General features: G+C 55.8%; 53 protein-coding genes (1 of these 53 cut by a window edge). 27 read left to right on the plus strand and 26 right to left on the minus strand.

Annotation, left to right across the window (positions count from 1 at the left end; translation table 11 throughout):
* Positions 1-280: 280 nt before the first annotated feature.
* Positions 281-1,183: a LysR family transcriptional regulator gene (locus GQR90_RS07025; protein WP_158773472.1), complete on the plus strand. Its 903-nt coding sequence runs from the start codon at positions 281-283 to the stop codon at positions 1,181-1,183.
* Between the two features lie 152 nt (positions 1,184-1,335).
* Here the strand turns inward: GQR90_RS07025 and GQR90_RS07030 are convergent, their stop codons facing one another.
* The 6 genes from GQR90_RS07030 to GQR90_RS07055 form a co-directional block, all read right to left on the minus strand.
* The gene (locus GQR90_RS07030) at positions 1,336-1,917 is read right to left on the minus strand and encodes an HvfX family Cu-binding RiPP maturation protein (protein ID WP_158773473.1); all 582 of its coding nucleotides are present in this window, start codon (positions 1,915-1,917) and stop codon (positions 1,336-1,338) included.
* Positions 1,914-2,567, minus strand: a complete 654-nt coding sequence (locus tag GQR90_RS07035) for a putative DNA-binding domain-containing protein (RefSeq protein WP_158773474.1) — start codon at positions 2,565-2,567, stop codon at positions 1,914-1,916. Before GQR90_RS07035 ends, GQR90_RS07030 begins: the two co-directional genes overlap by 4 nt.
* The gene (locus GQR90_RS07040) at positions 2,554-3,474 is read right to left on the minus strand and encodes a DUF692 domain-containing protein (protein ID WP_158773475.1); all 921 of its coding nucleotides are present in this window, start codon (positions 3,472-3,474) and stop codon (positions 2,554-2,556) included. Before GQR90_RS07040 ends, GQR90_RS07035 begins: the two co-directional genes overlap by 14 nt.
* Positions 3,462-3,776 (minus strand): hypothetical protein, encoded by a 315-nt coding sequence (locus tag GQR90_RS07045; RefSeq protein WP_158773476.1) that lies wholly within the window; start codon positions 3,774-3,776, stop codon positions 3,462-3,464. Before GQR90_RS07045 ends, GQR90_RS07040 begins: the two co-directional genes overlap by 13 nt.
* A gap of 1 nt (position 3,777) precedes the next feature.
* On the minus strand, positions 3,778-4,734 hold the full coding sequence (locus tag GQR90_RS07050) for an MBL fold metallo-hydrolase (protein ID WP_158773477.1): 957 nt from the start codon (positions 4,732-4,734) through the stop codon (positions 3,778-3,780).
* Positions 4,735-5,248: 514 nt separating this feature from the next.
* A complete protein-coding gene (locus GQR90_RS07055; protein WP_158773478.1) occupies positions 5,249-6,466 on the minus strand; it encodes an NADH:flavin oxidoreductase/NADH oxidase family protein in 1,218 nt (405 codons plus the stop codon).
* 112 nt (positions 6,467-6,578) lie between these two features.
* Here GQR90_RS07055 and GQR90_RS07060 point away from each other — a divergent pair, with 112 nt between their 5' ends.
* Positions 6,579-7,463, plus strand: coding sequence for a LysR family transcriptional regulator (locus GQR90_RS07060; RefSeq protein WP_233266469.1), 885 nt, complete (start codon positions 6,579-6,581; stop codon positions 7,461-7,463).
* A gap of 151 nt (positions 7,464-7,614) precedes the next feature.
* On the opposite strand, the gene GQR90_RS07065 is transcribed toward GQR90_RS07060, so the two are convergent.
* Positions 7,615-8,697 (minus strand): CNNM domain-containing protein, encoded by a 1,083-nt coding sequence (locus GQR90_RS07065; protein WP_024952261.1) that lies wholly within the window; start codon positions 8,695-8,697, stop codon positions 7,615-7,617.
* A 269-nt stretch (positions 8,698-8,966) separates the two neighbouring features.
* Here GQR90_RS07065 and GQR90_RS07070 point away from each other — a divergent pair, with 269 nt between their 5' ends.
* Complete coding sequence (locus GQR90_RS07070) at positions 8,967-10,601, plus strand: NAD(P)/FAD-dependent oxidoreductase (RefSeq protein WP_233266470.1); 1,635 nt, start codon at positions 8,967-8,969, stop codon at positions 10,599-10,601.
* 87 nt (positions 10,602-10,688) lie between these two features.
* Here GQR90_RS07070 and GQR90_RS07075 read toward each other — a convergent pair whose 3' ends face one another.
* Positions 10,689-11,387 (minus strand): hypothetical protein, encoded by a 699-nt coding sequence (locus GQR90_RS07075; RefSeq protein WP_158773479.1) that lies wholly within the window; start codon positions 11,385-11,387, stop codon positions 10,689-10,691.
* Positions 11,388-11,914: 527 nt separating this feature from the next.
* Here GQR90_RS07075 and GQR90_RS07080 point away from each other — a divergent pair.
* Positions 11,915-13,009: a helix-turn-helix transcriptional regulator gene (locus GQR90_RS07080; protein WP_158773480.1), complete on the plus strand. Its 1,095-nt coding sequence runs from the start codon at positions 11,915-11,917 to the stop codon at positions 13,007-13,009.
* Between the two features lie 87 nt (positions 13,010-13,096).
* Here GQR90_RS07080 and GQR90_RS07085 read toward each other — a convergent pair whose 3' ends face one another.
* Positions 13,097-13,333 carry a hypothetical protein gene (locus tag GQR90_RS07085; RefSeq protein WP_158773481.1) on the minus strand — a complete coding sequence of 79 codons (237 nt, stop codon included), beginning with the start codon at positions 13,331-13,333 and terminating at the stop codon, positions 13,097-13,099.
* Between the two features lie 84 nt (positions 13,334-13,417).
* On the opposite strand from GQR90_RS07085, the gene GQR90_RS17750 reads away from it, so the two are divergent.
* The 4 genes from GQR90_RS17750 to GQR90_RS07105 all read left to right on the plus strand — a co-directional run bounded on the left by GQR90_RS17750 (position 13,418) and on the right by GQR90_RS07105 (position 16,229).
* Positions 13,418-13,543 (plus strand): hypothetical protein, encoded by a 126-nt coding sequence (locus tag GQR90_RS17750; protein WP_267902048.1) that lies wholly within the window; start codon positions 13,418-13,420, stop codon positions 13,541-13,543.
* A gap of 235 nt (positions 13,544-13,778) precedes the next feature.
* Positions 13,779-15,605 (plus strand): dipeptidase, encoded by a 1,827-nt coding sequence (locus tag GQR90_RS07095; protein WP_233266471.1) that lies wholly within the window; start codon positions 13,779-13,781, stop codon positions 15,603-15,605.
* 105 nt (positions 15,606-15,710) lie between these two features.
* Positions 15,711-15,920 carry a hypothetical protein gene (locus tag GQR90_RS07100; RefSeq protein WP_158773482.1) on the plus strand — a complete coding sequence of 70 codons (210 nt, stop codon included), beginning with the start codon at positions 15,711-15,713 and terminating at the stop codon, positions 15,918-15,920.
* A 120-nt stretch (positions 15,921-16,040) separates the two neighbouring features.
* Positions 16,041-16,229, plus strand: coding sequence for a DUF3008 family protein (locus GQR90_RS07105; RefSeq protein ID WP_158773483.1), 189 nt, complete (start codon positions 16,041-16,043; stop codon positions 16,227-16,229).
* A gap of 90 nt (positions 16,230-16,319) precedes the next feature.
* On the opposite strand, the gene GQR90_RS07110 is transcribed toward GQR90_RS07105, so the two are convergent.
* Positions 16,320-17,132 (minus strand): OBAP family protein, encoded by an 813-nt coding sequence (locus GQR90_RS07110; RefSeq protein ID WP_158773484.1) that lies wholly within the window; start codon positions 17,130-17,132, stop codon positions 16,320-16,322.
* A gap of 350 nt (positions 17,133-17,482) precedes the next feature.
* Here GQR90_RS07110 and GQR90_RS07115 point away from each other — a divergent pair, with 350 nt between their 5' ends.
* Positions 17,483-18,226: an HAD family hydrolase gene (locus tag GQR90_RS07115; protein WP_158773485.1), complete on the plus strand. Its 744-nt coding sequence runs from the start codon at positions 17,483-17,485 to the stop codon at positions 18,224-18,226.
* 196 nt (positions 18,227-18,422) lie between these two features.
* Here the strand turns inward: GQR90_RS07115 and GQR90_RS07120 are convergent, their stop codons facing one another.
* Positions 18,423-18,797 (minus strand): hypothetical protein, encoded by a 375-nt coding sequence (locus GQR90_RS07120; protein ID WP_233266472.1) that lies wholly within the window; start codon positions 18,795-18,797, stop codon positions 18,423-18,425.
* Positions 18,798-19,062: 265 nt separating this feature from the next.
* Here GQR90_RS07120 and GQR90_RS07125 point away from each other — a divergent pair, with 265 nt between their 5' ends.
* A complete protein-coding gene (locus GQR90_RS07125) occupies positions 19,063-20,694 on the plus strand; it encodes a BCCT family transporter (RefSeq protein WP_158773486.1) in 1,632 nt (543 codons plus the stop codon).
* Between the two features lie 109 nt (positions 20,695-20,803).
* Here GQR90_RS07125 and GQR90_RS07130 read toward each other — a convergent pair whose 3' ends face one another.
* On the minus strand, positions 20,804-21,814 hold the full coding sequence (locus tag GQR90_RS07130; protein WP_158773487.1) for an LLM class flavin-dependent oxidoreductase: 1,011 nt from the start codon (positions 21,812-21,814) through the stop codon (positions 20,804-20,806).
* Between the two features lie 265 nt (positions 21,815-22,079).
* Between GQR90_RS07130 and GQR90_RS07135 the strand changes: the two genes are divergently transcribed.
* The 9 genes from GQR90_RS07135 (at position 22,080) to GQR90_RS07175 (ending at position 31,902) form a co-directional block, all read left to right on the plus strand.
* On the plus strand, positions 22,080-22,835 hold the full coding sequence (locus GQR90_RS07135) for an extensin-like domain-containing protein (RefSeq protein WP_158773488.1): 756 nt from the start codon (positions 22,080-22,082) through the stop codon (positions 22,833-22,835).
* Between the two features lie 504 nt (positions 22,836-23,339).
* Positions 23,340-23,720, plus strand: coding sequence for a hypothetical protein (locus GQR90_RS07140; RefSeq protein ID WP_158773489.1), 381 nt, complete (start codon positions 23,340-23,342; stop codon positions 23,718-23,720).
* A gap of 80 nt (positions 23,721-23,800) precedes the next feature.
* Positions 23,801-24,547, plus strand: coding sequence for an SAF domain-containing protein (locus GQR90_RS07145; protein ID WP_158773490.1), 747 nt, complete (start codon positions 23,801-23,803; stop codon positions 24,545-24,547).
* A 280-nt stretch (positions 24,548-24,827) separates the two neighbouring features.
* Positions 24,828-26,717, plus strand: coding sequence for a pilus assembly protein N-terminal domain-containing protein (locus GQR90_RS07150; protein WP_158773491.1), 1,890 nt, complete (start codon positions 24,828-24,830; stop codon positions 26,715-26,717).
* A gap of 10 nt (positions 26,718-26,727) precedes the next feature.
* Complete coding sequence (locus GQR90_RS07155; protein WP_158773492.1) at positions 26,728-27,504, plus strand: tetratricopeptide repeat protein; 777 nt, start codon at positions 26,728-26,730, stop codon at positions 27,502-27,504.
* Positions 27,501-28,907: a CpaF family protein gene (locus tag GQR90_RS07160; RefSeq protein WP_158773493.1), complete on the plus strand. Its 1,407-nt coding sequence runs from the start codon at positions 27,501-27,503 to the stop codon at positions 28,905-28,907. The genes GQR90_RS07155 and GQR90_RS07160 overlap by 4 nt, the downstream gene beginning before the upstream one ends.
* A gap of 1 nt (position 28,908) precedes the next feature.
* A complete protein-coding gene (locus GQR90_RS07165) occupies positions 28,909-29,772 on the plus strand; it encodes a type II secretion system F family protein (protein WP_158773494.1) in 864 nt (287 codons plus the stop codon).
* Between the two features lie 22 nt (positions 29,773-29,794).
* Positions 29,795-30,679, plus strand: coding sequence for a type II secretion system F family protein (locus tag GQR90_RS07170; protein WP_158773495.1), 885 nt, complete (start codon positions 29,795-29,797; stop codon positions 30,677-30,679).
* A gap of 59 nt (positions 30,680-30,738) precedes the next feature.
* Positions 30,739-31,902, plus strand: coding sequence for a hypothetical protein (locus GQR90_RS07175; protein WP_158773496.1), 1,164 nt, complete (start codon positions 30,739-30,741; stop codon positions 31,900-31,902).
* A gap of 98 nt (positions 31,903-32,000) precedes the next feature.
* Here GQR90_RS07175 and GQR90_RS07180 read toward each other — a convergent pair whose 3' ends face one another.
* Positions 32,001-32,483 carry a hypothetical protein gene (locus GQR90_RS07180; RefSeq protein ID WP_158773497.1) on the minus strand — a complete coding sequence of 161 codons (483 nt, stop codon included), beginning with the start codon at positions 32,481-32,483 and terminating at the stop codon, positions 32,001-32,003.
* 414 nt (positions 32,484-32,897) lie between these two features.
* Between GQR90_RS07180 and GQR90_RS07185 the strand changes: the two genes are divergently transcribed.
* From GQR90_RS07185 to GQR90_RS07200, 4 genes are all read left to right on the plus strand, one after another.
* Positions 32,898-33,539: an SCO family protein gene (locus GQR90_RS07185; protein WP_158773498.1), complete on the plus strand. Its 642-nt coding sequence runs from the start codon at positions 32,898-32,900 to the stop codon at positions 33,537-33,539.
* Entirely contained in the window at positions 33,536-34,018 is a 483-nt protein-coding gene (locus tag GQR90_RS07190) for a hypothetical protein (protein WP_158773499.1), read from the plus strand. Before GQR90_RS07185 ends, GQR90_RS07190 begins: the two co-directional genes overlap by 4 nt.
* Before the next feature lie 109 nt (positions 34,019-34,127).
* Positions 34,128-35,660, plus strand: a complete 1,533-nt coding sequence (locus tag GQR90_RS07195; protein ID WP_158773500.1) for a PepSY-associated TM helix domain-containing protein — start codon at positions 34,128-34,130, stop codon at positions 35,658-35,660.
* On the plus strand, positions 35,657-37,783 hold the full coding sequence (locus GQR90_RS07200) for a TonB-dependent receptor domain-containing protein (RefSeq protein WP_158773501.1): 2,127 nt from the start codon (positions 35,657-35,659) through the stop codon (positions 37,781-37,783). Before GQR90_RS07195 ends, GQR90_RS07200 begins: the two co-directional genes overlap by 4 nt.
* 175 nt (positions 37,784-37,958) lie before the next feature.
* Here the strand turns inward: GQR90_RS07200 and GQR90_RS07205 are convergent, their stop codons facing one another.
* Positions 37,959-38,813 carry a M24 family metallopeptidase gene (locus GQR90_RS07205; RefSeq protein WP_158773502.1) on the minus strand — a complete coding sequence of 285 codons (855 nt, stop codon included), beginning with the start codon at positions 38,811-38,813 and terminating at the stop codon, positions 37,959-37,961.
* On the opposite strand from GQR90_RS07205, the gene GQR90_RS07210 reads away from it, so the two are divergent.
* Complete coding sequence (locus GQR90_RS07210) at positions 38,788-39,639, plus strand: LysR family transcriptional regulator (RefSeq protein ID WP_158773503.1); 852 nt, start codon at positions 38,788-38,790, stop codon at positions 39,637-39,639. The genes GQR90_RS07205 and GQR90_RS07210 overlap by 26 nt on opposite strands.
* A gap of 114 nt (positions 39,640-39,753) precedes the next feature.
* The gene (locus tag GQR90_RS07215) at positions 39,754-40,260 is read left to right on the plus strand and encodes a GNAT family N-acetyltransferase (RefSeq protein ID WP_158773504.1); all 507 of its coding nucleotides are present in this window, start codon (positions 39,754-39,756) and stop codon (positions 40,258-40,260) included.
* Between the two features lie 205 nt (positions 40,261-40,465).
* On the opposite strand, the gene GQR90_RS07220 is transcribed toward GQR90_RS07215, so the two are convergent.
* From GQR90_RS07220 to GQR90_RS07255, 8 genes are all read right to left on the minus strand, one after another.
* Positions 40,466-41,050 (minus strand): NAD(P)H-dependent oxidoreductase, encoded by a 585-nt coding sequence (locus GQR90_RS07220; RefSeq protein ID WP_158773505.1) that lies wholly within the window; start codon positions 41,048-41,050, stop codon positions 40,466-40,468.
* Positions 41,051-41,329: 279 nt separating this feature from the next.
* Positions 41,330-44,479 carry an efflux RND transporter permease subunit gene (locus tag GQR90_RS07225; RefSeq protein WP_158773506.1) on the minus strand — a complete coding sequence of 1,050 codons (3,150 nt, stop codon included), beginning with the start codon at positions 44,477-44,479 and terminating at the stop codon, positions 41,330-41,332.
* Complete coding sequence (locus GQR90_RS07230) at positions 44,476-46,098, minus strand: efflux RND transporter periplasmic adaptor subunit (RefSeq protein WP_199269484.1); 1,623 nt, start codon at positions 46,096-46,098, stop codon at positions 44,476-44,478. Before GQR90_RS07230 ends, GQR90_RS07225 begins: the two co-directional genes overlap by 4 nt.
* Positions 46,095-47,375 carry a TolC family protein gene (locus GQR90_RS07235; protein ID WP_199269485.1) on the minus strand — a complete coding sequence of 427 codons (1,281 nt, stop codon included), beginning with the start codon at positions 47,373-47,375 and terminating at the stop codon, positions 46,095-46,097. Before GQR90_RS07235 ends, GQR90_RS07230 begins: the two co-directional genes overlap by 4 nt.
* A 116-nt stretch (positions 47,376-47,491) precedes the next feature.
* Complete coding sequence (locus GQR90_RS07240) at positions 47,492-47,938, minus strand: hypothetical protein (RefSeq protein ID WP_158773507.1); 447 nt, start codon at positions 47,936-47,938, stop codon at positions 47,492-47,494.
* Positions 47,939-48,080: 142 nt separating this feature from the next.
* The gene (locus tag GQR90_RS07245) at positions 48,081-48,392 is read right to left on the minus strand and encodes a putative quinol monooxygenase (protein WP_158773508.1); all 312 of its coding nucleotides are present in this window, start codon (positions 48,390-48,392) and stop codon (positions 48,081-48,083) included.
* Between the two features lie 216 nt (positions 48,393-48,608).
* Complete coding sequence (locus tag GQR90_RS07250) at positions 48,609-50,099, minus strand: CoA-acylating methylmalonate-semialdehyde dehydrogenase (RefSeq protein WP_158773509.1); 1,491 nt, start codon at positions 50,097-50,099, stop codon at positions 48,609-48,611.
* A 71-nt stretch (positions 50,100-50,170) separates the two neighbouring features.
* Positions 50,171-51,520, minus strand: coding sequence for an aspartate aminotransferase family protein (locus GQR90_RS07255; RefSeq protein WP_158773510.1), 1,350 nt, complete (start codon positions 51,518-51,520; stop codon positions 50,171-50,173).
* A 199-nt stretch (positions 51,521-51,719) separates the two neighbouring features.
* Between GQR90_RS07255 and GQR90_RS07260 the strand changes: the two genes are divergently transcribed.
* A complete protein-coding gene (locus GQR90_RS07260; protein WP_158773511.1) occupies positions 51,720-52,679 on the plus strand; it encodes a LysR family transcriptional regulator in 960 nt (319 codons plus the stop codon).
* A gap of 42 nt (positions 52,680-52,721) precedes the next feature.
* Here the strand turns inward: GQR90_RS07260 and GQR90_RS07265 are convergent, their stop codons facing one another.
* From GQR90_RS07265 to GQR90_RS07280, 4 genes are all read right to left on the minus strand, one after another.
* Positions 52,722-53,753, minus strand: coding sequence for a hypothetical protein (locus tag GQR90_RS07265; RefSeq protein ID WP_158773512.1), 1,032 nt, complete (start codon positions 53,751-53,753; stop codon positions 52,722-52,724).
* A gap of 312 nt (positions 53,754-54,065) precedes the next feature.
* Positions 54,066-54,494 carry a GNAT family N-acetyltransferase gene (locus GQR90_RS07270; protein WP_158773513.1) on the minus strand — a complete coding sequence of 143 codons (429 nt, stop codon included), beginning with the start codon at positions 54,492-54,494 and terminating at the stop codon, positions 54,066-54,068.
* 150 nt (positions 54,495-54,644) lie between these two features.
* Positions 54,645-55,343, minus strand: coding sequence for a helix-turn-helix domain-containing protein (locus GQR90_RS07275; protein ID WP_158773514.1), 699 nt, complete (start codon positions 55,341-55,343; stop codon positions 54,645-54,647).
* A 168-nt stretch (positions 55,344-55,511) separates the two neighbouring features.
* The gene (locus GQR90_RS07280) at positions 55,512-56,657 is read right to left on the minus strand and encodes an aminomethyltransferase family protein (protein WP_158773515.1); all 1,146 of its coding nucleotides are present in this window, start codon (positions 56,655-56,657) and stop codon (positions 55,512-55,514) included.
* A gap of 729 nt (positions 56,658-57,386) precedes the next feature.
* On the opposite strand from GQR90_RS07280, the gene glnT reads away from it, so the two are divergent.
* Positions 57,387-57,671 carry the beginning of a type III glutamate--ammonia ligase gene (glnT, locus tag GQR90_RS07285; protein WP_158773516.1) on the plus strand. 1,050 nt of this gene lie beyond the right edge of the window, so 285 of the gene's 1,335 nt are visible here — the first part of the coding sequence; its start codon is at positions 57,387-57,389; its stop codon lies off the right edge, out of view.

Below are 57,671 nucleotides of genomic sequence, written 5' to 3' on the forward strand. Positions count from 1 at the left end.
TAGAGTAATGACAGTGACATCCGATTGAATAGTCAACAACAAGACCATTCATCATCTGATGGAGTCAGCAGTTGTGTGCCCTGTCTCCATAAATGATCGGGACTGGTTCCTCCTTGCACCATCAAAATCTTGTCAGTTTGTCATTGAGATGATGCCCACCCTGTACACCATAAGGAGGTATTGACAATATCCGTCATCGAGTGAATATTAGTATACCATTATGGAAAGCGGGATTCAGGCACTATCTCTTTTGTGAATAAGATATATAAGGATAAGAGGTATGTCAGTAACGTTTCGTCAACTACGTGTATTTGTGACTGTCGCTAGACAACGAACATTGACTGCTGCCGCTGAGCAACTCTTCCTGACGACACCAGCTGTCAGCATGGCATTGGGAGAGTTGGAGCGACAGTACGGTCAAACATTATTTGATCGTCACCGCAATCGTCTTTATTTGAATGACTATGGACGACAATTACTCCCACTTGCTGATGAGTTGCTCACGCGAAGTCATGATATCGATCATTTTTTTGACACTTCACAGATAAGTGGCACATTACATATTGGTGCTAGCTATACTATTGGTCACCAGGTATTACCCAGACTCCTGAGTGAGTTTCGTAGGGCCTTCGGGCATGAGCAACAGAAAATCACCATTGCGAATAGTACGACTATCTGTCGCTCACTCGAATCATTTGATCTTGATGTCGGATTGATCGAAGGACGAATCGTCGATGAGCGCTTTACCATTGTGCCTTGGTGTCATGATCGGATGTTGATTGCTGTTGCAGCTAACCACCCTTTAGCCGATAGATCGAATGTCGAGATAGAAGAGTTATCGAGTTATTCTTGGTTACTGAGAGAGCAAGGTTCTGGAACCCGAGAACAATTTATGCGTTTTGTCGCCCCTCATCTACCACAATGGAAGTTGGGGCTTGAGATAAATTCTGCAGAAGCGATCATCAATGCAGCTGCAGTAGGGCTTGGAATCACCTGTGTCTCAGAGCTTGAGGCCTATCGTGCTCTCAAGGATGGTCGTCTGAGAGAAATTTCGATAGGGATTGAAATGCATCGTGAGTTCAGTATGGTGCTACATAATAATAAATACTGTAGCCCGCTGATGCAGGCTTTCTTTGACTTCTGTCTTGGCTTTGAAAAACAGCAATTATGGGAGGGTATGTAGTATTGAATGTACATTGAGGTTTAGTGGTGGAGTGTGTTTAGTGATATATTAAAGAGTAGTCGGAAGTATAGTAATGACGAGCAATATGGCATTGTCGATATCTGGAGTCACGCCCACCCTGTATTGTGCAGGCGTGACTGGCATCAATAAACTCAACCAAATTTCCTTTTTAGCCAGTAATCAATGCTAATATAACGTCCGCCACCATAGAAGAACAATACCAACAGCATGATAAAGTAAGTGGTGCTGAATTCGATGCCATTGTTGAGTATGACAGGGTCTCCCAACTCTGTAATATAATTATAGCGCCCAGGGAAGTTGACAGATAACCAATGAATAAAAGAGTTCATTCGCTGTGCTGATTCCATGCTGTTACTCGCAATCGCTAGCCAGCCATGAGACCAGTGAACCATCATGCTGGCAACGCTCATGACGATAATCATCGGAATGGCAATCAAGCGAGTAAACAAACCAAATGCAATTAATATCAGACCCACTACCTCGGTAGATGTTGCTAAAAACGCAAACACTGCCGGGAAAGGTAGATCAAGCCCTCCCTGTGCATGAGATGCTGCGAACCAGGCAACGGTATTCGAGAAGCCCAGTACCTTGGATTGTGCACCTTCGTAGAGTACAGGCAGGAGATATAGGCGAATGGCGAGCAAGGCAATGAAGTCAACCTTCATACACTTTTCAACGATATCAAAATACCATTTTTGGGTTGCTGCTATCATGCTGCCTCCTGGACACTGATGGTAATGAATTGCATTTCATGAGTCTTCCGTAGCCATTTCATGAGTTCTGGCTCAGAAAATTGTGGGGTGTAGTGTAGGTCGATCTCTTTCCATGTCATGCCTTCTGATTGTGAGAGCGTCGGGATGATGGCGCTGTCTACTTTATCCAGTTCTTTGTAAATGATGTCATGTTCGTGATCTCTGCATATCATGTAATAGTATATCGATGGATGAGTTTCATACGGCGTCTCTTTCTTGTGACTCTCAATAGGTAGAGAGAAGGGGAGTTGTATACAAGAAAGCGTCGGATTTGGTATGACGTTGTGATTCTTGAAAATGCAATGATGTCTTATATCAGTGTTCTTGAAAACCTCTGCGGGATTGATTTCAATCGTCAGCAATAACCATTCATATTCCATGACTTTTATCATGCTTGGGGAAAACCAGAGTTTCTCGATAACAAAGATGAGAATCTCGGTTGCAATGTGGTGAAACTCAGGTGCTTTAGCTGAGTGATAGTCAATGAAACTATCGACCAGCCTGGTTTTATGTTGTGAACTTAACTGCTCACAGGTTGACGCATAAGTCGTTTCAAGGACATCTCGAATATGACTACGGATACATTTTCGATAATGACTAATGCCCGGCACTACAGATGTGTCCGTCGGAGATCTTATCGCTCGTGTCATGGTCACGATTTCTGATTGTAATGTTGTCGGAGGATTCATTGCTGACTCCATATGAGAGATGTTTTGATAGCACTTTGAGTTCTGTGCAAAATGTTTGCAATGGAGGGATGTTGTTATCCCTCTCAAGAAGAACCGGTTTTTTCCCATGACTGTTGATTATCTTTTGACCTAATGCCATGACAGGAGCGGAGACCGGATGACCATGAGTATCAATGAGTGTGTCGTTTTTTTCTACTCCATGGCCTGCAATATGATAATAATCAATGGCATGTTTTGGGATGTCCATCATGAAGGCAACGGGATCATAATGATGGTTTTTGCTATTGATGTAGAGGTTGTTGATATCCAGTAAAAGGCGACAGTCAGACGCTTCTATCAAGGCGGCAATAAACTCCTGCTCCGGCATTTCTTGTGAGTATCGGTGATAGTAGGTGATGTTTTCAAGAATAAGCGGGCGCTCTAAAATATCCTGAACAGTCTTGATTCTGTCAGCCAGGTAGGGAATGTTTTCTGGTCGGCGTGGAATGGGCAGTAGATCATATAAATAGCCTTGGTCATCACGAGAGAAACTAAGATGCTCGCTATAGACATCAATGGCATAGTCATCAAGGAATGTTTTTATATTATTGATGTAGTCGAGGTTAAGAGGAGCAGTATCTCCTATTGAAAGACTCAAACCATGTGCCACAAGAGGATAGTGATCTGCTAGCGTCTCAAGCTGCTCTCGCTTTTTCCCCCCAATATTCATCCAGTTATCAGGTGCAAGTTCGAGGAATGCAATATCTTTACGATGGTTGGGTTTGCACAGGTCAGCGATATGGTCTGTACGTAGCCCAATCCCTAATGAATCAGATTTTATTGGCCGCATACGCCACCTACACATTTAGAATTATCGGTAGCTTTTGCCGTTTCATTGATACCGTTGCCATCAGTGCCGCATTTTCCATCACGCGCTCTTACCAGTTTTCCCTGTGGATTATGGTTAACATTTGCTTTGCTATAGATCTTCTCTGTTCCACACTTTCCACTGGCACATTTACCACTATGTGTTTCTTCCTTTTTTACGACTTTTTGCGGCTCTTGTGTAGTTGACTGTGCCGTGTTTGCCGAGACAGAGGCGCTACTCACAGCCGAAATCAGAGCGATGGAAAGTAAGACTCTAGAATTCATTTCATTCTCCTTTTTTTACAGTGATGGGAAAGCATGAGAGGTCCCGACTCGCGTAAACGACACCGGAATAATATTTCTTGAAGTCCTTGATGACCTGGTCTTGTTCCCGAAGGCTCTTGCCCATGAAGTGATTCAATATCACTACTTTTGGCTGGATGGCAGCTGCTAGTTTCCCCATCTCTGTGGGGGATCCATGAATGAATTTAGAGTGGCTATCCGCACCCTCGGTAATTGCAGCGGGGAGTACTAGCGTATCTGCGCCTTTTGCAAAATCGATGAAGTATGGGTTGGTGCCATTCTGATCGGCAGAAATAACAATGGTGCCTGCTGATGTCTCAATACGATAGGCGAGGTTAGGGACATCACCATGAGGTATTCCCATCGCTGTGATTTTAAGTCCGTCCTTTTCATAGACAATCGTTGGCTGAGTGCTTTTATAATCGACATCCTCCATGTCTACCTTGAGATTGATGCCATCATTACCACTAAATATTCCTGCCAGATAACGATAGGCGCCCTCATCGGCGCCGAAGATGCGCTGCATGAATTGTGTCAGGCTAGGAAAATAGTGATTGCCTTGAGGGCCGCTGATGGTGATTTCCTTCATATTCTTGAAGAAGACACCGTTTTTCAGAATGGCAGCAAGGTCGGCGCTATGATCGGTATGAAAATGAGAGATGCCAATAAAATCGACATCTTCAAGATGAGCGCCTGATTGACCAAATCTCAGGAAGGTACCCCCCCCTGCATCGATCAGTACTCTTGGTTTTCCTTTCCACCAGACAAGCTCTCCAGAAGAAGCGCGCATGTCATCTGAAATAGGGCCGCCACTGCCTAGCATCTGTAATGAGAAATCTTTACTGGAACATTGAGTGGAGGATGCCCATGTCGGTGCACTAATACCGGCGAAAATCGAGATTACGAGTGAGAGAGAAATCTTTTGGAACACCTTGTTCATAGAGTTCTTATCCTGATCATGTGAGTGCTATCAATCACTGATGTTTGATCTGTAAGAAAAATATGGACGTGTGTGTTGATTAATAAAATGTAAAAGTATTTAACGAGAGGTTAATGGAAATTTTACGTATTGGCCGAATCGATACAGAAGGCTGTTCCAGGGCACCGAAGCGATAGAATGGTGAGTCGTCAGAAGGATAGGACTGAGCCAAGAAAATAGATGAAAGATGGTGGCAAGAGGATGTGTCTCGTGGCAGAAGGCTTACCAGTCCATAGGGACTATCGTCGGTAACATTGACCGAGGGTCGGCAAGATTGTATCGGGGCACACGGTCAAGAGGTTTCTCGAGAGAAAGGAGGACATTCTGAGCAGCCTACGAGGCGTCGCGAGTGGGGAGCGTGACGCCTCAGGGACAAGTCTTTGGGTTAGCAAGAGTTAGGCATGTGTGACTGGCGGTTCGAACATTCCGTGAGGGAATACCATCAGTAAGGTATCGACTCCGTGGTATTCACGTATCAGCCAATAGCCTCATCCCCGCGAACGAAGTGTGCTTGCCATGTCTCGGCACGGGCTGCATCACGCGCTGCATACTCGGAAAGTACTTCGTCCAGTTTGCCCAGGGATTCATGTTCTCTATCTTCGCCCAACTGAGTCAAACGCAGGGTATACCAGGCTGTCACGCCGCCTTCTGGTGGCGCGGTGAAACGCGGAAACTCAGGCTCAGGGCATTCACCTGCCTGCCAGAGATTTGCGAGTTCAGGTTGCAGGGCCAGAGGGCGCGCCAACCCGACTAAATCAATCTCACCATCATTCACGGCCGCCGCTGCCTGAGCAAGCGTCTTGAAGCCGCCGGTCGCCATCAGTGGCAGCGAGGTGACAGCGCGGGCACGCTTGGCAAACTCGACAAAGTAGGGGCCGGAAGCACGGGCATCCGACGCGGATTTAGCCCCGGGGAAGTAGGTGCCGCCGCTGATATCGATCAGGTCGATGGGAGCATGCTCAAGTGCCGCGATGACTTGCAACGCTTCGGCTTCTTCAAATCCTCCCTCCAGTTGATCGCTCGAATTGAGTTTGACCGCCACCGGGAAGTCCGCGCCGACTGCCTCACGCACGGCATGGATCACCTCCAGCAGCAGACGCATTCGATTCTCCAGATTTCCGCCGTAGTCGTCTTCTCGCTGGTTGAACAGCGGTGAGAGGAACTGACTGAGCAGAAAACCATGCGCAGCATGTACCTGTACGCCACCGAAACCGGCTTGCCTGGCGAGACGAGCGGTCGTGGCCATGGCGCTGGGCAATGCCTTTATCGCTTCCAGGCTCATCGCTTCGCAATGTAGCCCTGGAAGATTCAGCGCGCTGGGGCCATGCGGCATACTTGTGGGTGGATATGCCATGGCGCCGGCATGTCCCAATTGCAGCCATAGTCCTGCATCGTGTTTTCCGCCGCGTGCCGCGAGTGCCTTGAACATCTCCAGGTTGGAGAGCTCATTGAGTACCAGATTACCGGGCTTCTCGGCATGGCGATGATCCGGCTGCACTTCACCGATAAGCGATGCAGCCACACCACCTTGCGCCCAGCGCTCATAGAGACGCATCTGGGTCTCTGTCGGATGTCCGGTACCATCACCTAGCGAGTCGGACATCGAGGCCTTGATGATGCGATTCTTCAGTACGCGGCCACAGGGGAGTGTCAGGGGCGTGAACAGGCGTGAATGCGTCGGTTGAGATGTCATCTCGTGAGATAGCTCCAGAAATAGTATTGATGGCGTATTGGGAACAGATATCATGATGACACACCCAGAATATACTGATAATCCATCATCTTGGCACAGAGTATGTGAGCAAATGGAACATATGAAAGCGTATACGGAACTCGATGTCTTTCATGCAGTGCTCGATGCTGGCACCTTCACTGGGGCTGCCAGGCAGCTGGGTATCACCCACTCTGCCATCAGCAAGCGTATCGCTCTGCTCGAGCAGCGTCTTGGCGCTCAGCTATGGGTTCGTTCTACGCGCAAGATGCGTTTGACGGAAGCGGGGGAGGTCTACGCCCTGGAAACCCGGGATTTGATGGAGCGCCTGCGGACGGTGGAACAGGAAATTACGGCGGGTAGTAGCGCACTCAAGGGGCGTATCCGTATTTCCTGCTCCAACGCGCTGGGCAAGCTACACATCATGCCGCTGTTATTGGGCTTCATGGAGCGCTATCCCGAAGTGGTCCTCGACTTGACGCTGACAGATGCGGTGGTCGATATGGTTCATGAAGGGATGGATCTTGCGATTCGCAGTACTACGTTGCCGGACTCCGGATTGATCGCGCGCCGCCTGGCGACCAATCTCCGAGTCATCTGTGCGTCCCCTGACTATCTGGCACATCATGGCACTCCCCATTCAGTGTCAAGCCTGTCCGAGCATGTCAGCCTGATTCTCAACCTTCCTGGAGGCTTCAATGCATGGGGGTTGAGCTCACTACCCGAGATGCGCTGCGGCTTTCTCTCCAATTCGCTCGAAGCGCTTCACGCTGCATGTCTCAATGGGTGCGGCATTGCCTGTCTGCCTCACTATCTCATTGCTGATGACGTGAACATGGGGCGCTTGACCCCATTGTTGGCGCCTGTGCGAGGCGAAAGCACGGATACCAGTCTCTTCATCGTACGACCCGATACCACAATCCTGCCGCGGCGGGTGAGAGTGCTGATTGATTTCCTGGTGGAGAGTTTTGAAGCCTGAAAAATAGTAGGGTCAGTGTATCGATCGAGATGCCGCATTTACCTGCTTGAGTCGCCTGATGGAAAAAGCCCCATGATCAGCGCCTTAAAGAGGCAATGATCACGGGGCTTTTTCGTTGCGAGCGCTAGTCACTCATTCCTTTCACATCCTATCAGGGTGTTTGAGCATCATCCTTGGTGGCATCGGTCGCATCAGAGTGGGTCGTTGCGTTCTGTGCTTCTCCCTTCGCGCCGATCCGCTTGATCCAGCGCTGGCGAGCAAAGCGGCGAAGGTTGGCCACATTGTCCGTCTCGTCAATGATGTCTTCGCCCAGAATCGTTTCCATCACGTCTTCCAGCGTAATGACCCCCAGCCAGTTGCCGAGATTGTCGTAGACGACACACAGATGCTGACGTTCACGCTGCATGCGGCCGAAGGCGTGTTCAACGTTATCCTCCGCGTGAATTTCGCTGATAGGGCGCATCAATTCCTTGAGTTGGGTGCCGGGGTCAGCCTGATGCACGTCTGCACGGTGAATCATGCCTAACGCGCGCTCATCCTCTGTCATCACCGGGTAGCGACTGAATGGCCATTTGGCCAGCTGGTTATCGAAGTCGGCCACTGTCATTTCGGGGCTGACGGTCTGGCATACCGGCCGCGGCGTTATCACATCGCGCACCTTGATCTCATGCAAGTTAAGGATGTTGGTAATGACGCGTTGCTCGTCACTTTCCAGTGCCTTCTTCTCCAGCCCCAATTGCGCCAGTGCTTTTATCTCGCCGCGCAGATCAATGTCATGCGCGTGCTTGCCGATGCGTGAGGTGATCATTTCTGATAACCAGATCAATGGCTTCAACCCCAATACCATCACATTGAGCACGCGAGGCAGCATGGGGGAGAGCTGACGCCAGTAGGTGGCACCGATGGTCTTGGGAATGATTTCGGAGGCAACCAGAATCAGTAGTGTCATCACCGCTGATGCCACACCGACCCAGGCTTCACCAAAGATGACGGATACCTGGGCACCTACGCCTGTAGCACCCACCGTGTGTGCAATGGTGTTGAGCGTCAGGATGGCGGCCAGCGGTTTGTCGATATTGTCTTTCAGCTTGGCGAGTGCGGCATACCGCTTGGGATGCTCATCCTTCAGACTTGCGATATAGCTTGGGGAGAGCGACAGCAATGCCGCTTCCAGCACGGAGCAGATAAACGAGATTCCGATGGCAATGACGGCAAACAGGATCAACAGAAACATGCAGCGCGCTCCTTGGGTAGATTAGCCTCCATTAGTGACAGATGGCACATGGCTGTCAAATAGCTTGCGTTGATCCTGCGAGGTCTGAAGTGGCTGTCAGTATAGGATGCGCTTGGCCAGTAGAGCCCGCCTTCCGCTCGGCAGGGTAAAGCCTGCATGAGGGATTCTCGCTCCGGCGCATGTGAAGCCCGGCAGCATCAATCAAGCAAGTTTCTGGCAGCTTTAGATTTCTCTCTTGAAATGCCCTATTATTCACCTCCCGGCTCATCATGGCCCCACTCTTTCAAGACTCCCATTTTTTTATGATTAGACTTACGAATATCCAGCTGCCTCTGGATCATAACGACATCGCATTAGAACGTACTATTTTGTCTACGTTAGGTATAAAAGCTGATCAACTTGTTAGTTTTTCTATCTTTCGTCGTGGTTATGATGCCAGAAAGAAAGCGCGTATTCTCTTGACGTATACATTGGATGTAGAAACAACGAATGATCAAGTATTATTGGATAAATTTTCCAATAATCAACAGATTAAAGAAACTCCAGATACGGAATATCATCCAGTTGCACAAGCCCCTATCACATTAACGGAACGCCCCATTGTCATTGGTTTCGGTCCTTGTGGCTTGTTGGCTGGTTTGGTACTTGCTCAAATGGGCTACAAGCCTATTATCTTAGAACGTGGAAAAGAAGTGCGTGAGCGGACCAAGGATACCTTCGGCTTCTGGCGCAAGAAGATATTGAATACTGAATCCAATGTGCAATTTGGGGAAGGTGGCGCGGGTACATTCTCGGATGGAAAGCTTTATAGCCAAGTCAAGGATCCGAAGCAATATAGCCGAAAAGTACTCAATGAGTTTGTTGCTGCGGGAGCTCCTGACGAAATTCTCTTCGTCAGCAAGCCCCATATTGGGACATTCAAACTGGTCGCGATGGTCGAGAAGATGCGCGCCCAGATTATAGCGCTGGGTGGCGAAATTCGTTTTAGCGCCCGCGTTGATGATATCCACATCGAAGATAATCAAATTACTGGCGTAACGCTTGCTGATGGCGAGCATCTTGCCTCCAGACATGTCGCCTTGGCGATCGGCCACAGTGCGCGCGATACCTTTGAGATGCTGCATGACAAAGGGGTTTATATCGAAGCCAAGCCTTTCTCCATTGGCTTCCGGATCGAGCACGAACAAAGTGCCATCGATAAAGCCCGTTTTGGCCCCAATGCAGGCAATGACATTCTGGGTGCCGCTGATTACAAGCTGGTTCACCACTGCAAAAATGGCCGTTCAGTTTATAGTTTCTGCATGTGCCCTGGGGGTACTGTAGTGGCAGCCACCTCAGAAGAGAATCGTGTCGTGACCAATGGCATGAGCCAGTATTCTCGTAATGAGCGCAATGCAAACAGTGCGGTAGTCGTGGGTATCAACCCGTCTGATTATCCGGGTGGCCCCTTGGCTGGTATCGAGTTACAACGTCAACTAGAAAGCCATGCTTTTGTCATGGGCGGCAGTAACTACGATGCACCAGCGCAAACGGTCGGCGCTTTCTTGAGGAATGAAACGCCTGAAACGCTAGGCTCTGTGGTGCCGTCGTTCAAGCCGGGTATCAAGCTGACCAACCTTGCAGATGCGTTGCCCGATTTCTGTATCGAGGCGATCCGTGAGGCTATCCCGGCCTTCAACAAGAAGATCAATGGTTTCGCTTTTGAAGATGCGTTGTTGACGGGGGTTGAAACACGGACTTCCGCGCCGATAAGCATCAAGCGTGATCAAGGCTTCCAGAGTATCAACACGAAAGGCTTATATCCGGCCGGTGAAGGCGCGGGCTACGCCGGAGGCATCATGTCAGCAGCAATAGACGGCATCAAAATCGCCGAAGCAATGGCGTTGAGTATCAATCAAGCATAAGAGAAATAAGCGATTATCATGGATGCCAGAGGCGCGATGTCTCTGGCATTTTAGTATCCATCAATCGATGATGAAGATGACGCGATATTATGTGATATCAAAGCTGATCAGGACTTCTTTGTCATTTATCAGCATATTATGTCCGACAGAGTCGATTGCTGGTACAAGTCCATTCAATGTTCCCGTAATGAAAAAATAGGTGTCTCCACCATAACCGCGTCGAATGCATTCGAGTACGCCTTGCTTGAGAACCTCTCTCTTCTTTACCGTCGCTTGTTCGATCATGAAAGTAAAAGTGTAGCATTGATTGCCCCCGGTGAATGTCAGTTCTCCGGCAGCAGGAGCTTGAGATATCAATACACCATGATTGAAATAAAAATCACAGACAGAATGATTGGATGTGTTGATGACAGGCCGAATCAATTCCACGGCAGCATGAGGATTCAGATTGGTAATATGTAAAACGATTCCATCACTGGAAGTGGGAACTTCCAGAGTGAAACAGACTTCTGTTTCTGTTCCTTGAAGCACTTCATGAGAAATTCTTTCACCTATTGGCGATAGTACTTGGAAATCAAAGATGGGAGAAATGATGACGCCATCACTCTTGTCGACTATTTTCCAGCCCGCAATTGTTACACCTTGTTCGACCAGAATGGATATCAACCGATCTTGTTCCGTTATCAGACTGCCTAACTCAGTTGGCGATATGTCAGTTATCTCCAAGCTAGCGAGCCCTGTGTCATCAAAGGAGGCTAGTGTCTTTTTATATTCATTGAACGTCATGCTTTATTCCTGTTGATAATAGAGTGCTAGTTACAGAATGGAGTGACTCGAAAACAGTCGAGGAATGACACTGTTTCATTGCAGTTTCTCTTTCCATCATGCTCGGCGTGAGGCGGTGTTTTCAAGCGATAAAGATGTCAGTAGCAAGGGATTCTCATGATAGCCAGCCAGTGTCAGCCCTGACATCGATAGAGAGCATCAGGTAGCAGGTGATGCCGTGTTCTCAAAAGGAGCTTTCAGGAAGCGTGTTCATCCTGCTCCCGATCCTGGGGCGCAAAGGTCGGGTTGCCTGAGGATGTGAAGAGTTCTTGCGAGTGTAAGGTAAATATCTTGCATGGAACGCTAATGATATTTGTTTGCTGTTGGTAACTGTTGTATTTTGAGTGTCTGCTTAACAATATTTCTTGCATGAATTGTGGTTTTGACGAGCATTTTTCAGCTTTTTCCTGACACTTGATCCGTATCCGTCAGTGAAGACACCGCAGGAGCGAGGGCCATGAATTACGATGCAAGGGATTTGCTCTGACATGCATGATCTATCGAATGTTTTCACTACTGCGGGCGGTGTGGAGAGAGCCCATCAGCCGCTCACTCCGCTAGTAGAAGACGCTCGGTCGGAAATGGCCTACTCCCCATTGGGAGATTGGTATCAGGTTCACTACTCATGCGGTGAAGGGTGGGTGCGTGATATCTCTCTTTGGCAGGGAGCGATGCTGACCCTCTGTGACATGGTTGTCACGCGCGCATATCAGAGCCAGCATGCCCTTCACGATGGGGTGTATCTGTGTCTTGTACTTGAGGGCACTCTCGGCCTGGCGGGACTTGAGGGGCGCAAGATCGAGATTTCCGCGGGCGAGGGCGGCATGTTTCGCGCTGCAAATTCGCTCACCGCATCACCTCATGGGCTGAAGAGCTGGCACGGCGTTGGCAGGCTACGTTGTATCAGTCTTCTCATTGAAGGTGAGCATCAGCAGCCGGAGAACATACGCGGACGACTGGGTGCCTGGGATGCTCAAGTCACTGGTGCGCTGGTCAGAGGGACACGATCTTTTCGGCATACGAACTTGCATCCCCATCCATCACGTTGGACGCCTGGATTCAGCGTGTACCAGCAATGGGAAACGAAGATGCCGTCGCCGGGAAGCGGTACAGTCCCATGTGATGAAGGCTGCTTGCTCGAATGGCAGGGAGCAGGGCTGCAATTACTGGCGCGCGCGTTGCACCAGACACAGGGACTGCGAACTGGATCGTTGGATGCCACCGAGGAGCGCGCCACGTCATGTCGGCATCTTGAGGCGGTACGCAAGCGACTCGATACCTCACCTCAGATGATTCATTCATTGAGTGAGCTTGCGAGGCTGGCTTGTATGAGCCCGTCGAGTCTGCGACAGAAATTTCGAGATGCTTATGGAAAATCGTTGGGTCACTACCAGCGAGAGTGTCGCATGCAGTGTGCTCAGCAGGCGTTGTCACAGGGTATGAGCATTCAGCAGGTGGCACACCGCGCGGGCTACGCACACGCCTGTAACTTCGCGACTGCCTATCGTCGTCACTTTGGACTATCGCCGCAGGAGGCGCGTGCCAGATGTCATGAGATAGAACGACAACAATGTGACAGATAGGTTGCCAAGGCTTGGCAGACATGAAAACGGGCACCCATTGGATGCCCGTTTTCATGTTGGTGAAGAGAGTTCAACAAGGAGAAGGAATTAGAGGAAAGGCATCATCGGTAGTAACACATCGTCCAGCAGGCCTGTTGGATAGTGCAAATTCATCGTGTGTTGCATCCCGAGTAGGAAGACTGCCACGCCCAGCGAAAACAGGGCGGCGAAGCCAAGAGACTTGCGCGCAACGAACATCTGAAAGCCAAAGCAGAAAATCACCGCGGTACACACAAAGCCGAGCGCTGCGCTGATACCGATCAAAGCGAAGAAGCCCAGTACCACGGCAATACCCTTGGTTGCTGGCTGCTCTACCCGAATGTTGCCATCCTTCCCTTAATGGCGATGCTGGGGCCAGAGCATGAGGTATTGTGTCAGCGCGAACTGCCTGAGCCGCGTATCGATCGTACCATCGGTCTGCTACGTCGACGTGGTGAGTCGTTGTCGTCGATTGCGGAGCTCTTCATTGAGATTCTGCTCAAGCGCTGGAACTGATAACGCAGGTACTGACACGCCCCCGTATTGCCGGGGTTGGCGCTAGCTGCTTCATTACATAAGATGATCATGTATAAGGCGATTAGGTTTTGTTGCGATGATGCATCTTTCGGTAAGGGAGATAGCGGCGGCATTCTCGAAAGTCTCTTCTCCATGTGCGGCCAGTACTGATCGTCAGTCTTGCTGGACAGTGCTGAACTTCAGTACGGACAGCCGCTCATCACAAGGATATTCAATGTCGATTTCTACACGCGCAACTTCTCGCAAGACTGCTCTTGTACTCGGTCTTGCTCTTGGATTGGGCAGTGCGCTTCCTGCGAGCGCTGCCGAGATGACTGATGACGATACTGCTGACAAGCAGGCGCCACAGGGCGACCACACCCTCAAGCGTGACCAGCTGGTCAGCTTGATTGAACAGGGACAGGAGAATCTGGCCCCTGACTTCAATGGCTTTCTCAAGCAGGTTGCCGAGCGCAATAAAGAAGATACTGTCGTTGCCGGTGCCATCGAGCAGTATCTTGCTGGTGAGACACTGGAGGGGGATGATTTCGTCAATATATACCGTCTGTTAGGCGTGTATAACCGCCTGCAGTACGGTGATGATGTTGAAGCGCTGCTCAAGGAAATGGTGGCTATCCCGACCTTCAAGGTGGGTGAGAAGCCGCAATTCGAGAATCCTGAAATTGCTCGCTTTGGTGAGCTGGTCAAGGCCAAAGCCAAAGAATTTGGCCTGTCCTTCCGAAATGTCGACAATCGTGTCTTCGAGGTGGAACTTAAGGGCACGGGCGATGACGTGTTCGGCATCCTGACGCATGGCGATGTGGTGCCGGCCGGTGAAGAGGGCTGGACACTCAAGGACGGAACGCAGCTGAATCCATTCGAGATGACCCTGATTGACGGCAAGCTCTACGGGCGTGGTACCGAAGATGACAAGGGCTCCATCGCGGCGGCGCTTTATGCCATGAAGTCATTGAAAGAGAATGACGTGCCGGTGAAGCGCACCATTCGCCTGATGATCGAGACCACCGAAGAGACCGGTGGTGAGGGCTTTGAGTACTACAAGGCCAACAATGCGCTGCCGGAATACAATATCGTACTGGATAGCGGCTACCCGGCAATTACCGCCGAGAATGGCTTCGGTACCATTGATGCGCGCTTCCCACTGACACGTGCAGGCAGTGAAGACACTGCGAAAGACAGCCTGCCAGCCATTACCGACTTCAAGGGCGGGCTTGCGACCAATCAGATTCCTGAGCGTTCGGTCGCGACCCTGCATGCTCATGATGCTGCCGGTGCCAAGGCATTGAACCAGAAGCTGGATGAACTCGGCAGCCGTTATATCAAAGAGCATGGCAATGACTTCAGTGTCGCAAGCCAGGTGGAAGATGACGATGTGATCGTGACGGTCACCGGCAAGTCAGCACATTCCTCTGGCCCGGAGCACGGCATCAATCCGGTCACCCGGCTGGCGGGACTGCTGGCAACGTCCGGCATCGATTTTCAGGACAATGCGTATGAGGATGCTGTGCATTATCTGAACGATAATTATGGGCTGGATTATCATGGCAAGCAGCTCGGCATCGCCTATTCCCATGACTTCATGGGGCCGCTGAAGGTGACGCCGACGTACCTCGAGCGTGAAGAGAATGCGCTGCGCGTCGCGGTGAATGTGCGTGCACCAGCGGGCGAGAAGACGCCGGAAGAACTCAGCAAGACGATTCAGGACAAATTGAGTGCCTATGCCAAGGAACAGGGCATGGACATGGCTCTGAACGTCGAGATCAGAGACTGGATGCTGCGTGATCCGAGCGGTGCCTGGCTCAAGACGCTGCTCAATATCTTCGGTGATACCACCGGCATTGAGGCCAAGCCGCGCTCGTCAGCAGGAAGCACGACGGCCAAGTTGCTGCCGAATGCCATCAACTTCGGCCCGTCGATGCCTGGCGAAACTTATACTGGGCATACGTCTGAAGAATTCAAACGAGTCGATAATCTGCTGTTGGATATCCAGATGTTTACCGAGATGCTGGCCCGTATCGGGAATCAGGATTCCTTGAAGTAAGCTACTGGCTGATTACTGCACGACACGATAACAATGCCCGCGATCCGACCTTGAAAAGGTCATGTCGCGGGCATTGTCATATCAGAGTGTTGCAACTGGCGTGATATGAAAATCGGTAATGACTGGTGTCGTCGGCTGCGTCAGTACATGGACGTCCTTCCCATCTGCTCCATCCCAGAGCGAGTGGGGAGTGAAATGAAGGGCTTGAGTTGTCGGGTCGCCAGCAGGTTACTCGAAGACATCATCGTCATTGGCCAAGGTGAAGTCGCCATCGTAAGTCTTGACTTGAATTATCGCCGTGGGCATCCACACTGAACTCTCATGAGTCATGGGCACAAAAGGGCATGTCAGTCAGTGAGAAGCCATGGCTCGGGAATGAGCCACATTGTGGGACAAGTATTGAGCGACAGATATTGGAAAGAGAGGAGTGACTCCATGCCAGCCAAATCCCAGGCACAGCAGATGGCGGCAGGCGCCGCACTGGCAGCGCACAGGGGCGAGCAGAAGGTCAGCGATCTGGAGGGCGCTGCTCGTTCAATGTATGACTCGATGAGTGAAGCGGAGCTTGAGGCGATGGCCGCTACTTCGCGTGATGATAAACCGCGCCACAAGCGTGAATCCTGAGTCTCGAATGATTTCGAGAAAGCGGTGAAGAATACGCCGGTCTTGAGGTTCTCAAGGCCGGCGTATTTGCATCATCGAGTGGTGAGGCACTCAGTCAAGGCGTTCTCGAGATGGCTGGTGCGAGTCGCTGTCGGCAGGGGACTCTCCGCCATTCGCTTTTGGGCTGACTTCTGGCATCTCGATTCCCGAACGACGCTGGCCGCGCGCTTGAGTGCTGATGCCCAGACGTGCATCGCGACGTGCCACCAACTCCTCATTGATCTGACCATCCCGTGTGAAGGCCATCATCAATTGGGGAATGCCATAGGGGAAATCATCGCGATCAATCTGCCAGGTATGGAAGGTCTTGCCATAGGTCGTGACGAGATCCTCGAAGTAGCTGCGTTCCGCTAGCTCCGGGATACCGGGCGCGACAAGAATGCCGGATTTCACTTCATAGTGATGGCTATGCCACAGCGGTTTCTCTTCTTCTGGAAGTTGCGCGAAGCGTTCGGCACTGATGATGTACTCGATGCCGATCAGTCGTGCATCACTGCGGTTGGAATCGAAGATGACGCATTGGTGCAGGTCATGCTCCAGATGAATGCAGAAGTGACAGGCTTCAACCTGTCGGCCCATGTCATCAGCGTAATGGTGAAAGCCATTGAGATAGGTGCTCATGGCTTCCAGTGGATACTTGCGCTGCATGACCTGTGAGGCGGCGTCCAGCACCTGATGTTTCAGCGGATGGCCCCGGCTGACCTTGCGAGCGCTGGCGAGGCGTCTTCCGAGGATGAAGGCCGTAGCGGCGGCAGCACCTGCCAGCATGCCGGTGCCGAACCCTGAGGAGTGCGCTTTGCTGTCCGGACTCAAAGGGTGGGAGTGGGAAGTGTGAGAGCACTGGCCAGTTCCAGTATGAAACATGCTTCCTCCTACGAGTTCTTCTCGAGTGCGTGAGAATCCCTGATTTGCAGGCTCATTGCAGTCCATTGACCTTAAGATAGTCAAGTGAGCGACAAGATATCCAGTGAATTGCATCGAAAGCCCTGCTCGGGGATTGCGTTGGCGCCACGTTGCCCTCATGAATGAAGAAAGCCGATCAAACATTAGTCGTGCACTGTTGTTCTGACATTGAATCTGATACTGCCACCTTGGTGTCAATGGGGTGGTATCTGTGCCCTGACAGCGCTTCGATTGCTATGTAGACAGCTCGACCTGTTGTGTATCCCTGGTCACCCCGTCTTGGTTGATCCCCTTTACTGCCTGGAGCCTGAATGAAACAGCTGATATTTGATTGTGATGGTGTACTGGTTGATAGCGAGATCATTGCCGACAGCGTGCTGAAGGCAAGGCTGCCCCAGTGGCTGCCGGATCTCGGCAGTGAAGAACAGATTGAGCACGAGCTGGATCGCTGCCTTGGCATGATGACACGCGACATCCTGATTGATCTGGAAGGGCGCAGTCAGCACAAGCTTCCCGCCGATGCTCTTGAGCAAGTGACAGATGAAGTCAATCATCGCTTGGCAGTCTCTCTCAAGGCCTTGCCGGGAGTCCGGGAGACACTGGAATGGATTCGTGATCAGCGTCTTCCTCTGGCGATTGTCTCCAACAGTTCAGTGTCGCGGATGAAGATCAATCTCGAGAGTTCAGGGTTGCGCGGCCTGCTGGATGAGGTGGCTTTGGCGGCAGGAATGGAGAACGGCGTGCTGCCGATCTTTACATCAGACGAGGTTATCAATCCCAAGCCGGCCCCGGACCTTTATCTATTGGCTCTCAAGCGCCTGAATCGCTCTGCAGACGAGTGTCTGGTGGTAGAAGATAGCCGTACGGGTATGCAGGCAGCAGTAGCGGCGGGGCTGAAAGTCGTGGGTCACCTTGGCGCCAGCCATATTCCCGACGGTCATGCGCAGGTGCTTCGGGATACCGGTGCCTGGCAGGTGATGGATCATTGGGATGCGTTCGCTGATCTATGTCGGGAAGCCGGCCACAAGACGACTGACAAGCAGCAAGCTCACTGATATGTCTCCGAGCGATGGCGTCATCCTCGTGAGCTGTGCGGTGGTGCCATCTATTGACAGTCAATCAATACATGAAGGCCTCTCACGTCAGTCGTCAGAGGCCTTCATGTACCTGGATAGATCATTCAAGCATTCACTCATCAAATGAGCCTCAAGCAGCTGTCTGCTGGCAGGTTGGGTGATGAGTATCCGTCAATCAGCGGAAGCAGATGCGGGTACCCCATGCGAGCAGTTCTTCCTGGTTGAGTGAGCTCGAGGTCATGCCGATCATTTCGTCTCCCCACTGGTCCGCCCAGGTCAAGACGCCATGGCTGATGCCACGCGCGCCCATCAGGTCACGAATTTCCCCGGTGCCTTTGAACCATAGTGCGCTGTTGTCGTTGCGAGTGAGGTCCGAGATTCCGTTGCCATGATGCACTCTCACCTTGTAGATACCGTCTAGTGACATGACTTCAATGACTGGTACCAGACCGTGCTGCAGCGCACGAGTCAATCCCTCCAGTGAAAGGTTGGCCCCGGATGTTGGAACGGGCGATATGGTGCCGTTATCAGTCATCGATTGAGTAAGCATGCCAGTGTCTCCTCGCTATGTCGTACGATTTAATTTTCTTTGTATAATTACTGTAGGAGTAATGGGCATGCTTGGCCACTGAAGCTTTCTGATTGAGGGCCACCGGTGTGTCAGTTCATGTTTTGTTCAGCATGATGCCTTGAAGTTTGTCGTGGCTAGAGGCATGTTCATGAGGTAGTGCGGATATGAGAAAGTGTCCACCTTCTCGTTCCGTCCGGTGCGCGAACACCTCGCCGCTGTCACAGCACACAGGGAGTAGCGATTAATGGCATCCGGAGGAAAACGCGTTTTCAGTGCGTCAGTCATCATCATTCTGACGCTGGTAGCCTTGGGGGCAGGTTTCCCAGAGCGCTTTGCTGAATTGGCTGGCCAAGCGCTCAGCACAGTCACCAGCATGTTTGGCTGGTTCTATCTCATTTCCGTTTTCGGCTTCATCATCTTTCTGGTCAGCCTTGCGCTCAGCAAGTACGGCAAGATTCGGCTAGGCCCGCAAGACAGCCGGCCTTCTTACAGCTTCTTCTCTTGGGTCAGCATGTTGCTGGCCGCCGGGTTCGGGGTTGGACTGGTGTTCTATGGCATGGCAGAGCCCATGCAGCATTATCTGAAGCCTCCCTTCGGTGACATGCCGGGCGAGACACCAGAATCGGCGCGCTATGCCATTCAATATGCCTTCTTCAACTGGGGCATTCACCAGTGGGCGGCATTCTCACTGGTCGGGCTGATCATCGCCTACTTCCAGTTCCGCAAGGGGCAGGCGGGTCTCGTATCCTCAGTGTTGTCCTCAGTGACAGCCAAGCATCCCAAGGCGCGTCGCTACGCACCGGCACTGGATGTGTTTGCCGTGGTCGCCACGGTGATGGGCGTGGCGACTTCGTTGGGGTTAGGTGTACTGCAGATGAATGGTGGGTTGCACTTCGTCTTTGGTGTGGAAGAGAACTGGCAGTGGCAATTCATCATCATGGGCGTGATGTTCTGCGCTTACATGGCCTCAACCTGGTCTGGGCTCGACAAGGGCATCAAGCGACTTTCCAATCTCAACATGGTGATCTGCATCGGGCTGATGCTGTACGTGTTGGTCACGGGGCCGACCCTCGACATCCTCAAGACCATCACCATGGGGATTGGCGATTATCTGCAGAACTTCATCGGCATGAGTCTGCGCATGGCACCGTACGATCACAATGACTGGAACAGTTCCTGGACCGTCTTTTACTGGGCATGGGTCATTGCCTGGTCGCCGTTTGTCGGTACCTTCGTGGCACGTGTCTCGCGTGGCCGTACCATCAAGGAATACGTGGTGGGCGTGCTGATCGTGCCGCCACTGCTGGCATGCCTATGGATCGGTGTCTTCGGTGGCGCGGCTCTTCACATGGAACTGGCGAATGATGTGGGCCTCGCGGCTGCCACGGATGCCAATATCACCTCGGCACTGTTCGAGATGTTTGATTTGATGCCCTACAGCGGCGTGCTGTCGGTGGTGGCGATCAGTCTGATATTCATCTTCCTGGTGACCTCAGCAGATTCAGCGTCCTACATCGTGGCGCAGATGACCGATGGAGGATCCGTCAATCCGCCGCTCTACAAGCGCGTGGTGTGGGGGGTATTGATCGCGGCCATCTGTCTGACGCTGATATCCACTGGCGGGCTCAAGGGCTTGCAGTCTGCGGCGGTGCTATCAGCATTGCCCTTCACCTTCATCATTTATGGCATGGTCGTGGTACTGGTGAAAGAGTTGCGAGCAGACCGTCGCCAGATGCTCAGTCAGCTCTATCGTCGACACGGTGAGACACCGGTCGGGGCGGACGTCTTTGAAGCAGATACTCTGGCTGAAGAAGACAAGATACGCCGCGCGCCAGATGTGAAGAATCGTCGTGTGAATCCGCGCGATCATCATTGAGCGCCCTGATGGAAACTGACTGAAACGGGTCGAGAGATAGTCCGTGAACGAAAAACGCCGCCCACATCTGATGTGGGCGGCGTTTTTACGGACGGCGACAGTAGAGGTGTCAGCCTTTCCATACCTCAGCCAATATCTCGTAGCTCTTGAGACGATCAGCCTGATCATAGAAGTCGGAGTTGAACATCAATTCATCCGCTTGAGTGACTTCGAGAAGATGCTCAAGCTCGTGACGAATACGCTCCGGTCCGCCAATAATTGCCGCTGCCAAATTCTGGCCGACCATGGCTTTTTCACGGGCTGACCAGTCAAGTGTCTCGCACGGCGGCAGGGCACGGGTACTCTTGCCACGAATCAGATTCAGAAACTTCTGTTGCTGTGTTGTCGCCAAGAACTGCGCGCGCTCATCACTTTCTGCAGCAATCAGCGGTAGTCCGAGCATGACATAGGGGGCGTCGAGCACTGCCGAGGGACGAAAGTTTTCACGATAGAGCTTGATCGCCTCCAGCATATAGCCAGGCGCAAACTGACCGGCAAAGGCGAAGGGCAGGCCTTTCTCTGCTGCCAGGCGCGCACTGAAATCACTCGAGCCAAGTAGCCACAGCGGCACGTGAGTCTCCTGGCCGGGCATGGCCTTGACGCGTTGGCCAGGTGCCGGCGTGCCCAGATACTGTTCTAGCTCCGCCAGTCGTTGCGGAAAGTCGTGCACACCGGCTGAAGGATCCCGCCGCATGGCCTGCATGGTGATGCCATCAGAGCCCGGTGCACGGCCAAGCCCCAGATCGATACGATCAGGATATAGCGTTGCCAACGTGCCAAACTGCTCTGCAATGACCAGTGGCGGGTGATTGGGGAGCATGATACCGCCGGAGCCCACACGCAGGCGCGATGTCTTGCCGGCGACATGGCCGATGAGTACTGAGGTGGCGGCACTCGCGATACCGTCGATGTTGTGATGCTCGGCGAGCCACAGGCGGTGATAGCCGAGCGCTTCGACATGCTGCGCGAGGCTGACAGTATTGTCGAAGGTTTCAGCAACACTGCCTGTATCACGTAGCGGGGCAAGGTCGAGTACTGAAATGGGAATCGTGCCCAGACGAGATGACGGGGTTACGCTCATGTTGACTCCTGATGTTTCCGGACCACGCAGCCGCCATGACGTGAAAGAGACACTGGCGAGCTTGCTGGATTGCGCCCAGCATAGTGGAAACGGAGGGGAGGCAGACAGCATGTGAGTCTTCATTACACTGTTGCTGATATGGCATGAGTTCCGCCATTCTCAACCACATGACGTGCGTTGAATACCGCTTCTGGCTACTGTCGATAGACAGCCGCCATCAGCCAGACATGGCCGCAGGATTTCGACTCAAGGAGGAGAGGGCGTCATGACACCGACAGGACATTCCAGACGACGCGGGGGAGGGAAGTTTACGCTGGTCTGTATGGCGGCCATCATACTCGCCGTCGCGATCCAGCGCGATGTGATCGTATTGAAGCACTGGGTACCGGAGCGGTATCTGCCTTGGGCTCCGCTTCATCTGGAAGACCCCCCCGGCCTTGTCACGCGCTGGAAACTGTCACGATTGGACCAAAACCCTGAGGCCTGTCGAGCTTTTCTGGAAAATGAAGTCCCTCGGCGTGTGACGTCCCTGCCAGACAGTATCACTGACAGTGGTTGTGACCTCATCAATAGCGTGCGCGTGCATGACAGAAGCACAGATGGCGTGCGCTTCAATAAGTCATTCATTGCCAGTTGTCCGCTGGCGGTCAGTTGGCTGAGATTTGAACGGCATGGCTTGCAAGCAGCGGCGCAGGAGGTTCTTGGCAGCCGTGTGACAGGAGTCACCCATCTGGGAAGTTACGCCTGCCGCAATATCTATGGACGCGAGAATGCCCGTCGCAGCGAACATGCCACGGCAGATGCATTGGATGTTGCAGGGTTCAGATTGTCTGATGGGCGTGAGATACGTCTCCCGGCGGATTGGACGGCCGCCGGTGCACAAGATTCCGCGGGACAATTCCTGAGAGCGGTACAGCAGGCTGCCTGCGAGAGCTTCGGGACAGTACTCGGCCCGGATTACAACGCCGCCCACCGAGACCACTTCCACCTCGGCACACGTGGCTGGAGTGTTTGTCGCTAGGGTGCTTTCACATACCAGCCCCTCTCGAGGTCGTAAGCCTGCCGGTTTGGTCGGAGTCCTTTAGGACTCATGATCATCATTGAACGTTGTGTGGCGTTCATGGCCAATACGCACTGATGGAGCCTCTCTGTCAGTGGTTTTTTTTATGTAGGCAATAATATGAAGCACTGTAATTCAGTAAAAAATAATAAATATGAGTTCACTATTATTGAAAACTATTATTCTTTTATCTCAATTAGTAAATGTTGTAAAAGCAATGGCATTGATTGTTCCTACCATTTTTTACTGCTTGTGGGATAAGCCTTCCGAAGGGCTGTCTGTAAATAGTTATTCATATGATTAGCTTGTTGAAGTCGTGTCACATTCGTTGACAGTCGTAATGACTAGAATTGGTTACTCTTCATCACATGGACAGGTTAGACAGATCGCAAGGCTGTTTGCAGTCCATGACGAATACGCCCCGAGCATCATACCGGTGCACGTATCCTCACTGGAGATTGACTCATGAAAAAGAATATAAAGAAGTCCCAGGCAGGTTTTGTGATGACAACCGAGTTGGTCCTGATTCTCTCGGTGATGGTCATCGGTATGGTGGTCGGACTTGTCACCATGCGAGATTCATTAACGGCAGAGATGGAAGATGTGGCGGAGGCGATTGGTCAGCTTGATCAGTCTTATGCCTTCGATGGCCTTGTAAATGGGGAAGGTACAGCCTTCTTGGAAGGTTCTGGCTTCATTGATGCGACAGACACTCTGGCAGGTGATGAGGTGACCTTCGACTTCGTAGCCGTCGACTATAGCGAATCAGGGGCTCTCAATGGTTCTGGCCCTAGTCTTGGTGGCGGTGCAGAAAACGTAACAAGCGGCAGCAGCTTTACACCGTAAGGAACCACCATAGGGTCGAGCATGATATTGATGCTCGACCTTTATTCAATGACAAGCCTGAATGAAACTGGGGGTGCGCCATGAATATTCGTCTCAATGGGAGTACGACAATTGCCATGGTTGTCTTCCTGATGTCTACCTCAATGGCCAGCCTTCTAGGATATCGCCAATATGAACGCGTAGGTGCAGAGGAAGTGCTGGTTGCTAGTGGGTTGATTGCCAAGGGCCAAGTCGTATCCTCTCAAATGCTAGAGCTCCGAATGATGAAAGATGTTGTCGGTGGTCTACAGGACATGAGTATTGCGATTGGTAAAGTGATGACGCGCAATCGGATGCCTGGCGAGATAATTCAACCTCAGGATTTGCAACCCGTTAAAAGACAAAGCCTTTCTCACTATATTCCTGAAGATCGTGTGTTGTTCTCATTACCGATGGCGAACCACTCTTTTCCGGTATCTCAGATCAAGCCCACTGATACATTTGATGTCATTGGTAGCATGAATGGACGAGTTCGGGTTATCGCCGAGCAGGTCAAATTGATGGGAACCATGAATAGTAGCAAACCCGCCCTCGTTGCGAGTGGACCACTGGCCACCTTATCCAATCGCTCTAATAGCAAGCAAGCGAATGAATCTTCCGGCTTGGTAATTGCTGCATTACCTCAAGATGTTTTTCGCCTTGCCAGCATCGGTGGACAAGAACGCATCTCGTTGGTATTGCATGGGCAGAATATGAAACACCGTCTACCGATAGCACCTGTAATACACACGCGTCAGATAGAAATTTATCAAGGATTACAGCGGCGTAACGTTACTCTAAAGTTATAATTTATTGTAATTTTTAAGCGATAACTAAATTATCGACTGCTCTATATGTGACATGTAATACCTTGCGAAGCATTCCTTTCTATCCTCATTGGTGGTCTCGGTGCTCTTTTCGAGAGCGACCTGACTTGGAGATTATATGAATAGGCTTCCTGGTTGCCTCTATAGCGCGAGACGTCACGATATGAGTAGTGGTCATGCGCAATCAGATTCCTCAGTGCGCATACTTTCTCAGTCTGCCAACGGATACTCCCGCTGGGCTATTTCTTGTCTGGCGCTGCTGTTGCTGAGCACTATCGATCTGGCGCGTGCAGAAGATGAAACTCCTGCTCTGGTACCGGCGGCAGGGCTAATCAATATTGATACAGCCTATAGCAGTGGTGGCACGCGCTTACGCTCATTGGTGCAGTGGACCCACGCCCGGCTGGCATTTGGCAAGGATATCGAGCGTATCGCTGTCGGTAAGCAGAGCATCATCGAAGTCGAGGTGATAGGCGGGCGAGAAGTTCTGATGTTAGCCAAGGAAGTTGGCCGTACTACCGTGATGGTGTGGTATGCCGATGGCAGCAATGAGTCCTTCCTGTTCAGTGTCAGCCCAGACCTCAGTGTGCTTAGCAGCGCGCTGCGTGAGATCCACCCTTCCATTTCGATCTCTCAGGCGCCTGATCGGCCGATTCTCGTGATGCGCGGCAAGGTGCCCACGCTCGAATACAGCCAGGCGGCGCAGCAGGCGGCGATGGACTACCTGCTGTCCGGCCAGCGCAGGGTTCAGCCAGCGTTGGGAGTGGGATTGCCCGCAGGGCTGGCGACAACCGGCATGAGCCAGACGGGAATGGCGGCTTCCAGCCCGGTAATCAATCTGATCAAGGTGACCCAGAAGCCCAAGCCAATGGCCGACAAGTTGAAGGAGGCCATCGCCTCGCTGGGCGGCGAGGAAGTCAGCATCCGTCGTCTGCAATATGGCGAAATGGCCAATGATCTCTTCGATACCTTTCTGCTGGAAGGTGAGGTGAGAGATCAGGTCGCGCTGACGCGTATCTTGAACGTGGCCGCCAGGATCGTGGGAGGTAGCCCATTGGCAGGCGGAGAGGCGGGGATTAATGTGCTTGCGGATGAATCCGGTGCTCTGATGGGAGATAGCGCAAGGACCGGTAACTACAGTGGCTCGATCGCCTCTAGCAGTGGTATCAGTGGCAGCGGAAGTCTCGAGAACAATATTCGCAACAATATCGCACGCTCCAAGGTGCTTTCCATCGCTGGCGGCCGCCTCATCTCGATGATCGAGGTGCGTGACGTGCCTCAGGTGCGGGTGGCCATCCAGATGCATGAGGTCAATCGCTCCCGCATGAAAGCCTGGCGGCCGGACTTGAGCATCATGACCAACGGCTATAACTCCAGCGGTCCGCTTGCACTGGGCGAGACTGGAGCTGCCGGCGCCTCGGGGCTTGAGAATGCCTTGCAGATTCTGGACGGCACGCTCATCAACAATTTGCAGATCGGCGGCAGTGATATCGCCTTTGATCTGCTGTTTAGTCTGATGGAGAGCGAAGGTATCTCACGCACCCTGTCGCGCCCGACGTTGACGGTGCTGTCCGGTGAAAGCTCAGTCTTCCAGGTCGGGGGCGAGATTCCGGTACCTTCCGCCTTTGCTCCGTCAGGTGTCGGCCAGGATGACACCTTGGGGGCCAATACCAGTGGTGTCTTCAGCGGCACCGACTTCAAATCCTTCGGTGTGCAGCTGAGCGTACGTGCGCTGGTCGACGAGAACGATCGCATCACCTTGGACGTACTGCCGACCATCTCTACTCCCGATACCTTGCTGACTCAGCAGATTGCGGACAGCACCGGCTCCAATCTCAACAGTACCGCCTTCAATGTGCGTAGCCTGCGGACCACCACCCGCCTGCGTGATGGCCAACCACTGATCTTGGGAGGACTAGTGTCGCGTGACATGAGTGGTCAGGAGGACCGAGTGCCCGGTGCCAGCGATGTGCCGATCCTCGGCTGGATGACGCGATCCTTCAACCGCTCGGATGTGGATAAGGAGCTGGTCATCATCGTCACGCCCACCTTGATTCGTGAGCCCATCAATGAGGTGGCTCAGTGGAGCTTCCCTGATGGGGCGAGCCGTCTGGCTGACATGCCGATGAATCGTCTAACGCCTACCCGCTAAGGAGTGCGCCATGAACCTCTTAAACGTGTTGTTTCGTGTTGGTGTCTTTAGCGTGATCGGACTGATGCTGGGCGGGATGGCCGGCTGCAATTCGATTGACAGCATGCGTGAATCCCGTCCGGATGCCGGCGATAGACTCGAATATCTCAATGAGCGCTACCAACAGTTGATGGTGCAGGGGCGTACCTGCCTGGAGTTGGATGACGTCGCAAGCCCCATGGTCGATTGCCAGCGTCTTCTGCGCGAAGCAGAGCGGCTGCATGTCGAATACCCCCGCAACCCGGAGGTGCTGTATTTCAATGCCTTGCTCAGTCACGCCGCTGGCCGTGGCGACAAGGCGCAATTTTTCCTGGACCAGATGAGCATCGGGCCAACCCATCCTCCTGAGGCCTTCGTGCTCAGGAGTCAATTGGCGCTGGAAGAGGGCAACACGACACTGGCGCGCAACGTGCTGGAGCGTGGCATGCTGCTGCATCCCAACTATGCCGGACTCTATGAGGGACTCGCCGCGGTGGGGTATGTCGAGGGGCGCTATGATGATGCCGAACAACAGCTGACACTGGCTTTGCGACTCGGTGCGCCTGTCTGGCGAGTGGATTATCACCGCGGGCTTGTCAATGAAGCGCAGGGTCAACTGGCGGATGCCTGTCATCAATTCGATACAAGCTTGGCACGCAAGCAGGACCATCAGCCGACCCGGGCGCATCTGTTGCGTCTGGCCACAGCGGGACATTGTCGTGGTGATGCCTTGAAACATGGTGTAAACGGCGTGAGGACCTCCTCATGAACGGGGCGTTCTCGCGCATGCGACGAGGGGGGAGGGAGCCCGCGGTCAGCGTGACGGAAGATGCCGAAATCAATGTCATTGCGCCGGAAGTGATGGATCGCCTAAAGCGTGTATTGGTCACGCGTCTCGCCGATGAGCAGGGGCAAGCTTTGCGTCGAAGTCGCCCATCACCTCATGCGGGAGAGGTGGGGAAAAACCAACAGGCCGCCATGGAAGGTGTCCAATTACGCCTGGCGAGTTCTCTCGCGGCGTTATGTGATGAGTACCAGATTCATCTGGATGACGAGAGTCGCGATGCGCTGTTGGAAACGCTCGCCAATGACCTTTGCGGTTTCGGCCCGCTGACGGAGCTGATGGCCGACGAGACGGTCAGTGATATCCTCGTCAACGGCGCGGATCAGGTATGGGCAGATCGCGGCGGCAGCTTGGCGCCCACTGAACTGAGTTTCGATGACGAATCTCACCTGCAGCGCTTCGTGGCCAGGTTGATCGCGCCGCTGGGCAAGCATCTGGATGCCTCCAATCCTATCGTCGACGCACGCCTGGCGGACGGCAGCCGCCTGCATGCCGTCTGTGCGCCCCTGACGCCTGATGGCACCCTCATCTCCATTCGCAAATTTCGCCGGCATTATCTGAATCAGCAGCGTCTGGTCGACAGTGGCTTCATGAGTCCAAATCTCATGGCTCTGCTGGAAGCCGCCGTCGCCGCACGTATCAATATCATCATCAGTGGAGGGGCTGGGGCGGGCAAGACGTCACTGCTCAACTATCTGGCCGGCTACATCAGTTCGCGTGAGCGCTTGGTCAGCGTGGAAGAGTGCGCTGAGCTTGACCTGCATCACCCCCATGTCGTCAGGCTAGAGAGCTATCCCGTGGCCGGCGACACCCCGCGGCCGCAGGGGATGGGCGAGTTGCTGCGCGCGGCACTGCGCATGCGCGCTGACCGTATCATCGTCGGCGAGGCACGTGGTGGGGAAGTCTTCGAGATGCTTCAGGCGATGACGGTCGGCCATGACGGAAGTCTGACCACCGTACATGCCAACAGTGCCATGGATGTGCCCGTGCGCATGTTGGCGTTGGCGCTGATGAGCAATGCTCATCCCGATCGTCAGGTCATCGAGGAGATGGTGCGCCTGAGTGGAGCGCTCATCGTGCATCTCAAGCGCGACAGTGACGGGCATCGCCAACTCGCCAGTCTCGCCTGGTTGGGACAGCAGCAGCCCCGCGAACTCCTGCAGCGTCATCACAAGATTGAACCTGGCACGCCGTGCCCCGAGAGCGCTTATCACGGTAGCCGTGAGACGCTGGATGCCTTCATCTCCCACCTGACGCTTCGTGGCGGCCATCTGCCGAAGACGCTGACAGACGCCTGGATCGAACACTCGCCATCGCAAGGAGGCTGACATGCTCATCCTGCTACTGGCGTGTATCGCGCTTTCTTCGCTCTGGTTGATCTTCAGCATGGTCAGGGCGCAACGCTTCATGGGCACCGATGCCACGCTGGGACTCATGCATCGCCGCGAGATGTCACGCCTTGAGCGACTGTTGGCGCTATTGGATATCAGCATGCGACCGGCGCTCTTCGTCGCGGGAGTATGGGGCAGCAGCGTGCTGATCTTCGTGATCTTTCTCGGCTGGTTCCCCGGCAAGCTGATTCTGGCCGCGTTGGCGCTGATGACCAGCCTGCTGCTGGTTGGTTTCCTGCTCCACGAATTTGCCAGTCGTCGCATTTTTCGATTCGAGGGCGATCTCATCCAGGCGTTGGACATGCTGGAAGCCAGTCTTGCACTCGGGGACAACCTGCGTAATGGACTCCGGCTGGCCGGCTCTTCTTCCCTGGGCGCATTGCGTCGCGAGTTGATGCAGCTGGTCTATCGGCTGGACATGGGATTGTCATTGCCCGAAGCCAGTGAGCGCATGACGCGCCTTTACCCCTGTGAGAGCGTCAGACTGTTCACTGCTGCCATGATCAGTGCTGAACGGCGCGGCATGAGTTTCGCCAGCCTGCTCCCCTCACTCTTGCCTGCCTTGCACGTCCGCTATCAGATGCGCCGTCAGCTACGGGCTGAACTCTCTGGCGCGCGCTATTCGCTGTTGGTCATTGCCTTGCTGCCCTATGCCATCATCCCGTTCATTCTGTGGAAAGAGCCTGACTGGCTGAGATTGTTGTTCGAACATCCGCTGGGTAGCGTGTTGTTGCTCGGTGCCGTGCTTTGCCAAATCATCGGCTTCGCCTGGCTCCGCCAGATGATGAGGCGAGAGCCATGAGCCTCTTGCTGAGGGTGTCGCCATGAGCGTCTTTGCCGGACTTCCGCAATGGAGCCTTCCGCAGGCCTATCTTCCCGATGTCATCATCCTATGTGTGCTGGGTGCCTTGCTGGCGTTATACCTGGCCCTGCGCAGTACCTTCAATGTTCAGCTGGAGGAGGGGGGCCTGGCAGATGTTCTCCAGGAGTTGCTGCGCAATCCAGACAACATCAAGCAGGGCAAATCGCTCACTCCGCGTCGGCGTATGCGCCAGGCCGGGCTCAATCCGCGGCGAGCGATAATAGGCTGGTGGTGTTTCCAGATACTGTTGCCAGCTTCCTTCGCGCTGCTGATCTTCCGTGTGACAGGCAGTGGGCTGTGGGGGGGCGTGGGGGTTATGCTCGGCCTTCTGCTACCGCATCTATGGTTGCATCAGCGGCAGCGTGAACGTCAAACACGCATCGCCGCCGCACTGGGTCATCTCCTGCAAGTATCACTGGCGTATCAACGTCACGGACTATCACTGGCCGCTTCCCTGCGAGAAGCCGCACGGCAGGCGTTGCAGCCTCACCACCCGCTGGCCTTTGAACTTGAGCTCTTCAGCGCCGAGCTGGAAGGCGGCTTGTCACTTGAGGAAGTTGCCACCCGGATTTACAAGCGCACCGGCAGTCGAGAATTGCGGCAGTTCGCCATGTTGCTGGTGGCCGGCAAGAAGATGGGAAGTCCGCTGCACAAGGTGCTGGAAGCCTTTGCGGCTCAGCTGACACGGCAGCAGAAAGAGCGCCAGTTGAAGGCCGTGCAGCAGCGAAGTGTCAAGGCCTTGTTCCCGATGCTGCTGGTAGGAGGGCCACTGTTCTTTGTATTGGTGATATTTCCCGCAAGCCTCAGGGTGCAGGAAGTCCTGGCGCTGATGAGTGAACTCTGGTGATTCAGTCGGGGTGGGTTCGGCTTGCTCATGGCGAGTCCCGTCGCGCAAGGAGACATGACATGACGACAGAGCATGAATCGACTATTCCCCCGCAGCGCTTGCGTCGACAGGGCGGTTTCATCATCACCATCGAGCTGATCCTGATCACCTCAATCCTGATCATCGGCTCTCTGGTCGGTCTGGCGGCAATACGCGATGCCTTGTTCAAGCACTACATGACTCAGCAATCCCGAGAGCTGGTAGTCGAGGATGCCAATGGCCGTGCTCTCGGAGAGGTGTTTGACGTGGATGAGCATGATGCGCCGCGTATTCTCTATTTTGATCGTAGTCAGCCGCCGACAATCAGCCGGGCGCTGATCGGCATTCGCGATGACCGCTTCTCCAGCCGAGAGCCGCTTTACTACGCCACGCTCAACTGCAGTGGTGACCCCTGTATCAAGTCGATCAGTGATGAAGCCACGGATAGCCGCGATATCGTGGGCGACCTTTACGGTGGGAGTGTCAGTTACCTGCATGCGCTGCAGGGGGGGCCTGTCTATGCCATTGGACCCGGTGAGCCCGCAGCATTGCCAGGTTTTCTCTATCGTGGCACCCCTCAGCAGTGCCCCTTCACTGGCAGTGATGTGCAATCACGCTGGATATCCCAGAAGGTAATCAGCGGCGTGCCGTGTGAAGCCTTCACGCTCGATGATACTCAGGATGTCGAGGCAGACACGACGTGCTTGTTGAGCACGGGAGTGCTGGATCTGTGTACGCCTCCACCCGGCTTTGTGGCACAGGACGATATCCTGAGTAATTACATCGGCCCGGTGGATGCGCTGGTGACCTCGACTCTGGGTACGGTCAATGTGTTGCCCACCTGCAGTCTGCTGGGGGTGTGCGTACCGGAAGTGGAAGTCGGCACGCTCTATTGCCCTGCAGGTACCATCCTGAATGAGGACGGTGATCTGGTCACGGCACTGGTGCGCTCACTGTTTGATCAATTGCGAGCCACTGCCGATCTAGGGTTGATCGAGCCGGTTCTTCAGACGGTGACGAACCTGCTGCCAGGAGAGCTGACCTGTACTGCGTCTGGTGGCTTCCAGTTGGCGGAAACGGTGCCGGCCGCCGATGATCCGACCAGCAATGCACTGGAAAATCTGGAAGCTCCATTCCAATTACGTGCCTCCACTACCACGAGTAGTGAGTGGTTCAGAACGCCTGCCAATGGGGAGGGTCTCTAACGTTACCTTGGCTTCCACATTATGTTTTTACTTTACGGACCACACATTACAGGCGTCTTGCAACATTCACTGCGTGGGTAGCACTTCCTGGATCGCCGTCAGTGATTGGCGCCGACACCTCGGCTGATCAGTGGCGTGCACCGCTCCGGATTTATGCTCACCACGCGCAGGCGATGGCCATCGGGCAGCACGCAGTCGAGTACCTGCCAGGCACAGCCTGGTGAACTGCTGCCGTGGCTTTCCGTCAACAGGGCACCATGTGCCTGGAGAAGGCCGCTGAAGTGATCAAAATCGTCGCGATCAATTTCAAGTGTCAGCTTGCGGCTGTCAGGGTGTTCCGCGCTGAGTTGAAGCATCAGTACGCTGGTGAGGCCATCGTGAGCATGATTGAGCTCAAGGGTCGCACTCGTGGTATTGCGCAACAGCAGGGGTAGGGCGAGCGCTTCATTGAAGAAGCGGCAGGCGGCATCGAGGTCACGGACTTCGAGAATGGCGGGATGCAAGGATAGGCGCTGAATCATGATGGTGGCCCTCACGGCAGCGAGATATTGCTGCACAGGGTAGTCGTAGGTGAAAGGCATGCAGTGGTCAAGCGTCGACCCCGGATACCCATGGCGATATCCCTAGTGTCGTGGCAGTTTCATGACCACGCACTTTGAATATCACCATGACGATGATGGTCTCACGCTATATGAGGCAGCATGTGTTCTGGATATCGTGCTCGATCCCTCTTCGTCTCGACCTCCACCGCCACCGCTGAGGATTCCCAGCCTTCATCCCTTCCTCGTCAGTGGTTATCGCCAAAGTGAGGCGATGAAAGTTCCCCTCAACGCTGTGGCAACTTGTCGCATTCTCGGTTTTGCAGGCATGAATCGTTAGCATTCACTCTCCTGACAGGTTACTGCACTGTTTTGTCACACGATTTACACGTTGTTCATCGTGATGCGGCCTTTCGAAGTCGTGACATATCGCCATCGTTCGCACCCGGAGTGTTCATGTCGCTGCGCAAACTGGTCCTGATGGGACTCAGTGCCTTTGCCCTTGTGCTGATCGTGCTGGTGATGGGACTTTCCTCGTCTCATCAGCCGCGCGAGGCATGGCCGACGACGTTGGAAATGTCTTCGACGCGAGGGTTGCTCGTTCCACAGACATTGGCGAACGGGGAGGCTGGCCATCTTTCGTTGCTGGTACCGGGTTTCACGCATTGTCCGGATATCTGCCCGCTATCGCTGGCACGTCTGCAGATGGCCTGGCAGCGCCTCGATGACACCTCGCGCGCGCATCTGCATCCGCTGTTTCTGACGCTCGACCCGGCGCGCGATACCTTGCCGGTATTATCGCGCTATCTTTCGGCATTTCACTTTCCCGTGACGGGCGTGCGTCTGACACCCGTCGACGGGCAGGCGCTGACAGGACTGACTCGTCGGCTGGGTATCGTCTATCACCAGCGTCCCCTGAAAGAGGTCGCAGAGGACGATAACGCCACGCATTACATGATTGATCATAACGTCGCCATCTTCGTGATCGATGAGCAGGGCCGGCTGCGCGATACCTTGCCGCTCAGCCAGACACCCGCGCAGCTGGCGGATCGTCTCGAGATATTGCTCGCGTCGGTTCGTGAGGAGCAGAGCGCATGAGTCGGTTGGCCTGCCATGCGTCGGCTTCTGGCTCACAGGGGCATGATGTTTCGTACCATCAGGCCATGGCCAAGCTGAAAGCGGCCAATGGACACGTGGTGTTTGTCATGCTGATCGCGCTGGCGGCCATGTTGCTGATGCCGCTGGCCGCGCCGCGCATGGTGATGGTCAATGACCATGCCATGTTTGAAAGCGTCGGTGCGGGCCGCTGGGTCAGTGCCGACAGTGACTGGATCGCGCGGACTGCCCGAGAGACTGGCTCGAACGCGGTGATCACTCACAGCTCGGCTGCCTCCGACTGTCCGCTGGCCAGCATGGCCGCCTTTACGCTTGCGCTGGTCGCTGTGGCGCTCTTGTTGGCACTTGCCACACTGACGCGCGATGTCCTCCTGCGTCCCTGCCTCGCTTTCCTGCGGGAAAGTTCATCACATCTGCGTCCGCCCGGGCGTGCCCCTCCGCGTTTTCCCATCGCAATCTGACTCAATGGGCTGCAAGGCAGCTCCTCAAGAATTGTTCGTTGACGCCATGTCAGCGGCGGAACTCTGATTCTGTCGCACGTGGTGGCGACGGCTGATGGGTGAATGCGTGATGAGTACCTCAATAAAAAATGATACGACTGGCCGTGCCGGCCGGGGTGTCAGTGATCTATACCGTGCCGTGTGGCGCTGGCATTTCTACGCCGGCCTGCTGGTGCTGCCATTCCTGACGCTACTTGCCGTCACCGGTGGCCTCTACCTGTTTCGTGATGAGATAGACCGCTTCGTGCATTCCGACCTGATGCAGGTCAATACGCCCGTCGTTCAGCAATTGAACGGCCAGGCACAGGCAAGCGTGCCGCTGAGCGAGCAGGTGAGCGCCGCCGTCGCCAGCCTCCCGGGCAAGGCGGTGCGCGTGGTGCCGGCGCCCGAGGCCGAGCTGACCACGGAAGTCGACATCGTGCCTGACGATGGCAGTGGCAAGCAGGCGGTCTACGTCAATCCCTACACCGGCGACGTGCAGGGGCAGATGGCCTATCGCGACAGCATCATGTGGACGGTTCGCAATCTGCACAGCCTCGCGATCACCGGCCCTATCGGCAATGTCGCGATCGAGATCGCCGGCGGCTGGAGCATCTTGCTGGTGCTCAGTGGTCTATATCTGTGGTGGCCGCGGGGCCAGAAGGGCGGTGTCGTCACGCTGCGTACCACGCCGGCGCGTCGCCTGTGGTGGCGTGATCTGCATGCCGTGTCCGGGATCATCGCGGGCGGCTTCATCGTGTTTCTCGCCGTGACAGGCATGCCGTGGTCGATGGTGTGGGGTGCCAAGGTCAATGAGCTGGCCAATGGCCACAACTATGGCTATCCCGATGGCGTGCGCGTGAATACGCCGATGTCGGACACCCGTCTGGCGGAACAGGAAATGACCACCTGGACGCTCGAACAGGCCATTATCCCGTTATCTTCTTTGCCGGCCAATGCCGCGAAAAGCCAGGTAGACGAGGGAGAGCATGCCGGGCATGGCGGCGCGAGCACGAGTCAGGCGGCCAATGGGGTGGGTGGCGATGGCGAGACACCGCCCCTGAGTGAGGCGGCGATCGCCAAGGCCGATATCGGTCTTGATGCCGCAGCGAGTGTCTTCGCGCGCGAAGGACTGGCGCCGGGCTATGCCATCAATCTGCCGGGCACGCCGCAGGGGGTCTACACCGGCTCCGTGTATCCGAATGAACTGGAACGCCAGCAGGTCGTGCATCTGGATCGCTACTCCGGCGATGTGCTGCTCGACATGCACTACGCCGATTATGGTGTGGTCGGACGTGCGTTGGAGTGGGGCATCAACGTCCACATGGGACAGCAGTATGGCCTGATCAATCAGCTGATACTGGTCGTGGCATGCCTTGCGATGGTGATGATGAGCGTGGGCGCGAGCGTGATGTGGTGGAAGCGTCGTCCGGCGGGGGGCCTCGGCATTCCGCCGCTCCCCAAGGAGCGTAGGCGGGTTGCCGGTGTCTGGGGCTTGATGATGATCGTCGGTGTCATCTACCCGCTGGTCGGCATCTCGCTGATCGTGATGGGAGCCCTGGATTGGGCGTGGATTCGCCTGAGCAACAACAATCACAAGACTGCCATGGAGGCCAACGCATGACGCTTTCCCTCGTCGATTCTCGGACTCGTTCACACCGCATGATCCGGGGGGAGCGCCCGTCTCGTTGCCGCCTGCCCATGGCGATCGCCGCTGCCATTGCCGGCAGCAGCGTGCTGCCGGCCTGGGCGGATGATGACAGCATCAGCGTATTGCCACTGATCAATGTCGAGGCGCAAGCGCCGATGGCCAGCCCCGTCGTCGATGTCAGCCAGGGCCATGCCAAGGGCAATCTTGACCTTGGTGAACAGCTGCGTGAGGTCAATGGCGTCAGTGGGTCGCGGCTTGGCAGTCATGGGGTTTCCGCCATCTTCCGCGGCCAGTCCGGTGAGCGCCTGATTCAGGAGGTGGATGGCGCCACGCTCTACCCGGCCTGTCCGGGTGGCATGGATACCACGCTTGGGTATGCCACTACCGGCAGCCAGTCGGATCTCACCCTCTACAAGGGCGCACAGACGGTCAGTCGTGGTCCCAACTTTGCTGCGGGCACCCTTGAGGTCACGCGTCAGACACCTTCACGTGATGACGACGATGGAGTGCACGGCTCAGTGGGCGTCGGTTGGCGCAGCAACGATGATGCCACCAGTGAAAATCTGTCACTGACGGCCAAGCAGGGTGACTTCTGGGCGGCGGTGGATCTGGAGCATTCCGAGCGCAACAACTATGAGGACGGCAACGGCGATACCCAGTACGGAGGCTATCGCAGCGACAATGGCAGCCTTCGTGTCGGCGCCTTCGCCACGGAAGATGTCGCCATCGAAGCAGGCGTCGCCGTGGTGCGCATCGATGATGCGCTGTACCCCACGATGGATGCACCGCGCAGTGACATGGACCGCCAGTTCCTCAAGTTGACCGTCGACAATGTCGGGCCTTTCTCGCATACCGAGACACAGGTCAACCATGCTCGTGTCGTGCACGACATGGACAACGTCACGCTGCGTGACTTTGATGATTCCAGCTCGAGCATGGACATGGACATGGGGTCTGACATGGACATGAGCGACATGGCCATGTTCTCCAGCGCGACCACCGAGACCTGGTATGCCAGCACCCAGGGCGATATCCCGCTGACCGTCGGTGGGCATGACGCGACACTGACACTGGGTGCCGATGCCGAACGGCTCGAGAGCAATACCCACTCCCAGATGGGCATGTCACTGGATAGCCTGTCGGATAGCCAGACCTGGCCGGATGTCGTGCGGACGCGCGGTGGGGTATTCGCGGAACTGGATACCACGCTCGATGCCGACAATCGATTGGTGACGGGCGCGCGCTATGACGTCTCCATCAGTGATGCGCGAGATGCCGATGAGGTGGTGGGCAGCAATGCCTCGGCCATCTCCGCCTGGCGTGCCCAGTACGGCGATGACGTAGAAGCCAAGCAGCGTGACGGGGAGTTCAGTGCGCTGGCGCGTCTGGAGCATCGCGTCAACGATGACCTCAAGGGCTACGCTGCGCTCAGTCGCAGTGTGCGCTTCCCGACGGCCAGCGAGCGTTATTACAACTATCAGTCCGACTCCGACGGGTGGCTGGGCAACCCCGAGCTTGACCCCGAGATCCATCAGCAGCTGGAGCTGGGGTTGTCGGGCCAGCAGGGGGCCTGGCATTACTCGGCGGACACCTACTACAACCGCGTGCATGACTGGATCGAGCTGACGGAAGGGGATTCACTGACCACCTACGACAACGTCGAAGCCGAGATCTATGGGGTGGAGCTGGAAGCCAGTTGGCAGCAGCATGGCTGGCGGCATTCCGCAGGCGTTGCCGCCACGCACGGCACCAACCTGACAGACAGCACTCCGCTGTCACAGGTTGCCCCCTTCAATGGCTATCTCGCCACGCGTTATGACGCGGATCGCTGGTGGGCGGGAGCAAGGTTTGATGTGGCAGCACGCCAATCGCGTATTTCCGACAGTGAAGACGCGACGGCAGGCTTCGGCATCGTCGGCCTGGAGGGCGGCTATCGTGCCACCGACGCCATCGAGCTGAGCGCCGGCATTTCCAACCTGTTCGACAAGGCTTACGCCTACCACGTCAATCGCTTCTACGACGATCCGTTGCAGGGCGATGTACAGGTCAATGAGCCGGGACGTATCTTCTGGACGCATGCCAGCTGGAGCTTCTGAGACCCGTACCATCTCAGTAGTGAGCGCTGGACGCCGCGATTCACTAGCGCGCGAGAAGCCCGCCATCGGTCATGTCACCGGTGGCGGGCTTCCTGTTTTACGAGTGGGCTTTGCTGGAGGCCTTGCCTGTCGTCCTCACACGCTAGCCCTGTCATTCACACCGCAGCCCTGTCATTCACATCAGGCTCTCCTCGAAGGGAAACTGCGACAACACTTGCGTGCCTGTCTCGGTGATCAGTATCTGCTGCTCCAGCTTCACGCCATCCTGACCGCCGTCTTCGCCGATGAAGCTCTCCACACAGAGTGTCATGCCGGGTTGAATCTCGCCGTCGTATCCCGCCTGTTCGAATTCCGTCTGGTGATAGAGGTAGGGGTATTCGCCCGTCATGCCCACGCCGTGTGCCGAGACATAATAGCGGTTGGCGAAATAGCGCTCCGGGATCGACCATGCGCGTTGTGCATAGTCTCGAAAGCTCATCCCCGGGCGCAGGATATCGATGTTGTACTCGACCTGTTCACGCGCAGTGCGGTAAAGCTCACGCTGTCTGGGTGAAGGTGCCCGTGGCCCCACATGGAAGGTGCGCGAGAAATCGGCGTAGTAGCCATGACAGCCCACGACATCGGTATCCAGCGCGACCAGTTCATTGGCAGCGATGCGCTTTTCGCTGGTTTCCTGAAACCATGGATTGCTGTGCTGGCCGGAGTTGAGCAGGCGTGTCTCGAAGTACTCGCCGCCGCCGGCGATCACCGCCTGGTGAAGAATCGACCATAGCTGGTTCTCGCTCATGCCCGGTCGCAACGCATCACGAAGCGCGCCAACGCCCAGTTCTGTGCAGGCTAGCGACGCCTGGATACAGACGAGTTCCTGGGGTGTCTTGATGGCGCGTGCCCGTTCCAGTGCGCCTTGCGCATCCGCCAGTTCCAGCCCATTGGCCAGCAGGCCCTGAATGATACCGGCGGACAGGCGCTCCGTACCGATACGCGCGCCGCGGCCTGTCAGCGAGATGACCAACTCACTCTCGCTCAACATCACGCAATCTGCTGCCAGTCAGCGGCTTGGCGAGGCTGAACGACGTCTCGGAGTCTCGCTGGTCAGAAAGGAGGGAAGGGCTTTGATGCTGACGCCGGCGGGCGCCACCATCGCCAAGGCCGCCACGACAACGGCCCCCATGCTGCAGGCTGCGGAATCCGATGCGATCTGGCAGGGCAAGCTCAGCCGCAATCGGGTCAGGGTTGCCTGGTCACATTTCGATCCTTCCCGGCTCGCCAGCAGGTTATTGACGACCGGACGTGAGATGCAGCCGTGCGTGAATGTCGAATTGGTGCGTGTCGCGAGCGAGGCACCGACAAGCGCGTTGAATGGCCAGTCGGCGGACCTGATGCTGGCTCCGGGAGAAGGGCATGGCCCGCGCCTCACCGCGCTGACCAGCATGACGCTATGTCAGGACCGCCTGGTTGCCGTCGTGAAACGGGATTCCGCCCTGGCCGGCAAGGCCGTCATGACGCCCGAAGACTTCGATGGAGAACGCTTTCTCACCTATGATCTGCGCCCGGAACCCGGCTGGGAATATGAGACCTTCTTTGCGCGCGGGCAGCGCTTCCCCTCTCAGGTATCGCGGGTGGAATCCACGGAACTCATCTGCCAACTGATCGCCAGCGGTCAGGGGACCTCGATATTGCCTGCCCTGTGCGTGGACCTATCCGCCTGGCGCGCTCAGCTGTGCATCGTCGAGCTGGATGTCGCCCCCATCACCTTTCCCTGGAAGATTCACATCATGCCCGGCCAAGAGACGGAAGCCTCACTGGCGTTTGTCCTTGCAGAAGCCATCGTCGCTGACATGGCCACGATCTCATGAGAGATGAGAGGTGAGAGGTGAGAGATGAGGGCTGCTGGCTGGGCCTCGTCAAGTCAGATTGATTTCATTACGACCAATCGTGTTTCCCTGGATGACACGGACTATGGAGCGCCCATGAAAATAGAACAATTACTGGTCCTGGAAAATGATTGCGACAAACTGATCATTCTTTTGAATGACTGTGTCGAGAGTGGTGCCTCCATCGGATTCATTGCTCCACTGGAGGCGGGTGAGGCAGAGAGTTACTGGCGGGGCGTTGCCAGTGATATTGCCGAGGGGTATCACGGTTTGTGGGTAGTGCGTGACGGGGAGTTCATCGTGGGGGCCGTTCAGCTACGTTTCTGTGCCAAGAAGAATGGCCGTCATAGAGCGGAAGTTGAAAAACTCATGGTCCATACGGCATTTCGTCAGCGTGGTATTGCGCGCCAACTGATGATGGAAATAGAGCAACAGGAAAAAGCCTACCAATGTACGCTACTGGTTTTGGACACCCGCAGCGATGACACGGCCTCGCTGCTATACCGCAATGCGGGTTATCAAGAGGCTGGCAGGATTCCACAATACGCCAAGAGTTCTGCGGGAGATCTTGATGGCACCACCTTCTTTTACAAGATCATATGAGTCCTGGTGCTCTGTCATTCATGCAGCGAATGATGATGCATCCTGGTATTCACTGTGTGCATCAATGCTGTAGGCAGGCTCCTACCAGTTCCTCACCTCAGCCCCGCTGTTGTTCTGAATGCAAAAGGCTGCCCATGGCAGCCTTTTGTGTATTCGGAGTCTTGGTGGATTCGTTCTCAGTGCAGCTGACGTGACACTAAAGCCTTCAGGCGCGGCCGATGTGCTCGCGCAGGTGCTCACGATAGGCCTGGGTGTAGGCGGCGATATCCGGGTTCTTGATCACATCAGTGGCCAGGTAGGTCGGCAGGGCCGTCATGCCGAGGAATTCCATCGCCTTGTGCACCGGGAAATAGACGCCATCGATGCCCTTGCCCTCGAAGAAGTTGCCTTCTTCATCAAAGGCCTCAAGTGGCGCGTTCCAGGTCAGTGACAGCAGGTATTGGCGGCCCTGCATCAAGCCACCAGTGCCGTAGCCCTGGGTCGGGCTGGTGCGATGACGTCCATCGCTGGCGTACAGCGAGCCGTGGCCCTCAGTCAGGATGTCATCGAGATATTGCTTCACGGTCCACGGCAGCCCCATCCACCAACCGGGCATCTGATAGATGATCATGTCCGCCCCCAGCTGCTTCTCGATTTCCGCCTTGGCCTCGAAGCCTTCCTCGATGACGGTTTCACACACCTCATGACCCAGCTCGGCCAGCTCACCGCGCGCCAGCTCATGCAGCGTCGCGTTCAGCTCACCATTGGAATGGGCAAAGGCCTTGCCGCCGTTGATCAGCAGGATGTTCATGTCGCGTGCTCCGAAAGCAGGGGTTATCCATCAATGGAGCGCAGCATGTAAGCTATCGACCAACGGATAAAGCGGCATGGGTGTAAAACACCTTTGCTGTGGGTGCAACAATTCCGTGAGATTGAGGATGAAAATGCAATAGGCCCAGCCATCATGACTGGGCCTATTGGTGTTATCTGCATCCTGTACCTGCAGTAAATCCTGTACCTGCAGTGAACCCTGGGGCTGGGTTTCAAGCGCGAATCGTGCTGCGAGGGGCTAGCGCAGGTATGTGGTTCCTTACGAGGTAGCCGTCTGCCGTGCCTTCTTCAGCTTGCGTTGCTCGATGAGGTGATAGGCGGCCGGCAGCACGAATAGTGATAGCAAGGGGGCACTGATCATTCCGCCGACCATGGGCGCGGCAATGCGGCTCATGACTTCACTGCCGGTGCCACTGTCGAGCAGGATGGGCAGTAGTCCGGCGATGATCACGGCGACCGTCATGGCCTTGGGACGGACTCGCTGAACGGCACCTTCCTGAATGGCGGCCAGCAATCCTGTGTGGTCATCCTCGCCACGGGCCTGATGCTCTACCCAGGCATTCTTGAGATAGAGCAACATGATGACCCCGAATTCGGCGGCGACACCGGCCAGCGCCACGAATCCGACTCCGGTGGCGACCGACAGGTTGTAGCCCAGCAGGTACAGGCACCACACTCCGCCGGTCAGCGCGAAGGGCAGGGTGATCATGATCAGTGCCGCTTCCGTGAAGCGAGAGAAGCACAGATACAGGAGCACGAAGATGATCAGCAGCGTCGTGGGGACTACCAGTATCAGACGGGCATTCGCGCGCTCCATATACTCGAATTGCCCGGAATACCCGACGCTGATGCCAGCAGGTAGCGTGATCTCCTCGCGGATGGTGGACTGCAGGTCATGAACCACTGACGAGAGATCACGATCACGCACATCGATGAACACCCAGCTGGAGAGGCGTGCATTCTCGCTTTTCAACATGGGAGGCCCTTCACTGACGCCTATCTTCGCGACGGATCCCAGAGTGATCTGGCGGCCTTGTGGTGTCAGGATCGGCAGTTGCTCAAGGCGCGTGAGCGAGTCACGCCACTCGCGCGGATAGCGCACGCTTATCGGATAGCGTGCCAGTCCTTCGATGGTTTCACCGATATTCTCCCCACCGATGGCGCTGGCCACGATGGACTGCACATCCGCGATATTGAGCCCGAACTGTGCGGCGCGAGCACGATCGATGTCGATATCGATATAGCGTCCACCTGTCATTCGCTCAGCCAGCGAGGAGCTGACGCCAGGTACTGTCTTGGCCACTTTCTCGATGTTCTGGGCGACCCTGTCGATGACGGCCAGATCATCTCCCACCACCTTGATGCCGATGGGGCTCTTGACGCCGGTGGCCAGCATGTCGATGCGGTTGCGGATAGGCGGAATCCAGATGTTGGTCAGCCCGGGCACCTGCACCACGCGGTCCAGCTCATCGCGCAACTTGTCGGGCGTCATGCCTTCGCGCCATTGATCACGAGGCGTGAACTGGATGGTGGTCTCGAACATCGCCAACGGCGCAGGGTCGGTCGCGGTATCCGCACGACCCGCCTTGCCAAAGACATGAGCCACTTCTGGCACGGTCTTGATCAGACGATTGGTCTGTTGCAGCAGTTCACTGGCCTTCTGTACCGATAGACCGGGCAATGCCGAAGGCATGTACAGCAGGTCTCCCTCATCCAGAGGCGGCAGGAATTCACCGCCCAGTTTGGACAGCGGCCACGCCATGCTGACAAAGAGCAGGACAGCAATGAGGAGCGTCATCCGTGGCCAGCGCAGGACGGCATCGAGCGCGGGGCGATACAGTCCGATCAACCCGCGATTGAGCGGATTGCGTGCTTCATCAGGAATATTCCCGCGGATCCAATATCCCATCAGTACCGGCACCAGCGTGATGGAGAGTCCGGCAGCCGTGGCCATGGCGTATGTCTTGGTGAACGCCAGTGGGCCAAAAAGTCGTCCCTCCTGCGCCTGTAGCGTGAAGATGGGGATGAAGGACAGCGTGATGATCAGCAGGCTGAAGAATAGTGCTGGCCCAACCTCGGTGGCTGCTGCCGTGATCACCTCGCGATGTGCCACGCCCTTGAGTACCTCGCCGGGATGTTCCCGGTGCCATTCCTCGATCTTCTTGTGTGCGTTCTCGATCATCACCACGGCAGCATCGACCATCGCGCCAATGGCAATGGCGATGCCGCCCAATGACATGATGTTGGCGTTGATTCCTTGCTGATGCATCACGATGAACGACACCAGTACGCCCACCGGCAGTGAGATGATGGCGACCATCGATGAACGTAGGTGCCATAGAAAGAGAGCACAGATCAGTGCGACGACCAGAAACTCTTCCAGCAATTTGATGCCTAGATTGTTCACCGCGCGATCAATCAGCTTGCTGCGATCGTAGGTTGTCACGATCTCGACACCTTCCGGCAGGCTGGCTTTGAGCGTTTCCAGCTTGTCCTTAACGGCGGTGATGGTGGCGCGTGCATTCTTGCCACTGCGCAAGACGATGACTCCGCCGACCACCTCACCTTCGCCATCAAGCTCCGCAATACCTCGTCGCATCTCGGGGCCGCGCTGAATGTCGGCAACCTCGCCCAGCAATATCGGAACGCCATCCGCAGCAAGCGTTATCGGTATCGACTTGAAGTCATTCAGGGTCTTCAAGTACCCCGAGGCGCGCACCATGAATTCACGTTCAGCGAGCGTCAATAACGCACCGCCCGTTTCCTGATTGGCACGGGTGATGGCATCCGTCACCTGACGCTGGGTAATGCCACGATTGATCATGCGTATTGGATCGAGTTGCACTTGATACTGCTGAATCATGCCACCGAGGCTTGCCACTTCCGCGACATTGGCCAGCGTCTTGAGCTCGAACTTGAGAAACCAGTCCTGTAACGAGCGTAGTTTGGCCAGGTCATGCTGACCGCTGCGATCGACGAGTGCGTACTGATAGATCCAGCCAACGCCCGTGGCATCAGGGCCCAGCGACGGACTCACGCCTGCTGGAAGCTGTCCCTGCATCTGGCTCAAGTATTCCAGCACCCGCGAGCGTGCCCAGTAGAGATCCGTCTCATCCTCGAACAGGACATAGACGTAGCTATCACCGAAGAAGGAGTAGCCACGCACCGTCTTGGCGCCAGGCACGGAGAGCATCGTGGTCGTGAGGGGGTAGGTGACCTGATTCTCGACGATCTGCGGCGCCTGCCCTGCATAGGGTGTCCGGATGATGACCTGCACATCGGAAAGGTCGGGTAGCGCATCGATCGGCGTATTCTTGACCGACCACATGCCCCAGCCCACGGCAAAGAGTGTGGCCAATACCACTAGAAAGCGGTTCGCCATTGACCAACGAATGACAGCCGTGATCATGGTGCCACCTCCTGGGTGTCATTCATGCTAACGGGGGCAATCTGGGTAATCTCGAGTCCATCCTCTGTCTGATGAACCGCGAAGTTGACGCGACTACCGATCTTGAGAGCCTGCATGAGTGCTCGAGTGTCACCAGTGGCGTTTTGTAACTCAGTGGAGAGCGGGAAGCGCATGGTCATGCCTGGCATGCCAAGCGTGCGCAAGGGGCCATGCGCGATCTGGACACCGTCAGCATTGATATCGCGAATCTCTCCGCGCGCCTCGTGCTCACTGTCAGCTGGTGTAGTGGCGACGTCGTTGAGCGTAGTGACGTCGATACCCAGCAGACTGGCTTCAGAATCCAGCAGGAATTGTCCGGAGGTGATGACCTTCTGACCCTCCTGTAGACCGGCCACGATCTCGGTACGCTCGCCACTTTCCACGCCGATCAATACTTCCTGTGGTTGATAGCGACCTTTCTCGAGCGCCAGCATCACCAGACTACGCTTACCGGTCTTGATGACGGCCTCGGTGGGCACTGACAGTACGGCCTGACGAGATTTTCCCTGTAGACGTACCCGAGCACTCATGCCAGGGCGCAAGGCGCCGGAGGGATTATCAAGCTCAATACGCACGCGCAGACTACGACTGTCCTTGGAAAGCTCTGGCAGGATGGCATCGATACGTCCTGTGATCGGTTGACCGGGGAGAGCCGTCAGAGCAGCATCGACTGCCTGGCCTGCTACCAGGCCGTGAGCATCAGCCTCGGGTACTGCGGCTTCAAGCCATACCGTCTGCAAGCCATTGATCGTGGCAAGTGTCTGCCCGGTGGCAAGCGTCATGCCTTCGCGCACATCGAGGGTGCTCAGCATCCCCGCCGTCGGCACCGTGACTGTCCATACCGGCTGAACGCTTGCCTGGTGCACTACCTTGGCAATCAGTGCCGGCGGCATGCCGACAAGACGCATGCGCTGGCGCGCCGCCTCCATAAGTGCCGGCACCTTCATGCCTCGTAGCGCGAGATACTCTTCCTGGGCACGGATCCACTCCGGAATCAGAAGATCGGCCAGCGGTGCATCTTGCGCCAGGATATCTGACGGTGCACGAGCATAGACACGCTCAACGAATCCCTCGCGGCGCGCTTGAATGATGGACACATTACGCTCGTTGAACCCCACCTGTCCGGTCACGTCCATCGGCTGTGTCAGAGGACCGCGCGTGACGGAGGCTGTCCGTGTGCCGAGATTTTGCGTGATGCTGCCATCAATGCTGATGGCGGCCGAATCGCCGCCGCCTCCGGCATAGCGAGGTACCAACTGCATGTCCATGAAGGGGGATTTCCCCGGCTCAGGGAAATGCTGTTGAGGAAACATCGGGTCGTACCAATAGAGAGCGGCTTTCTCCTCAGATTCCTGTGGCATGCCAAGCGCCGTCTCGCTGGACATGTCGGAGGCCTTTCCGGCTTGCTCCATTTCTTTGCTGTCTGTCATGGCACTGGGGGAGGCCAGCGTATGGCTCGCGAGCCAATATCCGCCGGCGATACCTATGGCGAGCGTCATACCCACGAGTAGGCATGTCTTGCCCGAAAGACTTTTTCGCTTTGGGTGTGAAGAGGAATCATGTTGCTTGGGCGACATCATGAGGCCACCTCCCGCGATAGTTTGACGAAGGTGAAATACAGACGAGCGCTGACAAGAGCCCGCTGTACGCGTGACTCTATCAAGGCGAGATGAGCGTCTAGCCGGTCACGGCGTGCCGCGATGACTCCCTCAAGGGTGCCGTTGCCTGCACGATAGGCGGCCATCTGCAATGTCACCTTTTCTTCTGCGAGGGGGAGCAAGATGTCCTGATGGCGGGTCACCGACTGCACGAGACGCTGATAGCGTGCGGTATCTTCTTCGAGTTCACGGATATGGTGACGCAGGGCAACCTCACGCTCAGCCTCGAGCTCGGTATGCCGAGCTCGCGCGGCGGCGATAAGCGGGTCTTGGCGATCGCCACTGAAAAGCGGCAGGTCCATGCTGAACTGCACGCTCATCATGTCGCCAAACTCTCGTCCACGCCGGTGATAGTCGAGCTCCCAACTCCAGTCGGGAGTCTTGGCCGCTAGTGCCGTATCGATGCGCGCCTCGGTTTGCGCCAACTGTGATCCATAGATCGTGAGCTCAGGATGATGCTCGAGGTGTTGTTTCAGAGTCGGCGTCGGGATAGACCAATCAGGTAGGGAGCCTTGCAACGCCTCATCAGCATGAGCGCCAATGTAGCGACGCAGGCGCGCGCGCTGCTCCTGTCCTGTTTCAATCAGCACATCACGTTGCTCGTCCAGCAGGGCGGCTTCAATTCGCGGGGCAATATCGTCAGCAGGCCCTCCCTGGCCGGAGGACAAGCGTGCGCGTATGGCACTGGCAAGGAGGGTGTTCTCGTCATATAGCGCGGGAAACAGGGCAAGTTTCTGCTCCGTGGCCCGTGCCGAGATCCAGGCAACAGCGGTATCACGACGTACCTTGATCAGCGCGATCTGTTGTTCGATAGCGGCCTTTTGAATATCAGCGTCAGCAAGCGCTTCGCGTGCTGCGCGTTTGTCACGACTCGTGACTTGCTGTTTGTAACCGATCGTTTGACTGGTCATGCGCTCAGAATTCAATGAGCCACGTTCATCACCGCTGATTGGCACATTCTGCAGTCCCAGTTTCAGCTCTGGGTCGGGGAGCTCACCGGCAGGAAGCGCCGTCTGACGTGCTGCTTCATGACCTGCTCGCCGAGCAGCGAGGACTGGCGCGTTGCGCTCAGCCAATAGAAGGGCATCATTCAGCGTCAAGGCACTTGCCGTGCTGGAGAGGCTCAGGGCGAGGGCTGCCGTGACAGTCGTCATGAAGACGGTTGTCAGGGAGGCCACGCCAAAGCGTGAATACTTCATGAGAGGTTGGATTCCAGTGCATATGCCTGGCGTCATTCAACGCGCAAGCCAAAGACACCGCACGTTGCATGGACCCAGGGTCAGCAACGGACAGCACTCATATCACGACACGGGAATCAGGCGCGGGGAGGGCGCCACACATTGGAAGGGCTACGTGACAGAATGAACTCGTGACGAGCTGTCACTGAGGTTCGCAACACGGCCAGAGAGGCCGGTTTGATCGCGACGGCACTGGTAATGCCACAGGCGTGGCAGTCCATGGAGGCACCACAGATCTCTGCGTGTCCGGAGGTCGATGTCTGGCAGCACTGCATGGCCATGAAGCACAGGGTACTGCTGGCTGACATCGCTTGAGAGGCTGATGGCGCTGGCATGTCGGAGCTTGCTGAGACATCAAGGGACGCATCATCTCCCATCATGATCAAGGAGGCCGGCGCTTCCCCTCTGACGACGCCCAGAATATTTGCAGACGATGAAGCATCTGCCATCCCACTTAAGGGAAGCATCAGCCCGAACAGAGCGATCAGGCAATAGATGATCAAGGATTGGGTGCGTTGGATCATGGTGAAACAAGTGTATGGGTTTCTTGGTAGGTTCTCAATCGCTGCGCTAACGGTGCCCGCTTGTCAGCACAGCGATGATGACCACCGGGTAGCCTGCATGTGTGAGAGCTACCAGTGCCATGAGGATAAAGGTGTAAAGCGCTTACCCAGCGGGGCTCAAGATTCGAATGTCGCCATCGGCGATCCAGTCGCCGGCATTGTCACGAAAGCGCTGCATGTGCTCGGTCTCACGGTGGGCCTGCAGCGCTTCGTGAGATTCCCAGGCTTCTACCACGGTGATGGTGTCGGGGCGTGGTTCGTTGTCCTTGCTGGCAACACGTTCTGAATCCAGGCACGGGTGGTACGCGTGGCAGCCGTCTTCCTCGCGAACCGTCGGCGAGACGGCGCACAGTTCATTGAAGACATCTTGCCCACGACCTTCCTTGGCGGTGATGGTAGCGATGACCCAGATCATGAAAGCTCCTTGAGGCGGTGATGGCCGCCATTCACAGGTGTAGAGAGTAAGACGTGACGGTGTGTGACTGTCCTTTCCAATGTGGTGCCGTTTCAGCCCACTGCAAGGCCGAGCGACAGAAGTGCACGCAGGTGTTGGTGTCATGGAAAGATGAAAACGCCGGACAGCGTGACTGTCCGGCGTCGGTGCTGCAATCATGCGATGTGCGCGGAGGAATCAGGCAGGGAAGGCGAACTGAGCCCCTTCACGCAGGCCCGCTGATGGCCAGCGCTGGGTGATGGTCTTGCGACGGGTGTAGAAGCGCACACCGTCCGGGCCGTAGGCGGAGAGATCCCCGAACAGCGAGCGCTTCCAGCCACCGAAGCTGTGGTAGGCCACCGGCACCGGCAGTGGCACATTGATGCCGACCATGCCGACCTGGATATGATCACTGAAATAGCGGGCGGCTTCGCCATCGCGAGTATAGATACAGGTGCCGTTGCCATATTCGTGATCATTGATCAGCTTCATGGCCGCATCCATCGATTCGGCACGCATCACCAGGAGCACCGGACCGAAGATCTCTTCCTGGTAGCAGGTCATGTCCGAGGTGACACCATCGATCAGGGTGCCACCGACGAAGAAGCCGTTCTCGCCGCCGGCGACCTGCGGATTGCGCCCATCGACGACGATGGTGGCACCTTGCTGCTCGGCACTGTCGATGTAACCGACCACCTTGTCGCGATGCGCGCCGGTGATCAGCGGGCCGAAGTCGTTATCCTTGTTGCTGTAGACACCAACCTTGAGGCCTTCCATCTGCTGCTTCATCTGAGCGATCAGTTTGTCGGCGGCGTCGTCACCGACAGCGACGGCGACAGACAGCGCCATGCAGCGCTCACCGGAGGAACCGAAGGCGGCCCCGTTCAGTGAGTTGGCGACGTATTCCATGTCAGCATCCGGCATGACGATAGCGTGGTTCTTGGCCCCGCCGAGGGCCTGGCAGCGCTTGCCATTGGCCGCGGCACGCCCATAGATGTACTCGGCGATCGGCGTGGAGCCCACGAAACTGACCGCCTGGATGCGCGGGTCATCCAGCAGGGTGTCGACGGCTTCCTTGTCACCATTGACGACGTTCATGACGCCGGGCGGCAGGCCCGCTTCCATCAGCAGTTCGGCAATGAACAGCGTTGAGGTCGGATCACGCTCGGACGGCTTGAGGATGAAGGTATTGCCGCAGGCGATGGCCATCGGATACATCCACAGCGGCACCATAGCGGGGAAGTTGAAGGGGGTGATGCCGGCAACGACGCCCAGCGGCTGGAATTCGCTCCAGGAGTCGATGCCCGGCCCCGTATTGCGGCTGTGCTCGCCCTTGAGCAGTTCCGGCGCGCCGCAGGCATATTCGACATTCTCGATGCCGCGCTGCAGCTCGCCCAACGCATCGTGACAGATCTTGCCGTGCTCCTGCCCGATCAGACGGGCGATCTCATCGGCGTGTTCTTCCAGCAGCTGCTTGAAGCGGAACATCACGCGCGCGCGCTTGATGGGCGGAGTATTGCGCCAGGCCGGGAAGGCGGCTTCGGCGGCAGCGATGGCTTCTTCCACGGTTGACTTGCTGGCCAGGCGAACCTGACCGCCGACCTCACCGGTAGAAGGATTGAAGATATCCTGGGTGCGACCTTCGCTGTGATCGATATTGCCGTTGATGAGGTGACCGAGCGTTTTCATTGTTAACTCCAATAAGTCAATAGGCGGTGGCGATGAGTGTTCGGAATCGATGAACGAGTGAGAAAGATGGCTCAGTCCTGTGCTGCAAAGGCATCGCCGAGTGCATTGATCAATCGATCGAGCTCATCGTGTTCCGTAATGAAAGGCAGCCCCAGTTGGATGGTATCGCCGCCGTAACGTACATAGAACCCGGCTTTCCAGCAGTGCATCGCAATCTCATAAGGTCGGCGCGCCGGTTCGCCGGGATAGGCCTCGACCTGTAGAGCGCCTGCCAGACCGTAATTGCGTATGTCGCTGATATAGCGTGTGCCCTTGAGTTCGTGCAGCTTCTGCTCGAACACCGGGCTCAAGTCACGCACGCGCGAGATGAGCTGGTCATTCTCGAGAATATCCAGCGAGGCGAGCGCTGCGGCACACGCGACAGGATGGCCGGAATAGGTGTAACCGTGGGGCAGTTCCATCATGTAGTCAGGGCCACCGGTATCCATGAAGGTCTGATAGATATCGCTCTTGACGATGACCGCGCCCAACGGCACTGCGCCGTTGGTGATCTGCTTGGCGACATTCATGATGTCCGGCGTTACGCCGAACTCTTCGGCGCCAGTCATGGAGCCCATGCGTCCAAAGCCTGTGATGACTTCATCGAAGATCAACAGAATATCGTGTTGATCGCACAGCTCACGCAGGCGTTTGAGATAGCCGACCGGTGGTGGCAACACGCCAGCAGAGCCTGCCATCGGCTCGACGATCACCGCCGCAATGTTGGACGCATCGTGTAGCGCGATCAGTTCCAGCAGCTCATCGGCGCGTTCGGCACCGGTCTGAGGCATGCCACGCGTGAAGACGTTTTCCTTGAGCAGAGTGTGTGGCAGGTGATCGGCATCGATCCCCTGGCCATATAGCGCACGATTGGCACCGATGCCGCCGACGCTGAAGCCGCCGAAGTTGACGCCATGGTAGCCCTTGCTACGGCCGATCAGCTTGGTCTTGGTCGCTTTGCCTTTCTTGCGCCAGTAAGCGCGGGCGATCTTGAGCGAGGTGTCAGCACTTTCGGAACCGGAGCCGGTGAAGAAGACGTGATCCAATCCGTCGGGCATCAGCTGTGTAAGGCGGTGGGCCAGCTCAAACGCCTTGGGATGACCGTATTGGAAGGAGGGAGCATAGTCGAGCTGATGCAATTGCTGAGAGACAGCCTCGGCGATTTCCGGTCGGCAATGGCCTGCACCGGTCGTCCACATGCCCGACAGGCCATCGAAGATCTGACGCCCATGAGAGTCAGTGAAGTAGGCTCCCTGCGCCTTGGTGATGATGCGCGGGTCCTTTTTGAACTGTCGATTGGCCGTGTAGGGCATCCAGTAGGCATCGAGCTGTGCCTGGCTCAGGCCTGCCTGAGCGGCTGCCGAGGTGTCGAAGGCTGTCATGTGGTCTCCACGGAGTGTCGTGTTGTTGTTGAGGACTTCACCATGAACTCAGATTAGAAGGAGGATCTGATAAGGTAAATCCAGTTGTACTGATGTTCAGGAAAGCATTTACTTAACTTTATCCATGGCAGGCATGAGGCGCGTTTCTTGATCACCACGGCCGCTGCGACGACCTACGACACCATGAACGGGGGAGCGAATGGCCAGACGCGACGAGGGCATGCGAGGACAGCTGGGAGATGCTGATCTGCGATTGCTGAGAATCTTTCGCAAGGTGGTGGAGTGCGGTGGCTTTTCGGCGGCCGAGATTGAACTCAACATCAGTCGTGCCGCCATCAGCATGGCGATGAGCGATCTGGAAACCCGTCTGGGGCTCAAGCTGTGTCAGCGTGGGCGCAGTGGCTTCTCCCTGACCAATGAAGGGCGCGAGGTGCATGAAGCGGCGATGCAGATGCTGGCGGCAGCGGAGGGCTTTCGCACGCGCATCAATGGTCTGCACGCCTGGCTCAAGGGCGAGCTGAACATCGGCATCACCGACAACCTCGTCACCATGCCCGAAATGCACATCACACATGCCCTGAGCGCCCTGAAACGCCATGGGCCGGAAGTGATGATCAACATTCGCATGATTCCCCCCAACGAGATCGAGCGCGCCGTGCTGGATGGCCGTCTGCATACCGGCGTGATCCCCACGCTCAAGACGTTGCCGGGGCTTGAGTATCGGCGGCTCTACGAGGAGACCTCCTGTCTTTACTGTGCACGCGGCCATGCTCTGTTTCGAGAGCCCGCGCAGGGAGAGACGCTGGCGCGGGGGCGTCCCGTGGGCGAAGAGGCCATACGCCAGCACGACGCGGTACTGCCGGCCTATGCGCAGACGCCCGTCATCAAGGCCCTGCATGAACCGCTCAAGGCCGCCGCGTCTGCCACTGATCGTGAGGGCATCGCCTTCCTGATTCTTTCCGGCAGCTATCTGGGCTACCTGCCCACGCACTATGCCGAGCGCTGGGTCCGTGATGGCAAGATGCAAGCCATCAGCCCCGTGGCCTATTCCTATGTCACCTATTACAGCGCCATCACGCGCAAGAGTCGCGCGCCCAATCTGGTGCTGGAGCGTTATCTGAAAGAATTGGATGCGTTGCGTCCTACTGCTCTTTCATGAACGTCTTCAGAAGTGCTGTCACGAGTGTGTCAAGCAGTGCCGTTACGACGTACTGTCGTGGCGTGCTGTCGTGAGTGTTGCGTGGGGAGGTACATGATCCACCCAGTCGAGGCCATAGATAGGCTGCAGCCAAGCCCGATGTAGCGGGTCGTTGATCGATTGGGCTTGAAAACGTATGTATTTCCAGCGTCCTTCCAGGGTCAACTCCCATTGCTCCCCCAGCCCCGGGGCCTCCAGCGAAACCAACTCGAAGCCGTCACCGTCATCGCGCTGCACCATTGCCTTCCATTGCACGGCCTCCTGCGCCGTGACGCGAATGACATGGTGGTCTATCTGCGTTTGCTCGAGTATCACAAGCGGCGTGTCTGCCAGTAGCACACCGGTACTGGCGTAGAAGCGATTGCTCTTCACGCTGCGCAGGATATCGGCTTCATTCAAGGCCGCCTCGACCATGATGAAGCCCAGCGGAGCATAGTTCTCGTAGACATAATGCTCGCGATAGAACTCGTCATTACCTGCAAATCCGGCGCAGCGAACCCCCTCGCAGAGCAGGTCATCCCAGCATGGCTCTCCCATATGAGGGAAATAGGGGATGGCACCTGCGTTCTCTTCCAGCATTGAGAGGCCGTTGTAGACTTCCAGTCCCATGATGTCGAGCTCTGCCAGGCGATGGCAGGGATTGAGCAATGCCTGCTTGAGACACGACCATTCCCCTCCCTCACGAGGAAAGGTGGTCTCGAAGAAGTTGGGATGGGCGCAGATCGATACGCCTCCCACTTGGCCCATGCTCAGTACGTGTAGAAAGCGCGCATGCAGACCTGCGAAATAGCCATTGAGATACGCGCCATCATCGATGTTGTTGTTCTGGATCTCACGACCAGAAATTACCACGAAGTCGTCACGTTGCTCGCCCCGTGAGAACAGCTCGATATTGTTCAGATAGGGATGTACCGAGGTGCAGACAAAATCAAAGCAGAAGGGCTCAGCTTGTGAGCGCTGAATTACAGCGTCGTGATCCAATCCATGAATTCTGTCCACGGCGATGCTGTCGTCACATGGTTCCACGGTATGCACATGAATATTTCCCTTGAGCCATCGGGTCTTTCGGGATGGATCCTTCTGCGAGGGGGCATAAGGGTTGTGCACCGGTGGCTTGTGGACCATAGGCTTTTGAACCTGGAGCTGGTGGTCACGATCGGGAACGCGGGCAGCATTGGTGCAGGAAGTGAGAGCCATGCGTGTTGTCCTTTTCACGACGGGTGGCATGAAAGCCGCAAATCATCGATGGCGAGAGATCAGGGCGATATACCTCAACCCTCACTCTGTCGTCTGCCGCTGAGCCTTTCTCCTCACATTATTGAGGCGAGGTGTGGAGTCTTCGGCAAGTTAAAATGACCTCTGGAAAACGCACTGTTTCTTGGCGAGAGCAAAGCCCAAGGCAGCATAGAATTGCTTGGCGACATCACGGGTTTCATTGGTGCGAACGCGCAAGGTCACGTGTTCGGTGGCAGCCCATGTCTTGGCTTGCTCAGCCAGTGCCCGTCCTGTGCCCTGCAAACGAGCATTCTCGGCGACGGACAAGCCCAGTATCTCGATGAAATCGGCCGAGGCGGCACGGAAGGCGTGTTGCGCATGCAGCCAGCCAATCACATTGCCATTCTGCTCTGCCACCCAGATGCGATCATGAGCGGATGAGAACAACTGCTCAAGGCGTCGAAGGATCAACGCATCATCCTCATGGGGAAGGTAACCCAGCGCGGAGGCGACATGTGCTATCCCTCTGGCGTCCTGAAGTCTGGCAAGGCGAATCTTCATGGATAGCGTCCTTCATGAGTAACGTCCCGCTCGTGTCTCACGATAATGCAGGCTATGTCTTGAATGCAGGATGAGGGGCAACCCGTCGCTCGTCAGGCCGTCGTTCACAAGGGTGTTGCTCTCAAGGTCATCGCGACGCGTCTGGATGCTTCACTCATCGTCATAATGAATGATCGACAGCAGTTGAATGGGCACGTCATTCAATTTCTCCGGGCCATGCGGAACACCGGCATCAAAGGCCAGGCTATCGCCGGGCCCCATGTCATAGAACTTGTCGCCATGACGATAGGTCAGGTGACCGGAGAGGAGATAGATGAACTCATGCCCGGCGTGACAGAAGTTCGGGAAGACTTCGCTGGCATCATCCATCGTGATCAGGAAAGGCTCATAGAGCTTCTTCGGTCCTTGTTTGTAACTTAGCAATTGATAGGCGTGGCCCACTTCGGTACCCGTACGGACCACCTGCATCCCCTGGCCCGCCTTTGTGAGCTGGGCGCCGCGCCCATTGACGTCGTAATCGCTGAACAGTTTCGAGATGGGCAGACTCAGCGCATTGCACAGTTTATTCAGGGTATCGAGGCTGGTGGAGACCTGGGCATTTTCCACCTTGCTGATCATGCCTTGGCTGACACCGGCAATACGCGAGACATCGGAAATCTTGTAACCCTGAGAGACACGTTGTTGCTTGAGTGCCCGCGCGATGTGCTGTTCAAGCCCCAGGCGAGTCTCATCGGCGGCCGCCGTGATGGTCTCTTTCGGCGCGGACTGCTCCGCAGCCGTGGGCTGTGTGTCAGGTGGCGATATGTCCTGCGCTGATGACTCGGAAGACGCGGAAGGTTTTCGCGGCATGGGAGGCTCCTGGATGTCTGACGTGGCATGGGTCGTGATGCGCCTGCCATGTGCTTGATATGCACGTTCTGAGGGTGACAGTAACAAGTTTGTGTCAAACCCACACGCCTCCCCGGATGAGACCCGAGGAGGCGTGTGATGGTGCGGCCTTGAGACGTTTTACTCGGTTCAGCCGCGTGCCAGTCGCTTGGCTTTCTCCGGATCATCAAAGGGGAGGGAATGACTGATGGCGGAGAGACTGGTCTCACCGTCAGTGTCGGTCTTGAGTGTCAGCGGAGTGCCATGTTCGGCGTAGCCGGGCGCTAGACGTGCCAATGCCATGGAGCGACCACTCAGACGGGAATACATGCCCTGGGTGATCACACCCACACACTTGCCGTCGGCGTAGACCTGGTCACCGATCTGCGCGACCTGCTTCGAGTCGAGCAGCACTCCGTAGACCTTGACGCGCTCCTTGCCCTGGAGTGCGAAGTGATCACTGGCACCGCGGAATTCGGTCTTGCCTGGCGAGACGGTGAAGTCCAGCCCCAATTCCCACAGGGTATCGCCCGCGGGTTGGTCAGCGTACGGATAGGTTTCAGAGTTGTCGGCCGGATAGAACAGCAGATGGCTTTCGACCCGCAGCCAATCAAGCGTGCCGAAGCTGCACGGTTTGATGCCCATCTCGGCGCCATCCTCGAGGATCTGTTCCCACAGAGAGGGGGCATCCTTGGCCTTGCAGAAGATCTCGTAGCCACGCTCACCGGTGTAGCCGGTCCGCGAGATCATCACGTGGTGGCCGAACAGCTGGGTCTGTAGGTGATGGAAATAGCGCAGTTCACGAATCTCGGGAATGTGGCGCTCCAGGAAGTCCACGGCCAGCGGGCCCTGCAGCGACATGTCGTGCATATCGTCATCAAAGGTCAGGCTGACGGCACGACCCAGCGCCGTCTTTGCCAGCATCTCGTTGGCGGTGCCGGTGCCATGCACGAACAGGTAGGAGTTGGGGGCCAGGCAATAGACGATACAGTCATCGACGAACTTGCCGGCTTCATTGAGCACACTGGCATACACCGACTTGCCCGGGTAGAGCTTGGACATGTCGCGGGTGGTGACGTAATCCAATACCGCCTGGGCATGTGGGCCAGCACAGTGAATCTTCTTGAGGCCCGAGACATCCATCAACCCTGCACGGGTGCGGATGGTTTCATGATCGTCGGCTGTGTCTGACACCGCGTAATTCCAGGCGGTGCCCATGCCATTCCAGTCTTCAAGCTCCGCGCCCAGCGCGCGGTGTTGTTCGGCCAGTGCCGAGATGCGCCATGAATTCGCCATGCGTCTCTTTCTCCTGTGAGTCGTTGCCTAGCGTAAGTGGGGCTATCTGATCCCGTCCCTGCATAGCTTGCGAGAAGCTCAACGCCGGGAGGGAAATGTTGTTGTTTTCTGGCATGTTGCTTCGCGCCGCTTCATAGCCTTCAGCGCTATCCAGTGCTATTTCCTCCCGCTCCATTGCCTCTCGCGCTGCATTATTTGGCCCTCTATCAATTCTTGAAGGGAAAAAAACATTCCTATCGGTTAAGCAAGGGGCTTGCCAACTTTCAAAATGTGGTGGTGCTGGCGGGTCTCAATCATCGGTGAGTGAGTCCGCTGGCTCAATGAAGGCCGCTTGGGGAGAGAGTTTGCGAAGTGGTGCATCGTGGCGGTGCGTTATCTGGCAGTCATGCACGCCAATGGCGCACATTTGTCGCGAACGTGTCGGTATTGGTCGGCTAATGCCGTGATGATGGAGAGAGTTTGGTGATGATTTAAATTAATTTATCATATTTTACAGCGGCTTAGGTGTTGCGTTCGAGGCGTGTAACGCAAGATTGGCACGCTGCGTGCTTTTCTCTCAGGGAAATAAAGTTGACCATCAGGAATCACAACAACACGTTTCGTCCGCTGTCTTCACTGTCCTCTTCACTGTCAGAGTGACCCACAGGAATCAGATTCCGGGTTGCGACCGACACCCTGAGTGAAGGGTCCAGCGAGACGACACCCCGGTCCGCTCTCAAAGGAACTCCGATGTCTCCCGAAAATGCGCAACAGTTCATCAAGGATCACGACATTCGCTACCTGCTGGCGCAATTCGTTGATATTCATGGTGCCGCCAAGACAAAATCCGTTCCAGCCAACTGTCTGATGGACGTGGTCGAGAAGGGAGCAGGTTTTGCAGGTTTTGCCGTCAGTGGCCTGGGCATGTCGCCGGAAGGCCCCGACTTCATGGCCCGCGGCGATCTTGCCTCGCTGTCGCTGGTACCGTGGCAGCCAGGCTATGCCCGCATGGCTTGCGATGGCTACGTCAACGGT

Source organism: Cobetia sp. L2A1 (genome assembly GCF_009796845.1).
Taxonomy (GTDB): Bacteria; Pseudomonadota; Gammaproteobacteria; order Pseudomonadales; family Halomonadaceae; genus Cobetia.

Excerpts from the sequence above, each read along its gene's own strand:
- GQR90_RS07160 (WP_158773493.1), top strand. The coding sequence starts at position 27,501 with ATGAACGGGGCGTTCTCGCGCATGCGACGAGGGGGGAGGGAGCCCGCG.
- GQR90_RS07110 (WP_158773484.1), bottom strand. The coding sequence starts at position 17,132 with ATGTTTCATACTGGAACTGGCCAGTGCTCTCACACTTCCCACTCCCAC.
- GQR90_RS07065 (WP_024952261.1), bottom strand. The coding sequence starts at position 8,697 with ATGTTTCTGTTGATCCTGTTTGCCGTCATTGCCATCGGAATCTCGTTT.
- GQR90_RS07120 (WP_233266472.1), bottom strand. The coding sequence starts at position 18,797 with ATGCTTACTCAATCGATGACTGATAACGGCACCATATCGCCCGTTCCA.
- GQR90_RS07230 (WP_199269484.1), bottom strand. The coding sequence starts at position 46,098 with ATGATGTCGCCCAAGCAACATGATTCCTCTTCACACCCAAAGCGAAAA.
- GQR90_RS07255 (WP_158773510.1), bottom strand. The coding sequence starts at position 51,520 with ATGACAGCCTTCGACACCTCGGCAGCCGCTCAGGCAGGCCTGAGCCAG.
- GQR90_RS07220 (WP_158773505.1), bottom strand. The coding sequence starts at position 41,050 with ATGAACATCCTGCTGATCAACGGCGGCAAGGCCTTTGCCCATTCCAAT.
- GQR90_RS07105 (WP_158773483.1), top strand. The coding sequence starts at position 16,041 with ATGCCAGCCAAATCCCAGGCACAGCAGATGGCGGCAGGCGCCGCACTG.
- GQR90_RS07260 (WP_158773511.1), top strand. The coding sequence starts at position 51,720 with ATGGCCAGACGCGACGAGGGCATGCGAGGACAGCTGGGAGATGCTGAT.
- GQR90_RS07055 (WP_158773478.1), bottom strand. The coding sequence starts at position 6,466 with ATGACATCTCAACCGACGCATTCACGCCTGTTCACGCCCCTGACACTC.
- GQR90_RS07195 (WP_158773500.1), top strand. The coding sequence starts at position 34,128 with ATGAGTACCTCAATAAAAAATGATACGACTGGCCGTGCCGGCCGGGGT.
- GQR90_RS07250 (WP_158773509.1), bottom strand. The coding sequence starts at position 50,099 with ATGAAAACGCTCGGTCACCTCATCAACGGCAATATCGATCACAGCGAA.
- GQR90_RS07185 (WP_158773498.1), top strand. The coding sequence starts at position 32,898 with ATGTCGCTGCGCAAACTGGTCCTGATGGGACTCAGTGCCTTTGCCCTT.
- GQR90_RS07200 (WP_158773501.1), top strand. The coding sequence starts at position 35,657 with ATGACGCTTTCCCTCGTCGATTCTCGGACTCGTTCACACCGCATGATC.
- GQR90_RS07245 (WP_158773508.1), bottom strand. The coding sequence starts at position 48,392 with ATGATCTGGGTCATCGCTACCATCACCGCCAAGGAAGGTCGTGGGCAA.
- GQR90_RS07080 (WP_158773480.1), top strand. The coding sequence starts at position 11,915 with ATGCATGATCTATCGAATGTTTTCACTACTGCGGGCGGTGTGGAGAGA.
- GQR90_RS07050 (WP_158773477.1), bottom strand. The coding sequence starts at position 4,734 with ATGAACAAGGTGTTCCAAAAGATTTCTCTCTCACTCGTAATCTCGATT.
- GQR90_RS07060 (WP_233266469.1), top strand. The coding sequence starts at position 6,579 with ATGGAACATATGAAAGCGTATACGGAACTCGATGTCTTTCATGCAGTG.
- GQR90_RS07095 (WP_233266471.1), top strand. The coding sequence starts at position 13,779 with ATGTCGATTTCTACACGCGCAACTTCTCGCAAGACTGCTCTTGTACTC.
- GQR90_RS07030 (WP_158773473.1), bottom strand. The coding sequence starts at position 1,917 with ATGATAGCAGCAACCCAAAAATGGTATTTTGATATCGTTGAAAAGTGT.
- GQR90_RS07235 (WP_199269485.1), bottom strand. The coding sequence starts at position 47,375 with ATGAAGTATTCACGCTTTGGCGTGGCCTCCCTGACAACCGTCTTCATG.
- GQR90_RS07075 (WP_158773479.1), bottom strand. The coding sequence starts at position 11,387 with ATGACGTTCAATGAATATAAAAAGACACTAGCCTCCTTTGATGACACA.
- GQR90_RS07280 (WP_158773515.1), bottom strand. The coding sequence starts at position 56,657 with ATGGCGAATTCATGGCGCATCTCGGCACTGGCCGAACAACACCGCGCG.
- GQR90_RS07175 (WP_158773496.1), top strand. The coding sequence starts at position 30,739 with ATGACGACAGAGCATGAATCGACTATTCCCCCGCAGCGCTTGCGTCGA.
- GQR90_RS07045 (WP_158773476.1), bottom strand. The coding sequence starts at position 3,776 with ATGAATTCTAGAGTCTTACTTTCCATCGCTCTGATTTCGGCTGTGAGT.
- GQR90_RS07225 (WP_158773506.1), bottom strand. The coding sequence starts at position 44,479 with ATGATCACGGCTGTCATTCGTTGGTCAATGGCGAACCGCTTTCTAGTG.
- GQR90_RS07180 (WP_158773497.1), bottom strand. The coding sequence starts at position 32,483 with ATGCCTTTCACCTACGACTACCCTGTGCAGCAATATCTCGCTGCCGTG.
- GQR90_RS07145 (WP_158773490.1), top strand. The coding sequence starts at position 23,801 with ATGAATATTCGTCTCAATGGGAGTACGACAATTGCCATGGTTGTCTTC.
- GQR90_RS07170 (WP_158773495.1), top strand. The coding sequence starts at position 29,795 with ATGAGCGTCTTTGCCGGACTTCCGCAATGGAGCCTTCCGCAGGCCTAT.
- GQR90_RS07100 (WP_158773482.1), top strand. The coding sequence starts at position 15,711 with ATGAAAATCGGTAATGACTGGTGTCGTCGGCTGCGTCAGTACATGGAC.
- GQR90_RS07155 (WP_158773492.1), top strand. The coding sequence starts at position 26,728 with ATGAACCTCTTAAACGTGTTGTTTCGTGTTGGTGTCTTTAGCGTGATC.
- GQR90_RS07130 (WP_158773487.1), bottom strand. The coding sequence starts at position 21,814 with ATGAGCGTAACCCCGTCATCTCGTCTGGGCACGATTCCCATTTCAGTA.
- GQR90_RS07215 (WP_158773504.1), top strand. The coding sequence starts at position 39,754 with ATGAAAATAGAACAATTACTGGTCCTGGAAAATGATTGCGACAAACTG.
- GQR90_RS07240 (WP_158773507.1), bottom strand. The coding sequence starts at position 47,938 with ATGATCCAACGCACCCAATCCTTGATCATCTATTGCCTGATCGCTCTG.
- GQR90_RS07135 (WP_158773488.1), top strand. The coding sequence starts at position 22,080 with ATGACACCGACAGGACATTCCAGACGACGCGGGGGAGGGAAGTTTACG.
- GQR90_RS07070 (WP_233266470.1), top strand. The coding sequence starts at position 8,967 with ATGGCCCCACTCTTTCAAGACTCCCATTTTTTTATGATTAGACTTACG.
- GQR90_RS07275 (WP_158773514.1), bottom strand. The coding sequence starts at position 55,343 with ATGCCGCGAAAACCTTCCGCGTCTTCCGAGTCATCAGCGCAGGACATA.
- GQR90_RS07165 (WP_158773494.1), top strand. The coding sequence starts at position 28,909 with ATGCTCATCCTGCTACTGGCGTGTATCGCGCTTTCTTCGCTCTGGTTG.
- GQR90_RS07040 (WP_158773475.1), bottom strand. The coding sequence starts at position 3,474 with ATGCGGCCAATAAAATCTGATTCATTAGGGATTGGGCTACGTACAGAC.
- GQR90_RS07270 (WP_158773513.1), bottom strand. The coding sequence starts at position 54,494 with ATGAAGATTCGCCTTGCCAGACTTCAGGACGCCAGAGGGATAGCACAT.
- GQR90_RS07025 (WP_158773472.1), top strand. The coding sequence starts at position 281 with ATGTCAGTAACGTTTCGTCAACTACGTGTATTTGTGACTGTCGCTAGA.
- GQR90_RS07140 (WP_158773489.1), top strand. The coding sequence starts at position 23,340 with ATGAAAAAGAATATAAAGAAGTCCCAGGCAGGTTTTGTGATGACAACC.
- GQR90_RS07125 (WP_158773486.1), top strand. The coding sequence starts at position 19,063 with ATGGCATCCGGAGGAAAACGCGTTTTCAGTGCGTCAGTCATCATCATT.
- GQR90_RS07190 (WP_158773499.1), top strand. The coding sequence starts at position 33,536 with ATGAGTCGGTTGGCCTGCCATGCGTCGGCTTCTGGCTCACAGGGGCAT.
- GQR90_RS07205 (WP_158773502.1), bottom strand. The coding sequence starts at position 38,813 with ATGTTGAGCGAGAGTGAGTTGGTCATCTCGCTGACAGGCCGCGGCGCG.
- GQR90_RS07115 (WP_158773485.1), top strand. The coding sequence starts at position 17,483 with ATGAAACAGCTGATATTTGATTGTGATGGTGTACTGGTTGATAGCGAG.
- GQR90_RS07210 (WP_158773503.1), top strand. The coding sequence starts at position 38,788 with ATGACCAACTCACTCTCGCTCAACATCACGCAATCTGCTGCCAGTCAG.